Genomic DNA, 55,528 nt, shown 5'->3' with positions numbered 1-55,528 from the left:
ACCGCGCCACCGCCCGCCAGGTGCTGCGGACCCTGCTGGCGGGCACGCCCGTGCTCCCCGTCGCCCACCTGACCTGCGTGGGGGCGTCGCGCGAGGACGTGCGCCAGGTGGTGGCCGACTACCTCGACGCGGGCGTGCGGGCGTTCCTGGCGCTGCGCGGCGACCCGCCGCACGACCAGCCCGACTGGCGCCCCGCGCCCGGCGGGGTCACGAGCAGCGTCGAGCTGGTGCGGCTGCTGCGCGAGGTCGAGGCGGACCGCGCCGCCGCGGACCCCAGCGCCGCGCTGCGCGGGGCCGCGCACCCCCTGTCGATCGCCGTCGCCGCGTTCCCGAACGGCAACCCGGCCGCCGGCACGACCCGCGCCCAGGAGGTGCGCCGGCTGCTGGACAAGGAGCGGGCCGGCGCCTCGTTCGCCATCACCCAGCTGTTCTACGAGGCGTCGTCGTACGTCGAGTTCGTCGCCGACGCGCGCGCCGCGGGCGTGACGATCCCCGTGCTGGCAGGGCTGCTGCCCGCGACCGAGCCGCGCCGGCTGCACCGCGTCCACGAGCTCACCGGCGTCGCGCCGCCGGCGGACCTGCTCGATCGCCTCGAGGCGCTCGAGGACCCGGAGGCGCAGCACGTGTACGGGGTGGCGCGGTCGGCGGAGGTGGCGCAGGCGGTGCTCGACGCCGGGGCGCCCGGCCTGCACGTCTACACGTTCAACAAGCACCGCCCGGCGCTGGACCTGCTGTCCGGCGTCGGGCTGGTCGACCCCGTGCTCGCCGGGCGGGCGTCGGCCGGCGAGGCGGCCGCCGTCGAGCCGCTGGCGGCGACCGTCACGGAGCCCTGAGGACGGCGCCCGGAGGACGCCTCCGAACCACTTGGCACTCTCCGGTCGAGAGTGCTAATACAGAGACGTAGCCAACCGGTCCCTGGCGGGTTCGGCACCGGGCCGAGCCACCGCCCGGGGCCGGGTGCACCGGGGCCGCAGGGCGCGGCCCTCGACGAGGAGGTGATGCGCGATGGCTACGTACTGGGACCCGTTCGCCGAGATGGACCGCCTCTTCTCGCAGGTGGCGATGGGCAACCGCAGCGCCCCGGCCATGCCGATGGACCTCTTCCGCGAGGGGGACCACTTCGTGCTGGCCGTCGACCTGCCGGGGGTGGACCCGGGGACCATCGACGTCTCGTGCGAGGACCGCACGCTGACGATCCGCGCCGAGCGCACGGCCCGCAGCGGCGAGGGCCAGTGGCTCGTCCGGGAGCGCCCGACGGGCACGTTCGCCCGTCAGCTCACGCTGGGCCGCGGGCTGGCGCTCGACCGCATCGAGGCCGCGTACGCCGACGGCGTGCTCTCGCTCACCATCCCTGTCGCGGACGAGGCGAAGCCGCGGCGGATCGAGGTCGCCCACACGTCGCGGCAGTCGTCGATCGAGGCCGGCGAGGCGAGCGGCCAGCAGGACCGCCAGGTCACGGCCGGCTGAGCCGACCGGACGGCCCCCGGCACGGACCGGGCCCAGACCGAGGCACGGACCGAGGCACGGACCGAGGCAGGGACCGAGGCACGGCCCCCACAGCGCGACGAGGGCCCGCGGCACGATGCCGCGGGCCCTCGTCCTGCCTCGACGCCGGGACGCAGCCCGGCCCCGGTCGTCAGCGCTCGGTGGCTCCGCGCATGGGCAGCCCGAACGCCAGGGCGATCACGAGGATGCCGGCGGCGAACAGCGCCCAGGAGTAGTCACGGTTGCCGGACGCACCGGCGCCGATCAGCACGAGGCCGCCGAGGAACAGCACGAAGACGGCCACCACGCGGGCGACGAGGGCCGCGGTCGGCTCCTGCCTCTCCCGCCGGGCCACGTGGAAATCGCTCATGGGGCCAAACCTACGGCCGCCGCGGCCCACGCACCAAAGGCAGGGGCTCCGGAGACTGGGCACGTCGTGCGCACCGTGCCCGCACGCGCCCAGCACGCGCCCAGCACGAGGCCCGCACGACGCGCGCACGAGAGCCGGGGAGGCGTGTGCGACGTCACCGCCCACGGCCTTGGAATCACGTGCTCGAGGCTCGTAAGATCGGTGGGTCAAATCGTTTCGATGACCTCGCGCCGACAGGCGCTCATCGAAGCAGGGCGCCCCCGCCGCGACGGCCCCGTCCGTCCCGGCACCGCCGCGCCGCCGAGCTCGCCGAGCCGCCCCCGAACCACCGGCCTCCGTGTCCCTGGACCAGATCCCTGGATCAGCGAGGCCCCGCCGTGCCCGCGCACGGCCCTCGGGCGCGCTCCACGGCCTGGCGCAGCGTCACCCTCGAGCGCCCTGACGCCGTCCGCTCCACCTCGACCTCGCGAGTCTGCGCTCCTTCATGCCTGTCGTCACGCCCCGCCCCCACCGTCCTCGTCTGCGCCGCCCCGCCGGCCGCGCCTGGCTGCGCCTGCACCGCGGCGTCCGCCCCACCCACCGCCCCGGCCCCGCGCCGGCGGCGCACGACCCCGAGGTCCTGCGCGCCCGCTGGTCGCTCATGGGCATGTTCGCCGTCTTCGGCATCATCACCTCCAGCTGGCTGGGCCGGCTGCCGTCGGTCCGCGAGGGCCTCGGGGTCGACGCCGGCCAGCTCGGGATGCTCCTGGTCATCGGCGCCGGCGGCTCGCTCCTGGGCATCTCCCTCACCGGCACCGCGATCCTGCGCTTCGGCAGCCGCGCCACCCTCCGGATCGGCATGGTCGGCCCGCTCGTGGGCTTCCTGCTCGTGGGCCTCGGCGTGGCCGTCGGCTCCGTGCCGGTCTTCTCGCTGGGCGTGCTGCTCAACGGCCTCACCGGGCCCGCCACCAACGTGTCGGTGAACCTCGAGGCCACGCGCGTGGAGCGCCGCCTGGGCAAGGCCGTGCTGCCGCACATGCACGCCGCGCTCTCGGTCGGTGCCGCCGTCGGCAGCGCCCTGGCCGCCGTCACCTCGGTGCTCGCGGTACCCGTCGCCCTGCACATCGCCGGCGTCGCCGTGCTCGTCACCGCGGCGCGGCTGGTGCTGATCACGCCGGGCACCGCGCTGCAGGACGCGCCCACCCGCTCCGGCGGCGCGGCCACCACCGGCGGCTCCCGCCGCCGCAGCATGGGGGCCGCCCTCGCGCCGTGGACCGAGCGCCGGACCGTGCTCATCGGCCTCGTGCTGCTGGCCGCGTCGCTGTCCGAGGGTGCCGCCGCCAACTGGCTCAACCTCGCGGTCGTGGACGGGTTCGCCGTCCCCGAGGCGCTCGGCGCCGTCGCCTACGGCACGTTCGTGCTGGCCATGGTGACCGTGCGCCTCGCCGGCGCCACGCTCATCTCGCGCCTGGGCCGCGTCGCCGTGCTGCGCGCCTCCGGCGTGTCCGCCCTGGTGGGCCTGCTCGCCTTCGGCCTGAGCCCCAGCATCGTGACCGCCTGGATCGGCATCGCGCTGTGGGGCATGGGCGCGGCGCTGGCCTACCCCGTGGGCACCGCGGCCGCCGCCGACGACCCCACCAAGGCCGCCGCGCGCGTGGCGGTCGTCGGGTCGTTCGGCTCCATCGCGTCGCTGTCCGCCCCGCCGGTGCTCGGCCTGCTCGCCGACGCCTGGGGCACGCGCCACGCCCTGCTCGTGATCACCGCCGCCGTGGTGCTGAGCCTCGCCGTGGCCGGCGCCGCGCGCCCCGGGCGCCGCGAGGCCCCGGCGTCCGACGGCGCGACGTCCGACGGCGCGACGACGGTGGACGCCCCGGCGTCCGACGGCGCGACGTCCGACGGCGCGACGACGGCGCGACGTCCGACGGCGCGACGACGGTGGACGGCGCGTCGGGCACCGACGGCGCCGCCGACCTGGCCGCGGCCGCGGAGGCCACCGTCGAGGTGGGCGGCACCGAGGTGCTCTCCGAGGTGCCCGTCGACCTCGCCGAGGCCGACGCCGCCCGGCCCGAGCGCGCGGAGCTCGCCGGCGCCCGGCCCGAGCGCGCGGAGCTCGCCGGCGCCCGGCACTGACGCCGCTCCCGGGCGGCCCGCCCCCGGGCACCCAGGCGAACGCCCCGACCGCTCCGTGCGGTCGGAGCGTTCGTCGTCAGCAGACGAGGCGCGGCCGGGTCGAGGACCGGGGCCCTCAGCCCGGTCAGACGGCGCCGGCCGGCACCCCGGCGGCGGCCCCGGCGCGCGGGATCTGCTCGACCGACGTGTACACCGGCAGCCCGCGCCGTCGGGCGATCGCGACGTCGTTGTCCGCGCCGCGCGACTCGCCCGGCAGGCGCAGCACGGCGTCGCAGTGCTCCAGCAGCCGCTCGGCCGTCGGGTAGAGCACCTGCTCGGCGCGCGGGTCCGTGGGGCCGGACGCGCCCATGCTGGACAGCACCGGGAGCGCCACCCACTCGCCGATCATGGGCACGTGACCGCGCTCGAAGACCGGCCACGCGGCCTCCTCGAGGCGGCGGAGGTTGGCGGCCATCGCGGCGGGGTCGCCGTTCGTGCCGGACTGGTAGGGGCCTGCGATCAGGATCATCATGGGCTTCATGTTTTACACGCTAGTACGCATGAACGTGCAACACTAGGGATTAATGTGAATATCACCCTGGAGAGGTGGAGATCGATGCTGCCGGCACAACGACGGGACGAGCTGCTGCGGGTGCTGCGCACCGAGGGACGCGTGGTGGCCAAGGACTTCGCGGCCCGGCACGGGCTGTCCGAGGACTCCGTGCGCCGCGACCTGCGCGAGATGGCGGCCGCGGGCCTGTGCCAGCGCGTCTACGGCGGTGCGCTGCCCGTCTCCCCCGCCGTCGTCGACTACGCCGGTCGGCAGGGCGTGGCCGTGGAGAACAAGGACCGGGTCGCGCGGCGCGCGGCCGCGCTGGTGCGCCCGGGCAGCACGGCGATCCTCGACGGCGGGACGACGGCACTGGCGGTGGCCCGCGCCCTGCCCGCCGACCTCGACGCCACGATCGTCACGCACAGCCCCACCGTGGCAGCGGCCCTGGCGGAGCACCCCACGGTGGAGGTGCTCGTGCTGGGCGGCCGCCTGTTCAAGCACTCGGTGGTGACCTCGGGCTCCCTGCTCGCGGAGGCCGCCGCCGGGATCTGGGCCGACGTCTTCCTGCTCGGCGTCACCGGCGTGCACCCCGAGGCGGGCCTGACCACGGGCGACGCCGAGGAGGCGGCCACGAAGCGCACGCTCGCGGGCCGCGCGGGCGACACCTACGTGCTCGCGAGCGCCGAGAAGATCGGCGCCGCGTCGGCGTTCCGGGTGCTGCCGCTCGCCGAGGTCACCGGGATCGTCACCGACGTGCCGCTCGAGGACCCCGCCGCCCGAGCGCTGCTCGAGGCCGGCGCGCCGCTGCTCGCCGCCGACTGAGGCCGTCCCGGTCGCGCCCCGGCCTGTCGCCCCGGACCCCGTCGCCCCGAACCCCGCCGTCCCGGACAGTGTCGTCCCGGGCGACCAGCGCGCAGGCGCCGAGCGCGAGCGCCAGGCCCACCACGGTCAGCGCGGTGACGGGCTCGGCGAACATCGCGGCACCCCAGGCCGTGGTCACCGCCGGGACCAGGAACATCAGCCCGTCGACAGTGGTGACCCCGACCCGCCGCAGCAGCACCCAGCACAGGCCGTACCCACCGAAGGTGGACAGGACCACGAGCCAGGCGACGGCTACCCAGAACGACGCGGCGCGCGGGGGTGCCGCCGTGCCGGTGGCCAGCGCCAGGCCGGCGAAGACCGCTGCCGAGGTGGCGCAGTGGACCGCGAGGGCGCGCAGGGGCGGCGTGGCGCTCGGGGCCCGGCGCTCGAGGAACGTGGCCGCCACGAGGGACAGCATCCCGGCGAACGGCACGACGTACCCCCACCAGGGCGCGCCGCCGGCCGGCGCCGTGGCGTCGGCCCACGTCACCGCCGCGACGCCCACGAGGCCGACGGCGAGGCCCGCCCACTGCCGGCCGGTGACGGCGACGCCGAGCAGCGGCCCGGCGAGCGCCGCGACGGCCAGCGGCTGGATGCCGTCGACGAGCGCCGTCGTCCCGGTGCTGACCCCCAGCTCGATGGCGCCGTAGACGCTCAGCAGGTACCCGGTCTGCGACAGCACGCCGATCACGACGTCCCGCGCCAGGGCGCGGCCGCCGGCGCCCGCCCGCCCCGCGCCGCGTCCGCGCACGACCAGCGCCGGCAGGAGCAGCAGGGCAAGGGGGACGAACCGCCACATGAGCACGGTGGTCACGGGCGCGTCGCCGGCGCCGAGCTTCGCCCCCACGAACCCGGACGACCAGCAGACGACGAAGAGCGCCGCGAGCGCCGCCGTCGCCCAGCCGGCGGGACCCCGGGGTATACCGATCGGTGTACGCATGCTCGTCACGGTATACCGGTCGGTGTAGCGTTGCCGTGTGAGCGTGGACCAGGGCACGGACCAGGGCACCGGTCGAGGCACCGACCAGGGCGCAGACCGGATGGCGGCCGCGGACGCCCGCGCCGGCACGGCGGCCGTCGGGTGGACCCCCAAGGCGCGGGCGGTGCTCGCGGCGGCGTCGGAGCTCTTCTACGCCCAGGGCATCCACGCCGTGGGCGTCGAGGCGATCGCCGAGCGCGCCGGCGTCACGAAGAAGACGCTGTACGACCGCTTCGGGTCCAAGGAGCGCCTCGTCGTGGAGTACCTGCGCGAGCGCGACCGGCAGTGGCGGGGCGTCCTCGACCCGCTGCTGGCCGCTGCCGGCCCGGACCCGCGGGCCCGGCTGGCGGCGGTCTTCGCCGCCTCGGCGGACTGGGCCGCCGACCGAGGGCGCCGGGGCTGCGGCATGATCAACGCCCACGCCGAGATCAGCGACCCGGACCACCCCGCCTACGCGGTGATCGTGGGGCAGAAGCGCTGGATGCTCGACCTGTTCACCGGCATCGCCCGCGACGCGGGGGCGCCGGACGACCTGGCGCGCGACCTGCTCATGCTGCACGAGGGGGCGCTCGTCATGGCGGGCATGGGGGTGGTCCCGGACGCGTTCGAGCGCGCCCGGGACTCCGCCCTCGGCCTGCTGCCGCCGCGCTGACCGCGCTGGCGGAGCGCGAGGGGTCAGTTGCGGTAGTTCTCCACCGTGTCGGCCGGGCGCACCTGCTCGTCGTCGGGGTTGCGCCCGAACTCGCGGGCCGCGTCACGGCGCCGCAGCAGGTCCCAGCACTGGTCCAGCTCCACCTGGATCGCCTTGAGCAGGTCGCGCCCCTCCCCCTCGGGATGGCCGCTGAGCTGCTCGCGCAGCTGCTTCTCCTGCTCGACCAGCTGGTTGATGAGCTCGCGGATGTTGCCGTCGGTCGTCGCCATGCACCCACGCTAGGCCGCCCCGCGCGGAGCCGCCCGGCGACGTCGACGGCCCCGGTCGCCCACGCCACCGGGCGGGACCGCGGTCAGCCGAGCACCGCCTTGAGGAAGGCCTGCGTGCGCACGTGCGTCGGGGCGGTGAACATCGTCTCCGGGTCGGCCTCCTCGACGATGCGGCCGCGGTCGAACATCAGCACGCGGTGCGACACGTCGCGCGCGAACTGCATCTCGTGCGTGACGATGAGCATGGTCAGGTCGGTGGTCTCGGCGAGCGTGCGCAGCACCTCCAGCACGTCCACCACGAGCTCGGGATCGAGGGCCGAGGTGACCTCGTCCAGCAGCAGGATCTCCGGGTCCATCGCGAGCGCCCGGGCGATCGCCACGCGCTGCTGCTGCCCGCCGGACAGGGCGGTGGGGCGCGCGTCGCGCTTGTCCGCCATGCCGACCTGCTCGAGCAGCCGGTCGGCGCGCGCCACGGCCTCCTCGCGCGCCAGGCCGAGGGCGTGGACCGGCGCCTCGATGATGTTGCCGAGCACCGTCATGTTCGGGAACAGGTTGAACTGCTGGAACACCATGCCGACGCGGCGGCGCACCCGGCGGCGGCGCTTCTCCGGGATCGGCACCCGGCGGCCGTCGCGCACCTCGTGGGTGTACGGCTCGCCGTCGACGTACAGGAACCCGCCGTCGGCCTCCTCGAGCGTCATGAGCAGGCGCAGGATCGTCGTCTTGCCGGAGCCGGAGGGCCCGATGAGGGCCACCCGCTCCCCCTTGGCGACGGCGAAGCTCAGCCCGTCGAGCACCGTGGTGGCGCCGAAGCGCTTGACGACGTCGACGAGCTCGATGGCCGGTGCGCCGGTGGGGTCACCGGCCGGCGTGGGGGCGTGCGGCTCAGGCAAGGCGGTTCTCCATCCTGCGCACCAGCAGCGAGGTCGGGTAGCTCACGGCCAGGAAGATCAGCCCCACCATGGTCAGGGCCTCGGTGTAGTCGAAGGTCGCGGCGCCGTACTGCTGCGCAGCGGTGAACATCTCGACGACGGAGATGGAGAACAGGTACGGCGTCTCCTTGAACATCGAGATCGCGTAGTTGCCCAGGCCGGGCAGCGTGTTGCGGACCGCCTGCGGCAGCACGACGGCCCGCCACACCCGCGCGCGGGGCAGGTCGAGCGCCGTGGCGGCCTCCCACTGCCCGCGCGGCACCGCCTCGATCCCGGCGCGGTACACCTCGGACAGGTACGTGGCGTAGTGGACGCCCAGCACGGTGCAGCCGATGACGAGCGCCGGCACCGACGGCAGCATGAGATAGACGAACACGAGCTGGACCAGCAGCGGCGTGGAGCGCACCAGCTCGACGAACAGGCCGACCGGCACGGTCAGCCAGCGGCCGGCCGAGCGCCGCACCAGGGCGATGACCAGCCCGAGGACCGCGGCGATCACCATGCCGACGACCGTCGCGACCAGCGTGACGCGGAACCCCTCGAGGATCGGGGGCAGCGCCGCCGCTGCCTGCTCCCAGCTCCACAGCCCGCCGGTCATGCAGCACCCGCCCCCACCGACGTGGGCACCGGCGCCAGCCGCACGACCTCCCGCAGGGTCGGCCCCGCCCCCACGCGGCGCTTGGCGCGCACCTCGAGGGCGTTCATGCCGAGGGTGAGCACGTAGGCCAGGGCGAAGTAGACGAGCAGGCCGACGGCGTAGCTGAAGAACGTGTCGCGCGTGGCGATCCGCAGCTGCCCGATCTCGTAGTTCACGTCGTGCAGCAGGATGTACGTGGCCAGGGCGGAGCCCTTGAGCAGCTGGATGAGCAGGTTGGTCAGCAGCGGGATCATCAGGGCCCACGCCTGGGGCAGGATCACCCGGCGCACCCGGTGCACCGGGCCCAGGCTGAGCGCCTTGGTCGCCTCCCACTGCCCCACCGGGACGGCGTTGAGCGACCCGCGCACCACCTCGGAGCCGTACGCGCCGTAGTTGAGGCCGAGGGCGACGATGCCCACGGCCATCGACTCCAGCCGGAAGCCGAACACGGGCAGCACGTAGAACAGCCAGAACAGCTGCACCACCAGCGACGTGCCGCGGAAGAACTCGACCACGACGCGGGTGGGGGTGCGCAGCCACAGCGAGCGGGCGCGCGCGGCGAGGCCCAGCGCCACCGCGAGCACGAACGCGAGCGCCGCGCCGCCCAGCGTGAGCTGCAGCGTGACCACGACCCCCTCGCCGAGCCGGGGCAGCGCGTCGACGAGGGACTGCAGGTTGTCGGGCACGGCGCGTCAGGGGGACGGCGACGCGCCGGAGGGCGAGCCCGCACCGGACGGCGACCCCGCGCCGGCGGACTGCCCGACGTCGAGCTCCGGACCGAGCTCGGTCGCCAGCTGCTCCAGGTCGCCGGAGCACAGCGCCTCGGTGGTCAGCCCCTCGACCGGCCGCTCGGCCTCGGTGAACCCGTACGGGCCCATGATCTCGAGGTATCGCTGCTCGTCGCCCACGATCGCGGCGAGCTTCTCGTCGTACGCGTCGCGCAGGTCGGTGTCCTCGCTGCGGAACACCGTGCCGCCGGCGCCGATCTGAGGCACGCCGTCGATGACCGCGACGAACGAGGGGGTCACCTCGACCGACGCGTCGGTGGCCTTGGCGAGGCTGTTGAGCGAGACGCCGGTGAGCGCCAGGGCGTCGGCGCGACCGGCGACGACGGCGTCGAGGCCGTCCTGCGGGGTGGCGACCTCGAGGTTCTCGATGCCGAGCTGCTCGGCGTACGAGGTCTCGATGGCGCCGCTGACCGTCGCGAGCGTGATCCCGGCGTCCGCCGCCGACTGCATGTCGGTCAGGTGGTCCGGGTTGCCCTGCGGCACCAGGAACGCCGTGGTGTACATGAACTCGGGCTCGCTGAAGATGGCCTGCTCGCACCGCTCCGGCAGGATCGACATGCCGGCGCTCACGGCGTCGAACCGGTGGGCGTTGAGGCCGGGGATGAGGGACTGGAACTCGGTGCTGACCCCGTCGAGGTCGTCGATGCCGAGCTCGCCGAAGATCTTGCGGTGGAGGTCGACGATGGCGCCGGTGAGCTCGCCGTCCTCCTCGTAGCTGTAGGGCGCCTCGCCGGCGAAGCCGACGGTGATGGACCCGGCGTCCTGGAGGCGTTGCAGCGTCGAACCGCTCGCCTGCGCCGTTCCCTCGCCCCCGGAGGCGCCCCCGGTGCGGGTGCACCCCGCGAGGACGGCGAGGAGGAGGACGGCGAGGGCTGCGAGCGTGCGACGACGGGGGGTGGTCCTGGGCAGCACGAGGCTCTCCCTCCGTGGCCCGCGTCGGCGCGGGACCCGGGGCCGACGAGGCGTCGGCTCCTTCCGACCGTAACCCCGGCCACCGCCCGTGCGACACCCGCACCGGGTGGGCCGTCCGGCCTCGGCCCGCGCGGTGAGGCCCTGCAGCGAGGCCCTGCAGCGAGGCCCTGCAGCGAGGCCCTGTCGGCGCGGGCGCTCAGCCGGCGAGGCGGTCCGCGAGCTCCTCGACGATCCGCACGTCACCGTCGAGCCAGTCGACGGTGAAGAGCGCGTCCCGGTCCAGCCAGCGCAGCTCGTCGTGCTCGACCAGCGGGGCCGGCTCGCCGTCGGCCAGGGCCGCGAACCACAGCCGCATGACGTGCCGCTCGGTGATGATCCAGCCGCCCGCGTCAGGGCCCGGGACCTCGTGCGCGAGGTCGACGGTCACGCCGAGCTCCTCGCGCAGCTCGCGGTGCAGCGCCTCCTCGGGCGTCTCGCCGGGGTCCACCTTGCCGCCGGGGAACTCCCAGCGACCGGCGATCGCGGCGGGGCGGCTGCGCCGGGCGGCGAGCAGGCGGCGTGGCGCCGCGACGTCGTCCACGATCGCCGCCGCGACCACGAGCCGGCGGCCGGCGGACGACGTGGCGCTCAGGGCGGGGGCGGACGGCTCGGCCATGCGCCGAGTGTTTCACCCGGGCGCCGCACGCGCGGTGCGGCCGCGGCGGCGCGTCCCGCCGCAGGGCCTCGGGACCGGTGGTCGTGCGCCGTGGCGGCGGTGTCCGTCCGAGGTGTCCGGGAGAGGTGCCGGGAGGTGTCCGGGAGAGGTGCCGGGGTGTCGGGCCGCGGCGTCCGACGACGGCGTCGTGCGCCGGACGCCGCGGCGGGGTGTCCTGCCGGGCCGTCCGCTCGAGGCGGCCCGCCGGTCGGTGGGCTGCCCGTCAGCTGGTCGCGCTGAGGCCCGCGCGGCGCGCCCACGCCACCGCGTCAGCGCGGGTGGAGACGCCGAGCTTGCGGTAGACGCTCCGGACCTGCGACTTGACGGTGTTCCGCGTGACGAAGAGGCGGTTCGCGATCTGCTCGAGCGTGACGTCCTCGGCGAGGTTCGCGAGCACCACGCGCTCACGGCGGGTCAGGGGGGCAGCGGCCATCGCGGGTGCCGGGCGGTCCATCTCGACGAGGGTCATGGCTTCCTCCTGTGCAGCCGGCCGGCAACAGGGGTGCCGGCTCTACCACTAGAGAGGTGCTGGGGCCGCGATCATGACGCGGTTGCGTCGACTTTTTCACCCGACTCCACGACGTGACGTCACCCACTCAGCGAAGGTGCAGGTCAGCGCGCTCTCAGACAACGAGGCGCCGGGATCCCGGAACGGGTCCCGGCGCCTCGTGGACGTCCGCTCGCGGGCGTCAGCCGGCGAAGGCCGCGTAGCCCTCGGCGTCGAGCAGCTCGCCCGTGCCGGTCACCTCGACCTTGAACAGCCAGCCGGCGCCGAACGGGTCGGAGTTCACGAGCGCCGGGTCGTCCACGGCCGTCTGGTTGACCTCGACCACCGTGCCGGACACCGGCGAGTACAGCTCGGAGACGGACTTGGTGGACTCGATCTCGCCCACGACGGCACCCGCCTCGATCGTGGTGCCCACCTCGGGCAGCTCGAGGTAGACGACGTCGCCCAGCGCGTCGGCGGCCACGGACGTGACGCCCACGACGGCCGGGGTGGAGTCGTCGACCCACTCGTGCTCGCGGGAGTACTGCAGGTTGGCGGGGAAGTCGGCCATGGAGGCTCCTCGGTCGGTGCGGGTGCGGGTAGGTGCTGGCAGGTGGGTCAGCCGCGCCGGTAGAACGGCAGCGGCACGACGACGAACGGCTCGGCGCGGCCGCGCACGTCGACGGCGAGCTCGGTGCCCTCGGCGGAGAGCTCCGGCGTCACGTAGGCCATCGCGATCGGGTGGCCCAGCGTGGGCGACGGCGCGCCCGAGGTCACGATGCCGACCGGGGTCCCCGGGGCGCCGTCCGCGCCCGGGAGCACGACGGGGTACCCGGCGCGCGCGGGACGGCGGCCGGTGCCGCGCAGGCCCACGAGCACGCGCGCCGGCTCGCTGGCCCGGCGCGCGGCCAGGGCCGCCCTGCCGACGAAGTCGACGGGCTCCCCCGCGGCGTCGGTCTTGTCGAGCCGCACGACGCGGCCCAGGCCCGCCTCGTAGGGCGTCGTGGTCGTGTCGAGCTCGTGCCCGTACAGCGGCATGCCCGCCTCGAGGCGCAGCGAGTCGCGCGCGGAGAGACCGGCCGGGATCATGCCGTGGGCCTCGCCGGCGGCGAACGCCGCCCGCCACAGCGCGACGGCGTCCTCGGCCGCGACGAACAGCTCGAACCCGTCCTCGCCGGTGTAGCCGGTGCGGGCGGCGAGGGCCCGCACGCCGGCGACGGTGACGACCGCCGAGGTGTAGTAGCGCAGCGCGCGGACCGCCTCGACGTCGCCGGGCGCGACGAGCGAGGCGACGATCTCCTCGGCGCGCGGGCCCTGCACCGCCACCAGCGCCGCCTCGGCGCTGCGGTCGGCCACGACCGTGTCGAAGCCCGCCGCACGCTCGCGCAGCTCGCGGGCGACGAGCTCGGCGTTGCCCGCGTTCGCCACGACCAGGAACCGCTCGTCGGCGAGCCGGTAGACGATGAGGTCGTCGAGCACGGAGCCGTCCTCGGCGCAGATCATCGAGTACTTGGCACGCCCCACCGCGATCGCCGTCGCGCTGCCCACCAGCGCGTGGTCGAGCGCGGCCGCGGCGCCCGGGCCGGCGAGCTCGATCTCGCCCATGTGGGACAGGTCGAACAGCCCGGCCGCCTCCCGCACCGCGCGGTGCTCCGCGAGGTCGGAGGTGTAGCGCAGCGGCATGAGCCACCCGCCGAACCCGGTCATGGTGGCGCCGAGGGCGAGGTGCTCCTCGTGCAGCGGCGTCGTCCGGTCCGTCGTGGGGGCGGTCGCGGGGTCGGCCGTGGTGGGGTCGGCGGTCACGTCCTCGGTCATCGAGGCTCCTTCCGAGAGCGGGGCGGGGCGCGGCGTGGGGACGGCGTGGGGGGCGTCGGTCAGGCGTACGACTCGACCGGCGGGCAGGCGCACACCAGGTTGCGGTCGCCCTGCGCGCCGTCGATGCGGCGCACCGGCGACCAGTACTTCGCCGCGCGCAGGCTCGGGACCGGGAAGGCGGCCAGCTCGCGCGGGTACGGGTGGTCCCAGGCGTCGGTGGTCACGGCCGCCGCGGTGTGCGGCGCCTGCCGCAGCGGCGAGTCGGCCACCGCCCACTCCCCCGCCGCGACGCGGTCGATCTCGCCCTTGATCGCGATCATCGCGTCGACGAAGCGGTCGAGTTCGGCCAGGTCCTCGCTCTCGGTGGGCTCCACCATCAGGGTGCCGGCCACGGGGAACGAGAGCGTCGGTGCGTGGAAGCCGTAGTCGATGAGCCGCTTGGCCACGTCCTCCGCCGTGACGCCGGTGGCCGCGGTCACGGGGCGCAGGTCGAGGATGCACTCGTGCGCCACCAGGCCGTTCGGGCCGGTGTACAGCGTCGGGAAGTGCTCGCGCAGGCGCGACGCCACGTAGTTGGCCACCAGCACGGCAGTCTTGGTCGCCTCGGTGAGGCCGTCCGGGCCCATGAGGGCGACGTAGGCGTACGAGATCGGCAGGATGCCCGCCGAGCCGTGCGGCGCCGCGCTCACCGGGGCGGTGCCGACGCCGGCCGCACCGGCGCCCGCACCGGCGTCCGGGGTCGGGTCACCGGGCAGGAACGGCACCAGGTGCGCGGCCACCGCGACCGGGCCGACGCCCGGCCCGCCGCCGCCGTGCGGGATGCAGAACGTCTTGTGCAGGTTCAGGTGCGAGACGTCGCCGCCCAGCTCGCCCGGGCGGGCCAGCCCGACGAGCGCGTTGAGGTTCGCGCCGTCGATGTACACCTGACCACCGGCCTCGTGTACGAGGTCGCAGACCTCGCGGACGTGCTCCTCGTAGACGCCGTGCGTCGAGGGGTAGGTGATCATGATCGCCGCGACCTGCGGGCCGTGGTCGGCCAGCTTGGCGCGCAGGTCCGCGAGCTCGATCGAGCCGTCGTCGGCGGTCGCCACGACCACCACGCGCATGCCGGCCAACGCTGCCGACGCCGCGTTGGTGCCGTGGGCGGACGCCGGGATGAGGACGATGTCACGGTGCGCCTCGCCGCGCGCCCGGTGGTAGCCCCGGATCGCGAGCAGGCCGGCGAACTCGCCCTGCGAGCCCGCGTTCGGCTGCACGGACACCGCCGCGTAGCCCGTGATCTCCGCGAGCTGCGCCTCCAGCGTCGAGACCAGCTCGGCGTAGCCGCGGGCCTGGTCGGCCGGCACGTACGGGTGCAGGTCCGCGAACTGCGGCCAGCTGATGGCCTCCATCTCCGCGGTCGCGTTGAGCTTCATCGTGCAGGAGCCGAGCGGGATCATCGTGCGGTCCAGCGCCAGGTCCTTGTCCGCGAGGCGGCGCAGGTAGCGCAGCATCGAGGTCTCGGAGCGGTGCTGTTGGAAGATCGGGTGCTCGAGGAACGCCGTGGTGCGGCGGACGGACAGCGGGAGCGTGGCGTCGAGCGCAGCGCCGACGGGGGGCGCGGACGGGGACTGCGCACCCTCCTGCACCGGCTCGGCGCCGAAGGCGGCCAGGACCGCCGCGACGTCCTGCTCGGTGGTGGTCTCGTCGCAGGCGATCTGTACATGGTCGGCATCGGCCTTGTACAGGTTGTAGCCCGCGTCGGCGGCGGCCGCGACGACGGCTGCCGCGCGGCCCGGCACCACGGCCCGGACCGTGTCGAAGAAGACGTCGTGGGCCACCGCGACGCCCGCCGCCCGCAGGCCCGCGGCCACCGCGGCGGCGCGCGCGTGGACCCGCCGCGCGATCGCCGTCAGGCCGTCGGGCCCGTGGTAGACGGCGTACATCGACGCGACGATCGCGAGCAGCGCCTGGGCGGTGCAGATGTTCGACGTGGCCTTCTCGCGGCGGATGTGCTGCTCGCGCGTCGCCAGCGCGAGCCGGTACGCCGGGGCGCCGTCCGCGTCGACGGACACGCCCACGAGGCGGCCGGGCAGCTGACGCTCGAGGCCCTTGCGCACCGCCATGTACGCGGCGTGCGGGCCGCCGTAGAACAGCGGGACGCCGAAGCGCTGCGCCGAGCCCACGGCGACGTCGGCGCCGAGCTCGCCGGGGGAGACGAGCAGGGTCAGGGCCAGCAGGTCGGTGGCCATGGTGACCAGCGCCCCGCGCTCCTTGGCCTCGGCGACCACGCCGCGCGCGTCGAGCACGCGCCCGGACGCGCCGGTCTGCTGCAGCACGACGCCGACGAGGTCGCCCTCGGGCAGCGGGCCGTCCGCGGCGGCGGCCTCGAGCCCGGCGGCGAGGCCGCCGTCGAGCGACGTGACGACCACCGGCAGGCCGATCGCCTCGGCACGCCCGCGCGTCACGGCGAGCGTCTGCGGGAACAGCTCGGCGTCGAGCACCACGTAGCCGCTCCTGGCCCGCGACGCACGCCACATGAGCGCGACGGCCTCGGCCACGGCGGTGGCCTCGTCGAGCAGCGAGGCACCGGCGATCTCCAGGCCGGTCAGGTCCTCGACGGCCTGCTGGAAGTTGAGCAGCGCCTCGAGGCGGCCCTGGGAGATCTCCGGCTGGTACGGCGTGTACGCCGTGTACCAGGCGGGGGACTCGAGCACGTTGCGGCGGATCACCGGCGGCGTGTGCGTGCCGTAGTAGCCCAGGCCGATCATCTGGCGCTTGACCTGGTTCTTCGCGGCGATCGCGCGCAGGTGGTCGAGCACCTCGGCCTCGGTGCGGGCGGCCGGCAGGTCCAGCGGGCGGGCGGTGCGGATGGCGGCCGGGACGGCGGCGTCGACCAGCGCGTCGAGCGAGTCGTACCCGAGCTCGTCGAGCATCGTGCGCACCTCGCGCCCGCGCGGCCCCAGGTGGCGCGCGGCGAACACGTCGGGGTCGTACGGCGCCGACGTCGACGCGGGGGAGTGGACGGTCGTGCTGCTCGCTGCGCTGTTCACAGGAGGGCTCCGGTCGGTGAGGGCCGCGGACGGCGGGGACGACTGCTGTCCCTCCCCGCTCTGTCATCGGACCCCTGCCCGGCCCGTGGCCGCGGGGTCGACCTGAGAGTTTGGCCGGTCCGCCTGTGTGCCGTCCCTCAGCGTCGTGGCTGGTGGGCGGTGACGGGGCGCGCCGGCTTGCACCGTCGGTGGGCCCGGCCGTCGCCCGTGGGGACGGCGGTCGGACCGCTTTCCAGAGTTGCCTCGCCGTGACGGTACGTGGGCCTGAGAGATTCCCGGGGAGGGTTTGCTCCTTCGGCGCCTGGGGCCCGCCGAGGCGGTCCGCAGGGCTCTCCCGTCATGGTTCGAGCGGCGTGTGTTGCGTTGTGGGCGCGAGTGTACCCGTCCGGGATGTCGCGCGGATCACGCCCCGGCGGGTGGGTCCGGGACCACGCGACGGTCGGTGTGACGCGGAGCACCGGGCGCGGGCGCCGGGCCCGCGTCATAGGACGGCGGCGCGCCGGTCCTCCCTGTCGTGGGGGGCGCCCGTCCGGTGCGCCCGGACGGAGGACCGACGACCATGACCGATCGACCGCAGCGGCGCCACGCCGCACGGGTCGTGCAGGACCCGCTGACCTCGCTGGTCGCGGCAGCCGAGCTGCTGCCCGTGGGCCTGCTCCTGCTGGACCGGTCGGGCCGCGTGCTGCGCGCCAACCCCGCCGGGGCGCGCGTGCTGGCGCTGCCGCTCGAGGACGTGGCCGGCGCCGACGCCGTCGTCCTGCTGGCCGAGGAGCCCGCCGGGCCCGCCGCGGGTGACCCAGCCTGGAGCCGCCCGCGCTGGCTCGAGCGGCACGACGGCACCGCGGTGTGCGTGCGGACCGTCGTCGCCCCGTGCCCGGAGGCCGCCGGGCCCCGCTACGTCGTGTGGGCGCAGGACGTGACAGCGCAGCAGCGCCACGAGGCGCGGCTGCGCCGCGAGGCGCTGAGCGACCCCAGCACGGGCGTGGCCAACCGGCGGTCGCTGGAGCGCAGCCTGCTCCACGAGCTGGGCCGCGCCCGCGCGGGCCACGGGCCGCTGGCCGTCCTGCTCGTCGACGTCGACCGGTTCAAGCAGGTCAACGACTCCCTGGGCCACCAGGCGGGCGACAGCGTCCTGACCGCCGTCGCCGACCGCCTGCGCCGCGCGGTGCGACCGACGGACCTGGTGGCCCGGCTCGGCGGCGACGAGTTCGTGCTGCTGTGCCCGGGGGCCGACGAGGCGACCGCGCGGGAGATCGCGGACCGGGTGACCGCCTCGGTGGCCGCCGAGCTGCACGTGGCCGGCCGCCGGGTGCGCCCCTCGGTCAGCGTGGGGCTCGCCGTCACGCAGGGCGACGAGGCGGTCGAGGCGGTCCTGGACCGCGCGGACGCCTCGATGTACCGGGCGAAGCGGGCGTCCCGCCCCGCGGCGCCCGAGCCCGACCTCGCGACCGTGCTCGCGAGCGCCCTCGACACGGCGTCCGACACCGTGCCCGGCACCGTGCCCGGCACCGCGAGCGCCTCGTGACCGGCCCGCACGGCCGCCGCGCCGTCCGCGCCGCGGCGTCCCGGGTCCTGCCGCGCGCCGTCGGCGTGCTCCTGCTGCTGCTCGTGGTGCTGGTCGCGCTGCTGCTGTGGTTCGTCGTGGCCCCCGCGGCCGAGCTGCGCGAAGACCCGCTGGCGTCGCGGATCCTCCTCGGCGTCTGGCGGGTGCTGTACGACACGACGGCGCCCTCGCTCGGCGTGGCGGCGACGGCGGTCGCCGTCGCGCTGCTCGCGGCCGCCTTCGTCGCGGCCGTCGAGAACCGGGCGGCGACGCGCGCCCGCACCTCCTACCGCGTCCGCACCCGCCCGCTGGCCGCGCGGGTGGTCATGGCGGAGACCCGGGGCGTGTACGCGGGCCCGGTCACCGTCACCGTGCTCATCCCGGCGCACGACGAGGCCGCGATCCTCGGGGACACCCTGCGCAGCCTGCTGGCCCAGTCCCCGGCGCCGCGGCGGGTCGTCGTGGTGGCCGACAACTGCACCGACGACACGGCGGCCGTGGCCCGCGCGCACGGCTGCGAGGTCTTCGAGACCGTGGGCAACACGCAGAAGAAGGCCGGCGCCCTCAACCAGGCGCTGCGCGAGGTCCTGCCCGGCCTCGGCGACAACGACGCCGTGCTGGTCATGGACGCCGACACGCAGCTCGACCCGGGCTACCTCGAGGCGGCGGTGCGCCGCATGACCGACGACCGCGCGCTCATGGCCGTCGGCGGCGTCTTCGCCGGGGAGGGTGGCCACGGCCTGCTGGGCCTGCTGCAGCGCAACGAGTACACCCGCTACGGCCGCGAGATCGCCCGCCGCCGGGGACGGGTGTTCGTGCTGACCGGCACGGCCAGCCTGTTCCGCCCCCGCGCCCTGCGGACCGTGGCCGCCGCCCGCGGGCGCACCATCCCCGGCACCCCGGGCGACGTCTACGACACCGCGGCGCTCACCGAGGACAACGAGCTGACCATCGCCCTCAAGTCGCTCGGCGCGCTCATGGTGTCCCCGGCCGAGTGCGCCGTGGTCACCGAGCTCATGCCCACGCTGCCCGCCCTGTGGGCGCAGCGGCTGCGGTGGCAGCGCGGCGCGCTGGAGAACATCGGCGCCTACGGCCTGACGGCCCAGACGTTCCGCTACTGGGCGCAGCAGTTCGCCCTCGGCTACGGCGGCGTGGCGCTCTCGTCCTACTTCCTGCTCGTCGGCGTGACGCTCCTGGCCATCGACCAGTGGGTCTGGTTCCCGTTCTGGCTCGGCCTCGGCGGCGTCTTCGCCGTCGAGCGGGTGGTGACGGTGTGGAGCGGCGGGTGGCGCGCGCGCCTGCTGGCCGCCGCCCTGCTGCCCGAGCTGCTCTACGACATGTTCCTCAACCTCGTGAACGTCCGCTCGGTCGTGGACATCACCCTCGGCCGCCAGGGCAGCTGGAACCACGTCCAGCACGCCCGGCACGAGGCCGAGTCCGCGCCCGCCACCGTCCCCGCAGGAGCCTGAGATGATCCAGTCCGTGCCCACCGGGGTGCTGCTGCCCACCGGCGTGCTGCACTCCCACGCCTTCGCCGTGCTGGCCACCTTCGTCGCGATCAACACGCTGGTCTACGTGGTGCTGGCGGCCGCCAAGGTGCTGCCCAAGGTCTACGTGCGCGACTGGCTGCCGCGGCGCCACCGCCGCCGGGAGACGCGCAGCATCCACCCGGACGGCCGGGTCTAGCGGCGCGCCGGGCGGCTCAGGCCGCGTCGACCTCCCGCGCCACGACGCCGCGCACCGCCGCCAGCCGCTCGAGCGTGCGGGTGATCTCCCGCGCGCGCCGGGCGCCGGCGCGGAACGTGAGCACCACCCTCCCGGCCCGGCCGGGAACGTCGGCCGGGGGCGTCACGAGGGCGGCGGCGGACGGCCCCGGGGCCGGCACCGAGGTCGGGGCGGGGGGCGGCGCCGTCGACGTCGCCAGCGACTCCACGCTCACCCCGCGGGCGGCGAACACGCCGGTCAGCATCGCCACCGTGCCCACCTCGTCGGCGGCGTGCAGCTCCACGGCCACCTCCCAGCGCGGCTCGGTGCCCGGGCGGAGGTCCGGCGGGGTGGCGGCGGCCTCGCCGACGACGGGGTCGGCGCCCGCGGCCGGCCGCACGCCGAGCCGCTCGAGCATGGCGTCGGTGCCCTGCCCCGAGGCGGCGAGCTGCCGGCGCTCGTCCTCCTCGAGCGGGTCGAGCACCACGCGCGACCAGCCCTCGGGGCCGAGGATCACCGGGACGCCCAGCACGTGCCCGGGCACGTCCACCTCGCCGTCGAGCGCCACCTGCCCGGCCACGACGATGTCGCGCCCGTCGAGCAGGGTGCGCACCAGGTCCACCGTGGCCGCGGCGGTCGCCGCCGCCGTCTTCGCCCCCGACTGGTGGGTCATCCACGGCCGGGTGATGACCCGCAGGTCCGGCGGCATGGCGTCCACCAGCGCGAACGCCTCGCCGACGTCGCGCACCGCCACCTCGTCGAGCAGCCGCTTGGCGTCGGCCACCTCCTGCGGCAGCACGTCGAGGGAGCGGCCGCGGCGCAGGTGCGCGACGGCGGCGCGCCGCTCGGCGGCGTCCAGGCCGGCGATCCGCACGGTCGACCACAGGGGCACCGCCCGCACCCCGTGCTCCCCGGCGGCGAACCCGCCCACGCGGTGCCGGCGCACCCCGAGCGAGACGGCGATCTCGCGCCGGAAGCGCAGCGTGTCGAGCCACGCACCCATGCCGATGACCCGGTGCCGGCCGAGGGCGTCGGCCATCACCGCGACGCCGAGCTCGACCGGGTTCGTCACGACGATGACCACCTCTTTGCCCGAGCCGTGGGCGGCCAGCGCCCGCGCGTAGGAGCGGAACACCTCGAGGTTGTCGGCGGCCAGCGCGGCGCGGTCGCTGTCGGCACCGGGCCGGGCGGGCGCCGTGCGCCCGGCCGTGGCGACGACGACGTCGGCCACGACGTCGTCGGGCGACAGCGCGACGTCGATCAGCGGCGCCCGCTCGTCGAACGCGTCGACGAGGTCCGCCCGCAGCCCGTAGGCGGCGCTGGCGGAGCTGCCGCCCGGCCGCCCCACGAGCTGGAGGCGCGAGGAAGGGGTCAGCAGCCCGCCGGCGATGAGCTGCGTGCACACCTGCCGGCCGACGTCCCCGGTGGCACCGAGCACTGCGACGTCCATGCCGCGAGCCTAACGACGGCTCGGCGGACGGGTCGGGCGGTCAGGCGAGCTCGAGGCGCTGGGCGATCTCCACCATGGTGTCGACGACGGCGCGCACGGCGGGGCTCGGCTCGTGGCGGGTGGCGCGGTGGCGCAGCATGAGGCGCCGCGAGCCGAGGCCCGCGAGGCGCACCACCTGCACGCCGTCGACCGAGTCGGCCTCGAGCGCCAGGGCGGGGAGCATCGCGACCCCCTGGCCGGCGGCGACGAGCGCGATCGCGGTGTCGAAGTCGTAGAACGAGTGGCGCGTGGTGAACGTGGTGCCCAGCGTGCGCGCGAGGCGCTGCAGGGCGCGGTCGGAGGCGGTGCCCGGCTCGCCCGCGACGAACGTCGCGTCCGCGAGGTCGTCCACCCGCTCGGGCGCCGGGTACCCGGCCGGCACGATGAGCCGCCACGGCTCGTCCAGCAGGGGCACGTCGTGCGAGCCGCGCGGGGCCGGGGCGTCCACGTCGGAGTCCCGCTCGAGCACCACGAGGTCGACGTCCCCGGCGCGCAGCATCCGCAGCGCCTCCGCGGGCTCGTGCTCCATCACCGAGATCTCGACGGCGGGGTAGCGCTCGGCGAGCTCGCCCAGCGCCGGGGCGACGACGGCGCGGATCGCCGTCTGGAACGAGCCGATCTTGACGGTGCCGCTCACGCCCTCGCCCAGGGCGGCGATCGCCTGGTGCGCCTCCACCAGCTCCGCCTCGATGCGCTCGGCCGCCTCCGCGAGCACCCGGCCGGCCGGCGTGAGGGTCACGCCGCGGGGCCCGCGGTCGAGCACGGGGAACCCCTCCTCGGCCTCCAGCCGCGCGATCTGCTGCGACACCGCCGACGGCGTGACGTGCAGCAGCTCGGCGGCCGCCAGGACGCCGCCGGCCCGGTGGACGGCGAGGAGGAACGACAGTCGACGAGGGTCTGTGGGCATACAGATATCCTAACTGTCCTTTACACGATCATTCGGTTGCACTGAACGCCCTGCGTGGTGTTTCATGAGGGCGCGCCACGACCGCCCGCAAGCAGCACGAGCAGCACGGCCCAGGGGCTCCATCGGCGCGAACCCACCCCCCTGCCCCCTCGGGCGCGCCTTCGCGCGCCTCCGTCGTGCCCGGAGTCCACCGTGTCGCTCGTCACTGTCATCACCGTCCTCGGCTGGGTCGGCGCCGTCGCCGGCATCGTCGCCTACGGCATGGTCAGCAAGGGTCGCTGGGGAGCCGGCTCCCTCGCGTTCCAGATCACCAACCTCGGCGGCGCGGTGCTGATGTTCCTCGTCGCCGCCGCGAACGGCGTCTGGCCCTCGGCCGCCGCCAACGTGGCGTGGATCGTCATCGGCGGGCAGGCCCTGACCACCATCCTGCGCGAGCGCGCCGCCCAGCGGCGCGCCGCCGAGCAGCGCGCCTTCGGCCTCGCCGCCTGACCCCTCGGGCGCGTCAGCCGCGCCGGCGGACCACCGACGGCACCGCGAGCCACAGCACCGCGAGCACCACCAGCGCCGCGGCGCCGACCACCAGGCCCGCGCCGCGGCCCACGACGACGTCGAACACCAGGCTCGTCGTCCCGGTCACCACCAGCGCGAGCAGCACGAGCGCCGCCCGCGTCATCCGGTCGGCCGCCGTGACGAGCTCGCGCTTGAGGTGCTTGCGGAACAGCGCCCGGTGCATCGACACCGGGGCGACGGCGAGCCCCGTGGTCGCCGCCGCGAGGATCACCAGCACGAGGTACAGGCGCACCTGGTAGCCGTCGAGCTCGCTGAACCGCTGCTGGAAGGGGAGCGTGAGCAGGAACCCGGTGAGGATCTGCACGCCGGTCTGCATCACGCGCAGCTCCTGCAGCAGCTCGTTCCAGTTCCGGTCGGAGCGCTGCGCCGGGGTCTCCGGCCGCTTGGCGGCGTCCTCGCCCGGCCGGGCCCCGGCCACCTGCTCGTCCGTCACGAGCGCCTCCCTCCGATCGCGGTCCCCGGCCGCGGCGCGCCCGGGTCGGCGCACGATCAGCCACCCGGCGCCCGCTCGCACCCCGAGAGCACTTCTCGTGCGGAACCGGACGGCGTGCCGCATGGTGAGCCGGTTGTCGGTCGCCTCATGCACCGACCTGTGCTCCAAGGAGGTCGTCGTGCCCGTTCACCAGCGTCAACACCCCCGGTCCGTCGCGCGCCGGGTGCCGGCCGCGGCGGCGAGCGCCGCGGCCGTCGCCCTGCTGCTCGGCGCGTGCGCCACCGGCACGGGCGGCGACGCGCAGACCACCGACGTCGACTTCAGTGCTACCCCGTCGCCGGGCAGCACGCTCGACGTGATGGGCTTCGGCACCGGGGACGAGATCGGCAAGGTGCGCCACGACCGCGCCGTCGAGGCGCTGGGCATCGACGTGAAGCTCTCCGAGGGCGCCCTCGACGCGCAGGCGTTCCTGTCCGCCGCGGCGTCCGGCAACCCGCCGGACCTCGTCTACGCCGACCGCACCCAGATCGGCACGTTCGCCTCGCGCGGCGCGATCCTGCCGCTGTCCGCCTGCATCGACGCCCAGGGCATCGACACCGACGCCTACGTCGACTCCGCCCTCGAGCAGGTCACCTTCGACGGCGAGGTCTACGGGATCCCGGAGTTCAACCAGGTCCAGGTGACCATGGCCAACGCCGACCTGCTCGCCCAGGCGGGGCTCGACATCTCGGCCGTCGACGGCTCGGACCCCGACGCCGCCCTGGCCGCGGCCGAGGCGATGACGCGCACCGACGGCGGCAAGCTCTCGGTGATCGGGTTCGACTCCAAGCTGCCGGAGTTCCTGCCGCTGTGGGCCAAGGGCCGCGACGCCGACCTGCTCTCCGCCGACGGGCGCACCGCCCAGCTCGACGACCCCGAGGTGGTCACCGCGCTCGAGAAGGCCGTGGCCGTCTACGACGCCCAGGGCGGCTTCCCGGCGGTCAAGACCTACCGCGACTCGGCCGACTTCTTCGGCGCGGGCAACCAGTTCGCCACGAACGTGCTCGGCGCGATGCCCATGGAGCAGTGGTACGTCAACGTCCTCAACGAGAGCTCGCCCGAGGCGCCGATGGCGTTCGGGCCGTTCCGGGGCACGGACGGCGAGGTGCTCGCCTTCGCCACCGGCTCGGCCTGGGCCATCCCCGCCGACGCCGACGACCCGGCCGCGGCCTGCGCGTACGCGGCCCGCATGACCGAGACCGACGCGTGGATGGCCGCGGCGAAGGCGCGCGCCGACGCCCGCGCGGCCGACGGCCTGGTGTTCACCGGCGTGCTGACCGGCAACGAGGAGGCCGACGCCAAGATCCGCTCCGAGCTGGTCCCGGCCGACGCCCCGCAGCCGTGGGCCGACGCCATCGACGCCGTCTACGCGGCCAACGACCATGCGTTCGCGCTGCCCGCCAACCCCGCGGACAACGAGTTCAAGCAGGCGTGGCAGGACGCGGTCAACCGGGTGCTCAACGGCCAGCAGGAGCCGAAGGAGGCGCTGGCCCAGGCGCAGCAGGAGGCCCAGGCCGCGCTCGACGAGGCCTGGCAGAAGTGGGACGACGAGCAGGCCGACGGCGGATCGGCCGACCAGGACGCGCAGTGAGCACCGTGCCGGGCGCGGTGGTGCCGGGGCTGCCCACGCGCCCCGGCACCACCCGCGCCGGCCGCGCCCCGCGCGGCCGGCTCACCGCCCGCGCGCGGCACGAGCGCAACGCCGGCCTGGCGTTCGTCAGCCCGTGGGTCGTGGGGTTCCTGGTCTTCACCGCCTGGCCGATCCTCTACAGCCTGTACCTGTCGCTGACCGACTACGACGTGCTCAACGACCCCACGTTCGTGGGGCTCGACAACTACCGCCGGATGGCGGCGGACCCGCAGGTGCGCCTCGCGCTGTGGAACACGCTGCAGTACACGGTGCTGCAGGTGCCGCTCTACGTGGTCGTCGCGCTGGCGCTGGCGCTCCTGCTGCACCAGGCCGGGCGCGCCCGCGGGTTCTTCCGCACCGCGTTCTTCGTGCCGAAGATGACCCCGCCGGTCGCCGTCGGCGTGCTGCTGCTGATGCTGTTCAACGGCCAGTACGGCCTGGTCAACAAGGTGCTGGCGGTCTTCGGGATCGACGGGCCGAGCTGGACCACGGACCCGGTGTGGATCAAGCCGGGCCTGGCGCTGGTGAGCCTGTGGGGCGTCGGGTCGGCGGTGGTCATCCTGCTGGCCGCGCTGCAGGACGTGCCCCAGGACCTGCACGACGCCGCCCGCGTCGACGGGGCGGGCTGGTGGCGGCGCACCTGGACCATCACGCTGCCGATGATCAGCGGCGCGCTGTTCTTCGTCACGGTGGTCAACACGATCGCGGCGTTCCAGATGTTCACCGAGGCCTACTCCGCCTACTTCGGGGCGGGCAACTCGACGTACTCCAACGACGCCGCGCTGTTCTACGTCATCTACCTGTTCCGCGAGGGCTTCCAGGAGCTGCACATGGGCTACGCCTCGGCGCTGGCCTGGCTGCTGTTCGTCATCATCATGCTGGTCACGGCGGTGCAGCTGCTCGTCTCGCGCCGGCTCGTCTACTACGAGGGGGATCAGCGATGAGCGCGGAAGGGACCGAGCGATGACCGCGGAAGGGACCGAGCGATGAGCGCTCCGGCCACCGGCACGACGACGGTGCCGGCCGCCGCCGCGAGCGTCCCGATGCCCCCGCCCCGCGCCGTCCGCGGCGACGACCGGCGCCGGCGCCGCTGGCTGCGCGGCGTCGTCGTCGCGGCGCTCGTGGCCCTCACGGTGGTGTTCGTCTACCCGCTGGTGTGGCTGCTGTCGGCGTCGTTCAAGCCGCGATCGGAGGTCTTCGACAACCGGCTGGTCCCGGCGCACCCGACGCTGCAGAACTACCTGACCGTGTGGGAGTCGGCGCCCCTGGCGCTGTGGCTCGGCAACACGCTGGTCGTCACCGCGCTGGCCGCCACCGCGGTCACGGTGTCCAGCGCCCTGGTGGCCTGGGGCTTCGCCCACTACCGGTTCCGCGCTCGCGGACCGCTGTTCGGCCTCGTGCTGGCCACGATGATGCTGCCCGGCGCGGTGACGCTGATCCCGACCTTCCTCATCTGGAACCAGCTCGGGCTGGTCGGCACCCACGTGCCGCTGTGGGCCGGCAACCTCTTCGGCAGCGCCTTCTACATCTTCCTGCTGCGGCAGTTCTTCCTGGGCCTGCCCCGCGAGCCGTTCGAGGCCGCCCGCCTCGACGGCGCGAGCGAGTGGACGCTGTTCTGGCGGATCGCGGTGCCGCTGTGCAAGCCCGCGATGGTGCTGACGTTCCTGTTCGAGGCGCAGGCGTCGTGGACCGACCTCATGCGCCCCCTCGTCTACCTGCAGGACAGCGCGACGTTCACGGTCCCGCGCGGGCTCAAGGCCGTCATCGACCAGTTCGGTCCCGGCGGGGAGTCCCAGTGGGAGGTCGTGGTCACCGCCTCGGTGATCACCACGGTGCCGATGATCCTGCTGTTCTTCGCGGGCCAGCGGTACTTCGTCCAGGGCATCTCCACCACGGGGTCCAAGGGCTGAGGCCGAGGCCGAGGCCGAGGCCGAGGCCAGGGCAAGGTCCCGCCCGTCCACCCCGCAGCACCCGAAGGAGCGAACGCCGTGCGAGCTCTCACCTGGCGCAAGCGCCAGACCGTCACCGTCGAGGACGTGCCCGACCCGCAGGTCCTCGAGCCCACCGACGCGGTCGTGCGCGTCACCTCCACCGCGATCTGCGGCTCCGACCTGCACCTGTACGGCGTGCTGGGCATGTTCATGGATCCCGGCGACGTCATCGGCCACGAGGCCATGGGCGTGGTCGAGGAGGTCGGGCACGAGGCGGCCGGCCGGCTGCGCGTCGGCGACCGCGTCGTCGTGCCCTTCAACATCTCCTGCGGCCACTGCTGGATGTGCACCCGCGGGCTGCAGTCGCAGTGCGAGACCACCCAGGTCCGCGCGCACGGCAAGGGCGGCGCGCTGTTCGGCTACACCCGCCTGTACGGCTCGGTGCCCGGCGGGCAGGCCCAGTACCTGCGCGTGCCGCAGGCGCAGTACGGCCCGATCGTCGTGCCCGACGACGGCGAGCCGGACGAGCGCTACCTGTACCTGTCCGACGTGCTGCCCACCGCGTGGCAGGCGGTCGCGCACGCCGAGGTGCCGCCCGGCGGCACGCTCGCCGTGCTGGGCCTGGGGCCCGTCGGGCAGATGACCGCCCGGATCGCGCTGCAGCGCGGCGCGGGCCGGGTCATCGGCGTCGACCTGGTGCCCGAGCGCCTCGCCATGGCGGCGCGGCACGGCGTCGAGGTGCTCGACGCCTCGCACGCCGGCGACGGCGACGTGGCCGACGCGGTCCGGTCCAGCACCGGCGGGCGCGGCGCGGACGCCGTCGTCGACGCCGTCGGCATGGAGGCGCACGGCTCGCCGCTCGCCGAGATGTCGCAGAAGGCCGTCGGGTTCCTGCCCGACGCCGTGGCCGCGCCGCTCGCCGAGCGGGCCGCCACCGACCGGCTCGCCGCGCTGTACACGGCGATCGACGCGGCGCGCCGGGGCGGCACGGTGGTGCTGTCCGGCGTCTACGGCGGGGCCAAGGACCCGCTGCCGCTCCTGGAGCTGTTCGACAAGCAGCTCACGGTGCGGATGGGCCAGGCCAACGTGCGCCGCTGGACCGACGAGATCCTGCCGCTGGTGACCGACCCGGCCGACCCGCTCGGCGTGCTCGACCTGCGCACGCACCGCCTGCCGCTGGAGCAGGCGCCGGAGGCCTACCGGATGTTCCAGCACAAGGAGGACGGCTGCATCAAGGTGGTGCTCGACCCCTGGGCGTGAGCGGCGCGCCCGGGGCCCTCACGCCCCGGGCGCGCTCCCGCCGCCGGTGAGCTCGACGTCGACGACGACGGCGAGGTGGTCGCTCAGCCCGAGATCGACGGCGCGCGCCGGCCCCGGCGCCCGCACCGCGCCGTCGAGCAGCACGTGGTCGATGGTGCTGCGCGGGCGGCGCCGGGGGAAGGTCGGCGTCGCGACGGCGTCCCGCCACCCCGTGCGCCGCGCGGGCAGGTCCCCGGGGATGTTGAGGTCGCCGAGCAGCACCAGCGGCCGCGGCGCGCCCCGCAGCCGGCGGGCGAGCCAGCGCAGCTGCAGCCGGTTCCAGCGCCGCCACGACGACAGGTGGGTGTTCACCACGGTGAGCGGCCCCTGCGGCGTCTCGACGACGGCGGCCAGCGCGACCCGCGGCTCGTCCGCGCCGAGCCGCAGCCGGCCGAGCAGCCACGGCGTGCCCACCGGCAGGCGCAGCCGGCGCCACGCCCCCACCGGGAGCCGCGTCAGCAGCGCGATGCCGTAGCCGGGGACGTCGGCGGGCTCGTCGCCGCGCGCCCGGCGGGTCGCCCGGCCGGCGTCGAGCAGCCCGCGCACGACGGCGGCGCCCGGCCGCGCCCGGTGGCCCGGGCCCCGTCCGCCCGTCAGCGCCGCGACCAGCGTCGGTGCGCCCACCTGGCCCGCGAGCGCCGGGACGAAGCGGTGGTCGTGCGCGCCGAGCGCGTCGGCCACGGCGCGCACGAGGTCCGCGCCGCCGGAGCGGGCCTGGCCGCGGTCGACCTCCTGCAGCGCCACGACGTCGGCGTCGAGCGCGGCGACCGCACGCGCGAGCCGGTCGGCGTCGGTGCGCCCGTCGTCGCCCCGGCCGTGCTGGACGTTGAACGTCACGAGCCGGACCACGCCGTCGGCCCGGCGGCGCGGCTCCGCGGTCACGCGCTCGCCCCGCGCACGCCGCGCCGGGCGCTCGCGGCGGCCTCAGGACCGCAGACGACCTGGGCCACGAGCGCGCGGTGGTCCGACGTGCCGGTGTGCACGGCGCCGCCGGGGGCGACGGCGTGCACGTCCCCGCTGCCGAGGATGTGGTCGATCTGGTGCTGCGGCTCTTCGAGCGGGAACGTGGCGTCCTGCGCGAGCGGGCGCCAGCCGGTGAGCCGGGACGGCAGCGGGCCGCGCAGGTTGAGGTCGCCCATCACCACCATCGGCCGCGTCAGGGACCGGCACGACCACCACAGGCGGCGCAGCTGCGCGGCGTTCCAGCCGGGCAGGAACGTCAGATGTGTGGAGACCACCGTCAGCGGGCCACCCGGCACGTCGACCAGGGCCGCGAGCGCCGCCCGCGGCTCGTCCCGGACCAGGACCGGGGGCTTGTCCCTGAGCAGCAGCGGCCACCGGACCGGCAGCGCGGGCAGCGCCATCTTGCGCCACCGCAGCACGGGGTAGCGGCTGACGATCGCGATGCCGTACTCCGCGGCGCCGGGCTGGCGGTCGCCCGTGGCGCGCGTCCACACGCCGGGCTCGCCCCGCAGCGTGGCGGCGAACCGGTGGTCGGTGGCGCCCATGGCCTCCGCCGCGACGGCGGTGAGGTCGGCGCCCGTGGAGCGCGGCTGGTCGCGGTCCACCTCCTGCAGCGCCAGGACGTCGGCGTCGAGGCCGGCGACGGCGTCGGCGAAGCGGTCGACGTCCACCTCGCCGTCGGACAGCGACCGGCCGTGCAGGATGTTGAACGTCGCGAGCCGCAGCGCGCCTGGTCCGGGATCCGTCACCCGCACGATTGTGTGCCGGGGCGGGGAGGGTCGCACCCGCTCGGGCCGCCGGGGCACGCGGCCGGAGCGCCGCGCCGTGGCGCCGCCCGGCCCCGCGACCTGCGCACCCGCCCCGAGCGGCGCGCGAGCTCCGGGCATCCGGGGCAGCATGAGGCGATGGAGGAGGCCGCATGACCCTGCTGACCGAGGACCAGCGCGACGACCTGCGCGACGCGGTGCGCCTGAGCGCCGTGGCGCTGCGGGAGGCCGGCGTCCCGTACGCCCTGTGCGGCGGGTACGCGGCGTTCGCCCGCGGCGGTCCGGAGCCGCACCACGACGTCGACTTCGTCGTGCGCCCCGAGGACGCCGGCCGGGCCCGGGAGGCCCTCGCCCAGGCCGGCCTCGAGCTGCGCGAGCCGGCGGAGGACTGGCTGTTCAAGGCCTACCACCACGGCGCGCTGGTCGACGTCATCTACGTGCTCGGCGGCGAGCCGGTGGGCGAGCGGGTGCTCGGGGCGGTCGACACGATCGAGGTGCTCGCCGTACGCATGCCCGTGCTGAGCGCCACCGAGATCGTGGCGTCGAAGATGCGCGCGCTCGCGGAGCACGACTGCAACTTCAGCCTCCTGCTGCCGATCGTGCGCGCGCTGCGCGAGCAGGTGGACTGGGCCGAGGTGCGCCGCCGCGTGGACGGCAACCCGTACGCCGAGGCCTTCCTCTACCTCACCGACCGGCTCGGGGTGACGGCGCTGCCCGTCCCGGCCGCCCACGGCGCCGAGGCGCAGGGCTGACGCGCCGGAGGCGGGGGACGGGAGGGCCCGCCCCCCGTCCCCCGCCTCCCGGGCCGCCGGCAGGACTCGTCAGGTGCCGTCCTCGCTGACGTCGAAGACCTCCTCGTAGAGGTCCCGCGCCGCCCGCACCACGTGGTCGGGGATCGCCGCGACCGGCTGCACGTCGCCGATGAGCGGCTCGCAGTCGGGGCCGCGGCCCACGACCTCGCCGGTGAGCACCCAGGCGAACCGCTCGTCCTGGCGCAGGTGCGCGTACTGCATGACCTGCCGGGCCACCCAGTGGACGGCGGGCCGGTCGAACCACGGCTCGGGGTCCAGCGGGTTGGCCGAGAGCCCGGGCAGCATGCAGCCCGACTCGTGGTCCCGGCTGCGGCCCGCCGCGTCCACCTTCGGACCGGTGCTGAACCGCACGTACAGCGGGGTCCGGCTGCGCGCCAGCTCCGCCAGCTCCTCGAGGGACTGCACCTCCGGCAGGTCGTCCGGCCCGGTGGGGCGTCGGCTCACGGGCACCTCGTCGCCCGTCCGTCCCGATTCCTGGGTCGATTCCTGGGTCATCGTCATCGCCGCCTCCGTCGTCGCTCGCCTCCGCTCCTGCCCGCCGCCCCCGCCGACGGTCCGCTCATCGCACCACCGCGGGTCGCTGCACGCACGACGGTGCCCGCACCCCGGCGTCCGCGGCGCGCCGGCGGACGACGGCGCCGCCGGGCGCGGGTCAGAAGACGGGCTTGCCGCCCGTCACGCCGAGCACCGTGCCCGAGACGTAGGAGGCGGTGACGTTCGAGGCGAGGAACACGAACGCCGGCGCGAGCTCGGCGGGCTGCCCGGCGCGCCCGAGCGGGGTGTCGGAGCCGAACTTCTCCAGCTTCTCCGTCCCCTGGGTGGCGGGCTGCAGCGGCGTCCAGATCGGGCCGGGCGCCACCGCGTTGACGCGGATGCCGCGCGCGCCCACCTCGGCCGCGAGGTTCACCGTGAAGTTGGTGATGGCCGCCTTGGTCGAGGCGTAGTCGAGCAGCGAGGTGGAGGGCTCGTACGCCTGGATCGAGGCGTTGTTGATGATCGCCCCGCCCTCGCCGATGTGGGTCAGCGCCTGCTGGGTGATCCAGAACAGCGCGTACAGGTTGGTCTTGAAGGTGCGGTCCAGCTCGTCGGTGGTGATGTCCGCGATGGACTCGCGCCGCGCGTACTGGAAGCCGGCGTTGTTGACCAGCACGTCCAGGCCGCCGAGCTCGGCCGCGGCCCGGTCGACGATGCCGCGCGCCGTCTGCTCCTCGCGGATGTCGCCGGGCAGCAGCACCGCCTTGCGGCCGGCCTCCTCGACCCAGCGCGCGGTCTCCTCGGCGTCCTGCTGCTCCTGCGGCAGGTAGCCGATCGCGACGTCGGCGCCCTCGCGGGCGAACGCGATCGCCACGGCGCGGCCGATGCCGGAGTCGCCGCCCGTGACCAGGGCGCGCGACCCGGTCAGCTTGCCGGAGCCCTCGTAGCTGGACTCGCCGTGGTCGGGCCGGGGCGTCATGGGCTCGGTGAGGCCCGGAGGCTCCTGCTGCTGGGCGGGGAATCCTGCGGTCTCGGGCTGCTCGGACATGAACGTGACCTCCGCGCGTGTCGGTGGTGGGGACGCGGGCCGACGACGGACCCGTGCCCGTCAACGTAGGCAGCCGTCGCGGCGCTCGCACGCGGCCCGGCGTCGCTTGCGTTCGCGCGATCCGCCCGGACCTGATCTGCTGGGGCGATGTGCGTTCGACGTGCCGACCTGCTGAGGTGCACCTAGTGTGCCCTTCGCGCGCAGCCGTCCCGGACTGGCGCACCGTGCCGGGCTCCGCCCGCATCCGAGGTCGAGCAGACGGCCTCGACGCCGCCCTGACCAGGGAGACGACATGACCGAGAGTGCACCTTTCGACCATGCGCTCGAGGCCGCGCTGGGCGCGGGCGAGCGCCCGCCGGTGGGCCGGTACCGGCTGGACCTCGCGACCGGCAGGTGGGCCTGGTCGGACGAGGTCTACGTGATGCACGGCTTCAAGCCGGGCGAGATCGTGCCGACCACCGAGCTCATGCTCTCCCACAAGCACCCGGACGACCGCGAGCGCGTGGACGGGATCCTGCACGACGCCGCGCGCACCGGCGAGGCGTTCAGCTCGGTCCACCGCATCTTCGACGCCCACGGCACGGTCCGTACGCTCGCCGTCACCGGCCAGGGCCGCCGGGACCCGGAGACGGGCGAGGTCTGCGAGCTGATCGGCTACTTCATCGACGTCACCGAGGCGCAGAAGGAGGTCGCGCAGCGCGAGGCGACGCGGTCCATCCGCGCCTCGGCCGAGCGGCGGGCGGCGATCGAGCAGGCCAAGGGCGTGCTCATGGTGGCGTTCAGCACGGACGCCGAGGAGGCGTTCGAGCACCTGCGGCACGCGTCCAACCTGGCGAACGTCCCGGTGCGGGACCTCGCCTCGTGGCTCGTGCACTGGTTCAGCCGGCCCGGCCTGACGGCGTTCCCCTCCGCGGACGAGATCAAGGGCTTCCTCGCGGCGCCGCTGCCGCCGGAGGACCCCCAGCTCATGGTCGGCTGAGCGCACCGGCGAGCACGAGGAGGGCCGGCGCACCCGCGGGTACGCCGGCCCTCGTCGTCGGGCGGCCGGGCCTCAGCCCCGCGCCGGCTCCGTGACCGCGAGCACGCGCACGTCCCACGGGCCGAGCTCGAGGACCTCCCCCGCTGCCCAGACCCGGTCGCCGGCCACCTCGGCGGCCGCCTCGGGCAGGGTGAAGGTGGACGGCGTCCACGACCAGTTGTGCACGAAGCGCAGGTGCTCGCCGTGGCGGTTGCGCGCGCCGGTCACGGTCTGGGTGCCGGCCTGCGGCCGCCACCCGGCGGCGCCGTCCGGCCCCGCCGCCCAGCCCAGCACCGCCGCGGCGAGGCCCGGCGAGGGCACCGTGCCGACCACGGTGACCCGCCCGCTGCCGACGGCCCGGGTCGTCACCGCGGCGAACCGCCCGAAGTGCGGGTGGTCGTAGCCGGCGAGCACCTCGGAGCCGTCGGCCTGCAGCCCGTCGACCCACCACTGCCCCGCGGCGTCGTCGGGCAGCGACAGCGCCGCGCTGCCGTGCACGGGGACGGGCTGGTCCACGGTGGAGAACTCGTCGTACCAGGTGCCGGCGGCCTCGGCCAGGTGCGCGGGCTTGCGCTCGAGCCGCGCTCTGGCCTCCTGGTCCTCGTAGCCCGTCCGCACCCCGACCACGAGGTGGCCGCCCGCCTCGGCGTACCGCCGCAGCCAGGTCAGCGTCGCGTCGTCGAGGATGGTCAGCGCCGCGGCGACCAGGACCGGGTGCTGCGCGGCGAACACCGCCGGGTCCTGGGCGGCCAGGCCACCGGCGTGCACGACGCGGGACGAGAGCCCGGCCTCGAAGGCGCCGCGCAGGTAGGCGTCCACGGTCGTCTGGAAGGTGCGGTCGTGACGCCCGGTGCCGCCGCCGAAGGCGGGGTGCTCGGTCAGCGCCCACTTCGAGGCGTTGTCCCACACCACGGTGACGTCGTGGTCGGGCGTGAGGCCAGCCACCCGGTCGCCCGCAGCGGCCAGCTCGGCCCCGAGGGCCGCCACCTGCCGGTAGACCCGGCCCGGCTCGAGGCTGTGCGGCAGCACCCCGCCCCAGTACGTCTCGGCGCCGTAGTGCAGCGTGTGCCAGTGCCAGTACTCGATCATCGTCGCGCCGCGGGAGATCAGCGCCCACGCCGCCTGGCGCCACTGGCCGTCGTACGCCGGCTCGTTCTGCCACGGCGCGCCGATGGCCGTCGCGTCCGTCTCGGTCACCAGGAACGGCTCCTGGCGCGAGCCGTACATCCGGTCGGCCGTGGCGTACAGCGCCCAGGTGCCCTGCGTCGTCCAGTGCTGCTGCGCGCCGTCCGGCGTCGGCAGGGCCAGGTGGTCCTGCATCCGGTAGTAGGCGTTGCCGCTGGTGACGTCGAGGCGCGCCGCCACGGCCTCGTCCTGCAGGGTCGGGCGCTCGTAGGCGAAGCAGGTGGTGACGAACTGGTCGTCGCGGGCGTACTCGCGCACGATGTCGGCCTGCCAGCCGATGAAGTCGGTGGTCAGCGTGGCCTGGAACCTCCGCCACGCCAGCGCGTACTGGGGCTGGGCGTTCATGTCGGGCGTCCACAGGTCGGCCCACGTGGACAGCCGGTGCGACCAGTAGGTCAGCCCCCACTCGCGGTTGATCGTCTCGACGTCGCCGTAGGTGCGGCGCAGGTGGTCGACGAAGCGCTGGAACACCTGGGGGTTGTAGAAGATCTCGTTGCCCGGCTCGTTGTCGACCTGGTAGCCGATGACGGCGGGGTGGCCGGCGTAGCGCTCGACCACCCGGCGGACCACGCGCTCGGCGTGGAAGAGGAACGCGGGGTGGGAGTAGTCGATCTCCTGCCGGGCGCCCCAGCCCATCGGCTGGCCGGTCCGGCGGTGGACGTTGATCTCCGGGTAGCGGCGGGCCAGCCAGGGCGGCGCCGCGTAGGTGGGCGTGCCGAGCACGACGCGGATGCCGCGCTCGTGGGCGCCGTCGAGCACGGGCTGCAGCCAGTCGAGGTCGAACCGCCCGTCCTCCGGCTCCCAGGTGGACCACACCGACTCGCCGACGCGGATGACGCTGAAGCCGGCCTCGCGCATGAGGTCGAGGTCCTGCTCGAGCCGCGGGACCGGCTGGTACTCGGCGTAGTAGGCGGCCCCGAACAGCACCCGGTCGGTCAGCCCCGGGTACCGCTCGGTCACCGACGTCGGCCGGGTGCCTCCGGGGGCACCGGGGGCACCGGGCGCCTCGGGCTGGGTGGGGGTGGGCTCGCTGGGCATGGGGTCGGTCATCCTTTCACCGCTCCGGCGGACAGGCCCTCGAGCAGCTGCTTGCGCAGCAGCAGGAACACGAGGACGGTCGGGACGCTCGCGAGCACGGCGCCCGCGAGCACGAGGTCGAACGAACGGTTCTCGGCCTGGAAGAGCGTGTTGAGGCCGACCGGCAGCGTGTAGCTGCTGGAGTCGGAGACCAGCACGAGCGGCCAGAGGAACGAGTTGTAGGTCTGCAGGAAGCTCCAGACGGCGAGCGCCCCGAGCGAGGGGCGCAGCAGCGGCAGCACGAGGCGGCGGAAGATCTGGAACTCGGTGTTCCCGTCGATGCGGCCGGCCTCGAGGATCTCGTCGGGCACGGACTGCACGATGTACTGCTGCATCATGAAGATCCCGAAGGCCGGGGCCACCCAGGGCACGATCAGCGCGAACCACGGGTTCGACAGGTGGCTCTTGACCACCAGGATGAACAGCGGCACGAGGATGACCGCGAACGGCACGCTCAGCGACGAGAACATGACGCCGAACAGCAGGCGCTTGCCGGCGAACCGGAACTTCGCGAACCCGTAGCCGGCCAGGGCGCAGACGAACACGGACACGACGGTGGCGACCACCGCCACGCCGACGCTGATGCCGAACCAGCTCCAGAACGGCTGCTCGCCCAGGAGCCGCTGGTAGTTGTCGAGGGTGGCGGGCGCGGGGATCAGCGACGTGGAGGAGAAGATGTCGCCGCGCGGCTTGAACGACGCGGACACCGCCCAGGCGAGCGGGAACAGGAACACCAGCAGCAGCACGCCGAGGACGGCGTACAGCGCGACGCGGCCGGGGGCCACGCGGGGCCGGCGCCGGCGCGGCGCGCCCGCGGCGGTCCGGGCGACGGACGGGGCAGAGGTCACGGCGGTCACTGGGCCCTCCCGATGGCGAGCACGCGGTTCAGCACCTGGCTGACCACGAAGACGACGAGGAACAGCACGACGCCCGCGGCGGCGGCGTAGCCGAGCTGCTGGCGCTCGAAGGCGGCCCGGTAGATGAACATGGCCACCGAGAGCGTGGACTCCCCGGGCCCGCCGCGGGTGAGCAGGTAGGGCTCGTCGAAGAGCTGGGCCGCGCTGATGAAGCTCGTGACGACGACGAAGGCGGAGACGGGCTGGATGGCGGGCAGCGTCACGGTGGTGAACCGCCGCAGCGCCCCGGCGCCGTCGAGCGCCGCTGCCTCGTACAGCTCGCGCGGCACCGCCTGCAGCGCGGCGAGGAAGAAGATCGACAGGTAGCCGACCCACCGCCACAGCAGCACGAACGAGATGGCGACCTTGGCGAGGGTGGGGTCGCCGAGCCAGTCCACGGAGCCGATGCCGAACAGGGCCCGGAGCACGGTGTTGACCACGCCGTAGCTGCGGTCCAGCAGCAGGCCGTAGACGAGCGCGATGACGATGGGCGACAGCACCATCGGCACGAAGAACGTGACCCGGAACAGGTCGCGCGCCCGCAGGCCGCGCGCGTTGAGCGCCTGGGCCACGAGCAGGGCGCACGGCACGACGATCAGCACCGACACCAGCACGTACACGGCGGAGTTGCCGAGCGCGGTGCGGAAGCTGGTGTCGCGCAGCAGGTCGGCGTAGTTCCGGGCGCCGACGAACGTGGGCGTGCCCAGGCCGACCCACTCGGTGAGCGACAGGTACACCGCGGCCAGGACCGGCACGATCATGAACAGCACGTACAGGACGTAGAACGGCGCGATGAAGAGGTAGGGGGCGTTGCCGCCCGACGACGGCGAGCGCCGGCGCGTGCGGGCGGCGGGCGCCGCGTCGGCGGGCACGGCCGGCGGCCCGGCGGGGACGGTGGTGGTGACGGCGGTCATGGTGGTCTCCCGGGTGGCTCAGCGCTCGCTGCGGGTCTGGCCGCGGAACGCGTCGGCGGCGGTGCTGAGCGCCTCGGCGGGCGTGCGCCGCCCGCGGTAGGCGTCGAGCAGCGCACCGCTGAGCACGGTCTGCAGGATGCTCATGTCGGGGCTCTGGTAGTACGGGGGGATCTCGTCGACGATCTCGGCGTAGACCTCGAAGAGCGGCTGGCCGCCGAAGTAGTCGTTGCCGAGCGCGAGGAGCTCGGGGTCGTCGTAGACGCTGCGCAGGGTCGGCAGGTAGCCGAGCGCCTTGTACCGGGCCACCTGCTGGGCCGGCGAGAGGTACACCTTCTCGACGAGCTCGGCGGCGGCCTCGCTGTTCGGCTTGGCGCGCAGGGCCGCGAACCCGGTGCCGCCGCCCACCGACGTCCGGCTGCCGCCCTCGGTCATCCGGGGCAGCGGGCGGATCCGCCACCGGCCCGCCTGCTCCGGGACGTTCGGCTGGATGCCGTAGCTCGCGTACCAGCTCGGCATGCTCACGGCCGCGAGCTCGCCGGACTTGAGGGCCGCCTGGATGCTCCCGCCGTACATGTCGGTGACCGTGGTGAAGACGCCGCGTTGGATGCCGTCGACGAGGAACGCCAGCGCGCGCTCGGCCTCCGGCGTCTCGATGGTCAGCCGGCCCTCGGCGTCGAACAGGTTGCCGCCGGCCTGCATGAGCGGGATCTGGAAGCCCTGCAGCACCTGGCCGAGGTCGCTGCCGACGCCGACGGCGCCGTACCTGGTGCCCTTGCGGGACGAGACGGCCTCCGCGGCGTCGAGGAACTCCGCCCAGGTCTCGGGCGTCTCGAGCGACAGGCCGTCCTCGCGGAAGAGGTCCTCGCGGTAGTACTGCACGACGAGCGGGGCGTCGGAGTCGAGCGCGTAGAGCCGGCCGTCCTTGCTGAACGGGGCGACGCGCGCCTGGATGAGGTCGTCGCCGAGCCGGTCCCGGACGTCCGACAGGTCGACCAGGAGCTCCTCGGTGATGTTGCCGCGCAGCAGCCGGGCGAAGTTGCCGATCTCGAAGCCGGCGACGTCGGGCGTCCCGGTGCCCGCCACGGCCTGGGCCAGGACCTTGGTGACGAGGTCGGCCGAGCCGATCTTGGTCACGTCCAGCTCGTAGCGGAACCTGCTGCCCGACTGGACCACGGGGACGGAGTCCGTGAAGAACGTGATGTACCCGTCGTCGTGGGTCCAGAGGTCGAGGGTGACGTCGCCCGAGCGGACCGCTGCGGCGGTCTGGGTCGCGCACCCCGTCAGGGCGCCCGGCAGCGCGGCAGCGGCGGCGCCGACGAGGCCCCACCGCAGCAGCTGTCGCCGGGTGGGCGATGGTCCGATGCTCATGGTTCTCCTTCGATCCAGAGGCTCTGACTACGTAGTCAGCGGCGCGGACGCCGCACGTCGTGGTGCGGCGGGGGTCAGGCGAGCGGGGCGGTGGACTCCCGCACGACGAGCTGGGTGGGGATGCTGCGGTGTCGCTCCGTGGGCGGGTGGCCCTCGATGGTGCGCAGCAGCCGGTGCATCGCCAGGCGCGTCACCTCGGCGAAGTCCTGGCGGACGGTGGTCAGCGGCACGGCGAGGTACGCCGACTCCGGGGTGTCGTCGAAGCCGGCCACGCTGACGTCGCCGGGCACCGACAGCCCGGCGTCGGCGACCGCGCGCATCGCGCCGATCGCCATCGAGTCGTTGGCGACGAAGACCGCCGTGACGTCCCCGCGGCGCAGGACCTCGCGCATCGCCTCGTAGCCGGAGGCCGGCGACCAGTCGCCGCCGACGACGGGCGGGGCCGCGACGCCGGCGTCGTCGAGGGCCGCACGCCAGCCCTGCACGCGGCGGCCGCTGGCCGCCCAGGCCGGAGGCCCGGAGATGTGGTGCACCGTCGGGTGACCGAGGGCCAGCAGGTGCTCGGTGGCGCTGCGGGCCCCGCCGACCTCGTCCGCGCCGACCACGAGCTCGTCGGGGCGGTGCTGGGAGCTCGGGGTGTCGAAGCTCAGCAGGGGCAGGCCTGCCGGGACGGGCAGGGCCGGGTGGCCCAGGTCGATCGGCTCGGACAGGACGATGGCCTCGCAGCCCTCGTCGACGAGCCGCTCGATGGCCTCGCGGTACTCCTGCACGTCGTCGCCGGCCATCCGCGCGAGGCTGAGCGAGTACCCCGCGCGGCGCACGGCGTGCTCGACGCCCTCGAGGATCGACGCCGGGCCGTACGCGGTGGTGGTCACGGTGACCATGCCGATGCGGCGGCTGCGCCGGGTGACCAGGGCGCGGGCGGCGGCGTTGGGCCGGAAGCCGAGCTCGGCGATGGCAGCGGTGACCGCCTCGCGGACGGCCGCGGAGACGTTCGGCTCGTCGTTGACGACGCGCGAGACGGTCTTCTGGGACACGCCGGCGGCCCGGGCGATGTCCATCATCGACACCCGGTGAGCACCCTTGACCGCGTCCGCCATCTCAGCTCCTTCGCCTCGCGACCGGTGCAGTGGACCACAACGTTGACTACGTAGTCAACGGGAACGGCCGTGGCGGGCCGCCGACGTCTCAGCGCCCGCCGGCCACCCGCAGCGTCGTGCCCGCGACGTACGCCGCGGCGTCGGACAGCAGGAACGCGACGACGTCGGCCACCTCCCGCGGCGTGCCGACGCGCCCCATGGGGTGCGCGGCCGCCACGCGGGCCGCGCGCCCGGGGTCGCCCGCGCCGGCGTGGATGCCGGTGTCCACGGTGCCGGGCGCGACGCCGACCACGCGGACGCCCTGCCCGGCCACCTCCAGCGCCAGCCCGCGGGTGAGCGCGTCGACGCCCGCCTTCGCGGCGGCGTAGTGCACGTACTCGCCCGGCGCGCCGGTGGTGGCCGCCGCGGACGAGACGTTGACGAGCACGCCGCCCGCCCCGCCGCGGGCCGTGCTCAGCGCGCGCACGGCGGCCCGCGCCACGAGCACCGCGGCCGTGAGGTTGAGGTCGATCACCCGGCGCACCACGTCGGCCGGCGTCTCGGCGAGCGGCCCCACGTGCAGCGTGGCGCCCGCGTTGTTGACGACGCCGGTGAGCCGGCCGGCGGCCGCGGCGCGGGCGAACAGCTCCGCGACGCCGTCGTCGGTGGTCACGTCGGCGCGCACGAGCGTGCACCGCGCGCCGCGCGCCGCGACCGCGGCCGCGGTGGCCGCCGCGGCCTCCTCGTCGGCGGCGTACCCGAGCACCAGGTCGTGGCCGTCCTGGGCGAGCCGCTGCGCCATTGCGGCGCCGATGCCGCGGGTGCCGCCGGTGACGAGGGTGAGCGTCACAGCGTGGCCTGCCAGGCGACGATCCGGTCGACCGCACGCGCCACCGTCTCGGGTGCGGCCGCGAAGCTGAGGCGCACCCAGTCGCGCCCGCGCACGCCGTCGAAGTCGGTGCCCGGCGTCAGCGCCACGTCCGCCTCGGCCAGCAGGCGCGCGCAGTAGGTCTCGGAGTCGAGCCCCGTCGCGCTGATGTTCCCGTACAGGTAGAAGGCGCCGTCGGCCGGCGCGACGGGCCGCCAGCCGAGCTCGTCGGCCCGCTCGAGCAGGGCGGCCCGGCTCGTGGCGTACCGCGCCACGTTGGCGGCCGAGGCGGCGTAGCCCTCGGGCGTGAACGCGGCGACGCCGGCGTGCTGCGCGAGCGCGGGCGGCGAGAGCGCCACGTTGCCCGCCAGCGCGTCGACCGGGCCCACGAGCTCCTCGGGCAGCACGAGCCAGCCCAGGCGCCAGCCGGTCATCGCCCAGTACTTCGAGAACGAGTTGACGACGACCGCGCCCCGGTCGGCGTGCACCGCGGCGGTGGCCTGCTGGACGTCGTCGCTGTAGGCGATGCCGTGGTAGATCTCGTCGCTGATCAGGCGCACGTCGTGCTCCCCGCACCAGCGCGCGACGGCGTCGAGCTCGGCCGGCGCGATCATCGTGCCCGTCGGGTTGGCCGGGCTGGCCACGATCAGCCCGTCGAGGCCGCCGTCGTAGTAGGCCTCCATCAGCTGCGACACCGTGGGCTGGTAGCGCGTCTCGGGGCCGCAGTCGAGCTCGACCACCTCGCAGCCGAGCGCCGCGAGGATGTTCTTGTACGCCGGGTAGCCGGGCCGGGCGAGCGCCACGCGGTCGCCGACGTCGAACGACGCGAGGAACGCCAGCACGAACCCGCCGCTGGATCCCGTGGTGACGGCGACGCGGGCCGGGTCCACCTCGACGCCGTACCAGCGGGCGTAGTGCCCGGCGATCTCCCGGCGCAGCGCCGGGACGCCCAGCGCCTCGGTGTAGCCGAGGTCGCCCGAGCGCAGCAGCTCGATGGCGCGCTCGCGCACCTCGTCGGACGCCCCGGTGGCGGGCTCGCCCGCGCAGAGGTTGAGCACGTCGTGCCCCAGCGCCCGGCGCCGGTTGGCGGCGGCGAGCACGTCCATGACGGCGAACGGCGGCACGTGCGAGCGGTGGGAGACCTTCATGGGCCCATCTAAGCCGACCTACGCCGATCCGCCGCGGCGCCCGCCGGCCCCTGCCCCGGGCTCCGCGCTGACAGCCGCCGCGCCCTTCCCTAGCGTGGACGCATGGCCACGAGCGAGGGACCGGTCGACCCGCAGGGCGACCCGGGCAGCGACGAGCCGGTCCGGCGGCGCGACCCGCTGCTGGACGCCGCGCGCTACCGGATGGAGCGAGAGGTGGAGCGTGAGCGCGCCGAGCGGGCGGACGCCGGGGACGGCGCCGCCGGCGCGGCGGAGTCCGCGCCGCCGGTGCGCCGCGTGCGCGCCGACGAGCGTGCCCGCTGGGTGGACACGGTCGTCGACCAGGCCGTCCGCCGCGGCGAGTTCGACGACCTGCCGCTGGCGGGCAAGCCCATCCCGGGGCTCAAGGGCTCCTACGACCCGGACTGGTGGCTCAAGGGCCTGGTGGAGCGCGAGCAGATCACCGGCGTGCTGCCTGCCGCGCAGCTGCGCGAGGAGCACCGGCGCATGGAGGAGACGCTCGACCGGGAGGCCTCGGAGGAGGGCGTGCGCCGCGTCCTCGAGGACTTCAACGCCCGCGTGATCGACGCCCGGCGCCAGCTCACCGGGGGCCCGCCCGTGGTGACGCCGGTGCGCGACGTCGACGAGGAGGTGCTGGCCTGGCGCGCCCGGCGCCGCGCCATGGGCCTGCCCGTGCCGCCGTCCGCCGCCGAGCGCGCCGCGGCGGAGGAGCGCGCCCGGGCGGAGCAGGCCGGCACCCCCGCCGCGCGGGTGCGCACGCGCCACCGCTGGTGGCGCCGCGCCTGACCGGCGCGGGCGGCGCCGGCGTGCGGCGCCGGGCCCTACGGTGGCGACCATGACCGACGACGCCCGCCCCGCGACGCCGCTGTCCGCCGCTGACGTCGTCGACCTCCTGCTGGCCGCCACCGGCGTACCCGCCCGGGCCGCCACCGTGGACGGCGTCCTCGACGGGGACCCGGCCACGCCCGTCAGCCGCGCCGCGGTGACGACCATGGCGACCCTCGACGTGCTGCGCCGGGCCGCCGACGCCGGCGCGCAGCTGGTGGTCACCCACGAGCCGCTGTACTTCGACCACGCCGACGCCGCCCGGCGGGACCTCGAAGCAGAGGCAGACCCCGTCTACGCGGCCAAGCGCCGGTTCGTCGCGGAGCGCGGTCTCGTGGTCGCGCACCTGCACGACCGCTGGCACGACCGGCGGCCCGACGGCGTCGACGCGGCGACCGCCGAGGCGCTCGGCTGGCGGCTCGACCCCGCCGCGGCGGCCGACGGCCTCGCGCTGGCCACGGTGGGCCCCACGACGCTCGGGGAGCTCGCGCGGTACGTGGCCGCGCGGCTCGGGGCCACCGCGCTGCGGTACCTCGGCGACCCGGACGCGGTCGTGCGGCGCGTCGGGCTGGACCTCGGGTTCCGCGGCGCGGCGCGCAACCGCGCCCTGCTGCGCCGCCCGGACGTGGACGTCGCCGTCGTGGGCGAGTGCCACGAGTGGGAGACCGGCGAGTACGCGGCCGACGCCGTCGCGACCGGCGTGGCGGCCGGCCTGGTCGTCGTCGGGCACGTGCCCTCCGAGCAGGCCGCGAGCGCCGCGGTCGCCGCGCTGCTGCGCCGCGCCGTGCCCGGGCTCGGCGTCGACGTCGTCGCGACGCCGGACCTGTTCCGCGCCGCCTGAGCCGACCCCCGGGTCCCCCGGAGCGCCTGCCGCACGCGCCGCGCCTGCTCCCGCCAGCACGGACGACGCGCTGCGAGCGACACCGTGCCGCCCTAGCGTCGAGGCGTCGCCCCACCGAGGGGCGCGCCGGGCCCGGGGTGCGCCTCGGGCCCTGTCGACCAGGGGAGGTGCACCGGCATGAGCGTCAACGCGCCGGACGAGACCAAGTCCAAGCCCCCGTTCCACAAGGCCTACTCGTTCGGCATCGTCACGGGTGCGCTGTTCCTGTTCTCGTGGGTGGGGCAGTTCGTGTTCCAGCTCATCAGCGTCCGCAACGACGCCACCGAGCACGGCTCACCGTTCGCCTGGTCCGACTTCTTCCCGCAGTTCTTCTCGTCGACGTTCGAGAACTGGCAGTCGGAGTTCCTGCAGCTGGTCTGGCAGGCCGCCGGGCTGGCCCTCTTCTACTGGTGGGGCTCGTCGCAGTCCCGCGAGGGCGAGGAGCGCACGGAGGCCAAGCTCGACGCGCTCCTGCGGGAAAGGGGCATCGACCCCACGACCTTCGACTACCGCGAACGACAGGAGACCTCGTGACGTCCTGGTACCGCAACGCCGTCGTCTACCAGGCCGACGTCCGGATGTTCCACGACTCGGACGGCGACGGCTGGGGCGACGTGCGGGGCCTGACCCGGCGTCTCGACTACCTGCGCGGGCTCGGCGCCACCGCGGTGTGGCTGCTGCCCTTCTACACCTCCCCGTTCCGCGACGGCGGCTACGACGTCGCGGACCACCTGGCCGTCGACCCGCGCCTGGGCGACGTGGCGGACGTCGCGCGGATGCTCGAGGCCGCCGACGACCTGGGCCTGCACGTGCTGCTCGACCTGGTGTGCCAGCACACCTCGGACCAGCACCGGTGGTTCCAGGAGGCCCGCTCGAGCCGCAAGAGCCCCTACCGCGACTACTACGTGTGGTCCGACGAGCCGGTCGAGACCGGCGTCGAGCCGATGTTCCCGGACGTCGAGGACGGCGTGTGGACCTGGGACGAGGAGGCGCAGCAGTTCTACCGCCACTCGTTCTACTCGTTCGAGCCCGACCTGGCGCTGGACAACCCGCGGGTGCGGGACGAGCTGTGGCGGATCATGACGTTCTGGCTGCGCCTGGGCGTCTCGGGGTTCCGGGTGGACGCGGTGCCGCACATGGTGGAGCGGGCGCGCGCCGCCGACCCGAGCGACGGCGGGCAGTGGCTGGTGCGCGAGATGCGCGACGTGGCCGACCGCCACGGCCACGACGCCGTGCTGCTCGGCGAGGTCGACGTCGAGCCGCAGCAGTACGCCGACTACTTCGGCACCCGGGACACGGGCCACGGCGACGGCATGACGATGCTGCTCGACTTCTACCTCAACAACCACCTGTTCCTGGCGCTCGCCCGCGACGACGCCCGGCCGCTGGTGGAGGCCCTCGGCCGGCACCCGCAGCCGCCGCAGCACGGCGCGTACGCCCAGTGGCTGCGCAACCACGACGAGCTCGACCTCGAGCAGCTCACCGCCGTCGAGCGCGACGACGTGCTCAAGGCGTTCGCCCCCACGAGCCACGAGCAGGCGTACGGCCGCGGCATCCGCCGCCGGCTCGCCCCGATGCTCGACGGCGACGTGCGGCGGGTCGCGATGGCGCACGCCGTGCTGTTCTCGCTGCCGGGCCCGCCGGTGCTGCGGTACGGCGACGAGATCGGGATGGGCGACGACCTGTCGCTGCCCGAGCGCGAGGCCGTCCGCACGCCGATGCAGTGGACGGACGGCCCCAACGCGGGGTTCTCGACGGCGCCGGCCGACCGCCTCGTGGCGCCCGTGATCACCGACGGGCCGTTCGGGCACCGACGGGTCAACGTCTACGAGCAGATGGTGCAGCCGGACAGCCTGCTGACCAAGGTCGGGCAGATGATCCGCGCCCGGCTGGGGCTGCGGGAGACCGGCACCGTCACCCCCGAGCCCGTCGAGGTGCGGCTCGCGTCCGGCGGCGCGGCGCACCCGGTGCTGGCGCTGCGCTACGCGCACGAGGGCTCGTGGGTGCTCATGCTGACGAACCTCGCCGACGAGGACCTCGAGGTCGCCCTGTGCGTGGAGACTGCCGACGCCCCGTTCGTCGACGTGCTGGCGGACCAGCCCTACGGCCAGGTCGGGGGCGCGACGGTACCGGTCGACGGCGTGGAGCGACCGGTCGCGCGCCTGGCCGCCCACGGCTACCGCTGGCTGCGCCCCCGCGACCGGCACGGGGTGTGTGAGGCCCCGTGACCGCCGTCGGCATCCACGCCTCCCACGAGCAGCTGCACCCCACGGACCTGCTCGCGCTGGTCCGGCGCGCCGAGGAGGCCGGCTTCGGCGCCGCGATGTGCTCCGACCACCTCGAGCCCTGGGGCCGGGCCCAGGGCCACTCGGCGTTCGCCTGGGCGTGGCTCGGCGCCGCCCTGGCCGGCACCTCGCGCCTGACGTTCGGGTCGGTCACCGCGCCCGGCCAGCGCTACCACCCGGTGGTGGCCGCGCAGGCCGTCGCGACGCTCGAGGCCATGTACCCCGGGCGCACCTGGGTGGCGCTCGGGTCGGGGGAGAACCTCAACGAGCACGTCACCGGCGCCCCCTGGCCGCCCAAGGACGTGCGCGACGCGCGGCTGCGCGAGTGCGTCGAGGTGATCCGCGCGCTGCTGGCCGGGCAGGAGGTGACCCACCACGGCCTCGTCGAGGTGGACTCCGCGCGCCTGTGGACGCTGCCGGAGCAGCCGCCGCCGCTGTTCGGCGCCGCCATCACGCCGCAGACGGCGGCCGCGCACGCCGACTGGGCCGACGGGCTCATCACCACGAACCAGCCGCTCGACGACCTGCGCAAGGTCGTCGAGGCCTACCGGTCCGCCGGCGGGCGCGGCGACCTCGCCGTCCAGGTCCACCTCGCGTGGGCCCCGTCGCTCGCCGACGCCGAGCGCACGGCCGTCGCGCAGTGGGGCACCAACACGTTCCCGCCGCCGCGCAGCTGGGACCTGGCGAGCCCGGAGGCGTTCGAGGCCGCGTCGGCCGGCGTGGGGATCGACGAGGTGCGCGAGGTCGTGCACGTCACCGACTCCCTCACCGGGCTCGGCGACTACCTCGGCGCGCTGGTCGAGGCCGGCGCCGACCGGCTGTACCTGCACCACGTCTCGGCCGACCGGGCCGAGCTCGAGCGCTTCGTGGACGCGTTCGCCGAGCGCGTCCTGCCCCAGCTGTCCTGACACGTGAGGACCGACTGTCCTGGCCGTCCCGACGGGACGGTCCTGACCGCACTGAGGAGGTCACCATGACGGTGGAAACGATGCCGGCGTCGCCCGCGGCCCGCGCGACCCAGCAGCTCGAGAGCAGCGCCGGGCTGGATCCGCTCGTCGGCGTGCTCGGCAGGCTCGCCAAGGCGCTGGTGCCCGGCGGGCGCCTGCGGCAGGAGCTGCGCGGGCGGTCCCTCGGGCACGCCCTGCACCCGATCATGACCGACCTGCCGATCGGCGCGTGGGTCAGCGCGACGGTGCTCGACCTCACCGGCCCGCGCAAGCACGCGGACGCGGCGCGCAAGCTGGTCGGCACCGGCGTGCTGCTGGTGGCGCCCACCGCGCTGAGCGGCCTGGCCGACTGGTCGGGCCTCAAGGACGAGAAGTCCAGCCGGCTGGGTGCCGTGCACGCCACGCTGAACGGCGTCGCCGGCTCGCTGTACGCGACGTCGTGGTTCCTGCGGCGCAGGGGCCGCACGGGGCTCGGGGTGGTCACCGCCCTGGCCGGCGGCGGCGTCGTGGCGGTCAGCGGGTACCTCGGCGGGCACCTGACGCTCGCCCGGCAGGAGCCCGGGCACAGCGGTGCGAGCGAGGTCAGCGGGACCGACTGAGGCGGCGGTACGGTCGGGCCGTGGGTATCGAGACGGCCGCGGGGGCGGCCCGCGGCCCGGCCGCGCCGCCTCCGGGCGCCGGCGGGGGCACGGGGGCCGGCGGGGCGACCGGGGCCGACGGTGCGTCCGGCGGCGCTGCCGCGCCGGCCTGGGAGCCGGACGGGCTGCCCGGGTTCGAGCGGCTCACCCTGCCGCTGGCGCCCGACGACGAGGGGCCCGTGGTCGCGACGCTCGTGCGGCGCGCCCACGGCACGGCCACGGCTGCGCCCGGGGCCTCGTCCCACGCCGGTGAGCGTGGCGACGCCGTACCCGACGCCGTACCCGACGCCGGCGTCGACGTGCTGTACGTCCACGGCTGGATCGACTACTTCTTCCAGGCCCACGTCGCCGACTTCTGGGAACGGCTGGGCGTGCGCTTCCACGCCCTGGACCTGCGCAAGTACGGCCGCAGCCTGCGCCCGCACCAGACCCCCGGCTACACCACGAGCCTGCGCACCTACGACGAGGACCTCGAGGCGGCCCTCGCCGCGATGGGCCACGCGCCCGGCACGACCGACCGCCGTCGGCTCGTGCTCATGGGCCACTCGACCGGCGGCCTGACCCTGAGCCTGTGGGCCGCCCGGCACCCCGGCCGGGTCGACGGCCTGGTGCTCAACAGCCCGTGGCTCGAGTTCCAGACGCGCGAGGTGGGCCGCCGCGTGCTCGAGCCCGGCATCCGGGCGCACGCGGCGGTCGCGCCCCGCAGCCGGCTCGTCAACGTGGACCTCGGGTTCTACACCCGCTCGATCTCCGCCCGGTTCGACGGCGAGTGGGACTACGACGCCGCGTGGCGGCCCGACCTCGGGTGGCGCGCGACGCCGGCCTGGCTCGCCGCCGTCTTCCGCGGGCACGAGCAGGTCGCCCGTGGGCTGGACATCGACGTGCCGATCCTGGTGCTGCTGTCCGCGCGCTCCACCATCGGCGTGCGGTGGCACCCCGACATGCTGACCAGCGACTCCGTGCTCGACGTCGTCGGCGTGGCGCGCCGCGTGCCCAGCCTCGGGTCGTTGGTCACGCTGGTGCGCCTCGACGGCGCGCTGCACGACGTGACGCTGTCGGCCGCGCCGGTGCGCGACGTCGTCTGGCGGGAGACGGAGCGCTGGTACCGCGCGTACGTGGCGCCCGCGCCGCCGCCCGCCGAGCCGCAGGCCCCGGCGGCCGAGCACGCGTTCCGGGAGCGCGTGCTGCGGCTGGCCCGGCTGGCGCGGCTCAGTGCAGCGCGCGCACCATCTCGAGCTCTCGGCCCGTCGAGGCGATGAGCTCGCGGCCGGAGGGCGCGAAGCCGGCCTTGCGGTAGGCGCCCTGCGCGCGGCCGTTGTCGGCGTGCACGTAGAGCCGCGCCCGCTCGACGCCGCGCTCGACGCCCCAGGCGACCACGGCGTCGATCATCCGCTGCACCACGCCCTGGCCACGGTGGTCGGGGTGCAGCCACACGCCCACCACGTGCACCTGGAGCATCTCGACGGGCCGGCCCTCGAAGTCCTGGGCCCCCGGCTGCTCCAGGAGCCCGGTGACCGAGCCGACCCAGCGCCCCGGCACGGCGGACGCTCCCGTGTCCTCGCTCGGGCCGGACCGCCCGTCGAGCGGGCCGCCGGCGCCGTCGCCCGGCACTTCCGCGACGTACTGCACCACCGTCTGGGCAGCGGCCGCGGCCGTGGTCCGGCCCTGCCAGAAGGTGTCGGGCTGCGCGGCCGCGTTGGCGTACGTGTCGAGGAACGCCATCGCGGCCGCAGGGTCGCGCAGCATCTCGAGGCGTACGTCGCGCACGGCCGCCCACTCCTCGGCGCGGACCCGGCGGATCACCGGGAGCACGGGGCCACCGGTCGGCGCTGCGGCATCGGCGGCTCCTGAGGCGGGACCGGCCGCGGGACCGGCGGCGGGACCGGCGGCGGTCGAGCCACCGACGACGGACTCAGTCATGACGGCATCCTGCCTGGTGTCGCCGGTTCTCGGGTGATCTCGCCGGTCACGCCGGCCGTGCTGCCGCTCCGTCGGCCCGGGCGAGCTTCGCACGCACGAACTCCACGACCCCGTCGGCTCCCGCCTCGATCTCGGCCAGGCACTGCTCGAAGTCCTCCATGCCGCCGTACCAGGGGTCGTCGACGTCGAGCACGTGCTCGCTCTCGCCCGGGCCGACCCGCGGTGCGTCGGGGTCGAAGGAGCGGTACATCCGGATCACCGGGCCGCGGCCGTCCGCCTCGAACCGGCCGGCGTCGGAGTCGCCGCCGGACCGGTCACCGGTGAGCCGGTCGCCGGCGAACCCGGCACGGGCTGCCAGCCGGCGCAGCGCGCGGGCGTGGTGGGCGGTCATGGGCAGCAGCAGGTCGCGGCCGGCCACCTCGGCCGCGGTCACCTGGTGCGCACGGTGCCCGTCCCCGGTGTCGTAGCCGTGCTCGGCGAGCACGCGGCGCGCGCGCCGGTCCACGGGGTTGCCGTGCTCCTCGTCGCTCACGCCAGACGAGTCGACGACGACACGGTCGCCGAGTCCCGCGGCCTCGAAGCGGTCGCGCAGGACGATCTCGGCGATGGGGGAGCGGCAGATGTTGCCCGTGCAGACGGTCATCACGCGGTAGACGTCGGAGCTCACGCGCTCCATTGTCCCGCGCCGGCGACGGGCGGCCCGCGGGGCAGCCTTCGACGCCGACCACGCGCGCCCGTCGGCCTCGGTGCCGCCGCACCGGTGACCGCGCCGATCCCACCCGCCCTTCGGCCTCGGCGCCATTGCCCTGGTGACCGCGCCGATCCCGCCCTGCCGCGGACACGCTCCGCCAGTCCTTCAGCACGGCTTCGGCCTGGTCACGCGGCAGCACCGCCCGCGAGGGCGGGGCCCTCCGGCACGGGACCGTGCCCGACGTCTCGCGCGCTCCCGGCGTCTCGCCCGCTCCCAGCCGCCGGGACGGCGACGACCCGCCGCCCGTGCCGGTCGGTGAACACCCAGTGTCCGTGCTCCCAGCGCATCGTCACGCCAGTGGTGTCGACCACCGTGTGGTGGTGCCAGCAGAGCAGCGCCGCGTTGTCCACGGAGGTCGCGCCGCCGTCTGCCCAGTGCGTGACGGCGTGGTGGACCTCGCAGCGGCCGGGGGGTTCCTGGCACCCGGGCCAGGTGCAGCGGCGGTCGCGGGCGATGACCGCGCGGCGCAGCTGCCCCGTGATCGTGCGCCGGGAGCGTCCGACGTCGAGCACCTGCGAGTCCGGGCCGAACACGACGCGCGTCACCTCGGCGTCGCAGGCGATCTTGGCGAGCAGCGCCCGCGGGAGCGGGCCCATGTCGTCCGCCCAGGTGGGGTGCTCGGTCGCCGGGTCGGTGAGGGCCCGGACGTCGAGTGCGGGTTCTCGCGGTGGGACGCCGCTCCGGGCCGTCGGCGGCAAGGACCGTGGCGGGCCCGCACCGGGGGCGCTCCCGCCGGCCCCGCCGGCCCCGCCGAACCCGCCGAACCCGCCGAACCCGCCGAACCCGCCGGCCCCGCCGAACCCGCCGGCCCCGTCGAACCCGTCGGTCCCTTCGGCCCCGTCGGCCGAGGCGGTGCGGCGGTCCGCGTCCACCAGGGCGCGCTGCAGCTCGGTCCAGGACACGTGCACCGTCACGTGCGGGCGCACCGACGCTCCCGGCGCGACGAGCCCGCTGTCGAGCGCGACCCGCGCGAGGTCCGCGAGCGCCTGCGCCCGCCGCTGCTGCAGGGTCCGCCGGTCGTCGGCCGCGGGGGCCGCCGGTGCGAGGCCGCCGTGCAGGTCTCGAGCCGTATCGGGCGGCTCCGAGGTGCCCGCACCGCTCCCACCGCCAGGCGTCATGAGCGCGTCGAGCGCCGTCCTGAGCTGCTGCCCGTGCTCCGTCGTGAGGAAGCCGGCGAGGTGGTAGCCACCCCAGGTCGGCGCCAGGTCGACGAACTCGCGCTCGGTCGCCCGCCGGTAACCGCGCTCGTCGGCCTCGGGGTCCGCGACGTGCGCGAACCGCCGCAGCAACCGCTGGAACGTGCCGATCGGCTGCCGGCCGGCGAAGGTCAGCAGGTACTCCTCGCCCGTCGGCCCCGCGCCGTCGCGGTCGGCGCCGTCTGGGGCGTCTGGGGCGTCGACGCCGGCGACGGGTGCGGAGAGAGCGGCGCGCCGCGCCTCGGACGTCGGCGTGATGTCGACCATCGCCGCCAGCTCGTCGACGCCCAGGCGGCCCTCCAGCGCGGCGCGCGCGGAGGCGGGCAGGTCCGCCCGCAGGCGGGTCGCGGTGCGCACCTCGGCGTTCGCACGCCGGCGGGTGATCCCGTCCTGGCGGGCCAACCACGCGGCGAACGTCCGCGAACCGTCGAGCGCCCACCGCCCGTCGTCCTCGAGGTGCCGCAGCATGCCCAGGCGCGCGGTGTCGATGCGGGTCGTGGCGGCCCGGACCCGCGACTGCGCGGTCGCCAGCTCCGGCACGGGGACGCTCGCCAGGTCGCCGCCGGCGGCGAGCCGGGCGAGCAGGTTCGCGGCGTCGTCGAGCAGCCGCACCGCGCGCTCCAGCAGGGCGCCCGTCCCGACGCCCTCGTCCTCGAGCTGCTCCACCGCCACACGACCACCCCCTCCCGTCTCGCGCCACCGTGCGCGGCCCCGACCGCCGTCGAACCGTCGGCCGTCTGACCGCCCGCACCAGCGCCCGATCCCGGGACCCGGAAGTCCCTCCACCGGGCTCCTCCACGTCCCCGTCGACACCACCGACGCTACCCCCACCCACCGACATCCATGCAGGTCAGACGCCAAATCTGTGGATGTCCGCGCGAACTTCCACCGTCCACAGGACAGGCCGCACGCTCCCACGGCGACACCGCGGCACGGCGACCCGGACCGGCCCCGCCGCGGGCTCCGGACGCCACACGGGGAGCCGTCCGGCGGGACGATCGCCCGGCCCCGTCCTACGGTGTGGCACATGGGACAGGCGAACGGCGTCGTCGCCGTCACGGGCGCGTCCGGACGGCTGGGGGGACGGCTCGCCCTGCGGCTCGCCGCGGAGGGGGCTCGCCAGCGCCTCGTGGTGCGCGACCCGGCGCGCGCGCCGCGGCTCGCCGACGGCAGCGCGCTGCCGCAGGCCGAGGTGGTCGTCGCGGGGAGCTATGCCGACGGCGAGGCCATGCGCCGGGCGTTCGACGGCGCCCGCACGGTGCTCCTGGTCAGCGGCCGCGAGGAGCCGGGGCGCGTGGAGCAGCACCGCAGCGCCGTCGACGCGGCGGTGGCGGCCGGCGTCGAGCGGATCGTCTACACCTCGTTCGTCGGCGCCGCCGAGGACGCCGTCTTCACCTTCGCGCGCGACCACTGGCACACCGAGCAGCACGTCCGCCACTCCGGGCTGCGCTGGACGTTCCTGCGCGACAACCTCTACCACCACGCCCTGACCACGTTCGTCGGCCCCGACGACGTGATCCGCGGCCCCGCCGGCGACGGGCGGGTCGCGTCCGTCTCGCACGACGACGTCGCGGACGTCGCCACCGCCGTCCTGCTCGACGAGCGGCCGCGCGCCCACGACGGGCGCACGTACGAGCTCACCGGACCCCGGTCCCACACGCTGCACGAGGTCGCCGAGGTCCTGTCCCGTCTCACAGGCCGGACCATCCGCTACGAGCCCGAGTCGCTCGAGGAGGCCTACGCCTCCCGCGCCGGCTACGACGTCGACCCGGCGGTGGTGGAGGGGTGGGTGACCTCGTACGCCGCGATCGCGGCCGGAGATCTGGCGCGCGTGTCCGACGACGTCCCGCACCTGGTCGGACGGCCCGCCCGAGGGTTCGAGGAGTGGCTCGACGACTACCCCGACCAGTGGGCCCACCTGCTGCGCTGACGGGTGCGGCACGCAGCCTCCCCCGGGCACGACGACGGCAGGGTCGGCGCCGTCGCCCGCCCCATGCAGGCGGGCGCTTCGTCACCGGCTCCTCCCTCGGCGAAAACCCCTTGGCGAGGTCGGTGCGCGGGCGTACCGTCGTCGGCACGTAAGAAGGGAGGTGATCCGGAAGTTGAAGACTCTTCGGACCTACGAGGTGGTCGCGCGCTGACCGTCGCGCGTCTCGACTGACGTTCGTGTCCCGCCTCCGCCGGAGGCCGGGCACGCCGGACGGGAAGCGAGTTCATCGCGTCCACCGGAGCCCGCGGGTGCCGTGCCCTCGTCCAGCACGGTGGGAGGGAGACCTCCAGCCCGCGGGCTCTTCCGTGCCCGGAAGCAGCGAGCACATCAGGTTCGAGCTCCCTGAGCTGTACTGGGAGTGCGGAAGGCCCCGATCCCCGCCGGGATCGGGGCCTTCCTGCGCTCCGGAAAGTTCCCCGGACAAGTAGGGGGCGTCGCCTCCGAACGATCGAGATCGCCGCACGACACCTGGGCAGCCTGTCCGGTGGCTGCGACCTCCCGGACAAGAGAGGTGACAGACCGCGGTGCGCCAACAGCGGTCTCTGACGTCGGGCAACCGCCCGACGTCAACACCCGGACCGACCCAATGGAGGTCACCTTGTTCGCAGACCTGGCCGTCTGGCTCATCATCTGGCTCACCGTCGTCGGCCCCGTCCTCTGGATCTTGGGGCTCGTGGCCTCTCCGCCCACGGCTGGCATGGCTGCCTCCATCGCCCTCGGAGCGGCGGTGGTCGCCCTCGTCGCCACCACCTTGTTGCTGCACGGACCGCAGGCTGCGACCGGGATGTTGCATGTCATCGCTGAGATCATCGAGGCGCTGCCCGGCGTACCCAGCCACACCGGCCGGGAGTAGCGCGTCGCGCGCGCCGGTTCGAGGCTCACGTTCCGTGCCGGACGCGTGAGCGCTACGCCGACGTTTGGGCCGGAGTGACGGTTGGAAATGACGAAGGCCCCGATCCCTGCTGGGACCGGGGCCTTCGTGCTGCGTGCGCGAGGGGGGAGTTGAACCCCCACGCCCTTTCGGGCACACGGACCTGAACCGTGCGCGTCTGCCTATTCCGCCACTCGCGCGCTGCCGGAGCAATCTAGCACGAGCCGGGCGGAGGTCCCCAATCGGCCGTCCGGGCGCCTCCGAGGACGGCCGTGGCCCGCGCCGCAGCGGCCCTCGCGCCGGCCGCCCGGCCCGACCGCCGGGCCCCGTGGCCCGCGCCACGCCGGACGCCCCCGCACGCCTGCCACCACGCCGATTTCCCCGGCACGTCCGCAGGACGTCCACACGATCCGGGGCGTCGCACCCACCCGGCTGCCTACGATCTAGGTAGTCTGCCCGCGGCGTCGTCCGCGCCTGCTCGCGCGCCCGTGCTCCTCGGCACGGTCCCGTGCGGGAGGTGCGGGGCGGCGGCGACGAGCACGAGAGACGTGCGACGGGCCCGCGAGAGGAGGTGGCATGGGCGTCCTGGACCGCTTCGAGAAGAGCGTCGAGCGCGTGATGAACAACGCGTTCTCCAAGCTCGGCCACGGCGAGGTCAAGGCCGTGGAGCTGGCGAGCCGCCTGCGCCGTGAGCTGGACGACCGCGCCGCGGTGGTCGGTCGCGACCGCACCGTGGCACCGAACGAGTTCACGGTGGAGCTCTCGCCGCAGGACTTCGGCCAGATCGAGCAGTGGGGTGCCGAGACGCTCGCCGACGAGCTCGCCACGAACCTCACCGAGTACGCCGTCTCGCAGCACTACGCGTTCGTCGGCCCGGTCAGCGTGTCCTTCGAGGAGCACCCCGACCTCGTCGGCGGCCGCTTCCAGGTGCGCAGCGCCACGGTGCGCGGTGCCGTCGCCCCCGCGACGTCGCAGCCCAGCACGCGCCATCCGCTGATCGACATCGACGGCCAGCGCTACCTGCTCACGGGCCCCGTCACGGTCATCGGCCGCGACCCCGACGCCGACATCGTCGTCGACGACCCGGGCGTCTCCCGCAAGCACCTGGAGATCCGCGTCACGCCCGACGGCGTCATCGCCACGGACCTGGGCTCCACGAACGGCCTGTACGTCGAGGGCCACCAGGTCCCTGCCGCGACGCTGCTCGACGGCAACACGCTGACCATCGGCCGCACCCGGATCATGTTCTGGTCCGGCGCGGCCGCCGCCGACCACGAGGACTGGTGACCCCGCCCCGATGAGTGAGCTGACGTTCACCCTGCTGCGGCTGGGATACCTCGTCCTGCTGTGGGTGTTCGTGCTCACCGCGATCGGTGTGCTGCGTCGCGACCTGTCGACGCGCGCCGGCCGCGGCGCCTCCTCGCGCCGCAAGAGCCGCGACGCCGCGCCGGCCGACGCCGGTGCCGCCGCGGCGGTCGCGGCCCCGGCGGC

Annotated in this window: 53 protein-coding genes, 1 tRNA gene, 1 pseudogene and 1 riboswitch (1 of these 56 cut by a window edge); of the genes and pseudogenes, 25 read left to right on the top strand and 30 right to left on the bottom strand. The window is 75.3% G+C overall.

All coding sequences use genetic code 11. The annotated features are described in order from the left end of the window. Nucleotides 1-833 carry the 3' portion of a methylenetetrahydrofolate reductase gene (locus GSF02_RS04720; protein WP_159793234.1) on the top strand. It extends 247 nt beyond the left edge of the window, so the window shows 833 of its 1,080 coding nt (coding positions 248-1,080); its start codon lies beyond the left edge, outside the window; the stop codon is at nucleotides 831-833. A gap of 172 nt (nucleotides 834-1,005) precedes the next feature. Continuing rightward, nucleotides 1,006-1,467 (top strand): Hsp20/alpha crystallin family protein, encoded by a 462-nt coding sequence (locus GSF02_RS04715; RefSeq protein WP_159793232.1) that lies wholly within the window; start codon nucleotides 1,006-1,008, stop codon nucleotides 1,465-1,467. A gap of 169 nt (nucleotides 1,468-1,636) precedes the next feature. Here the strand turns inward: GSF02_RS04715 and GSF02_RS04710 are convergent, their stop codons facing one another. Continuing rightward, entirely contained in the window at nucleotides 1,637-1,855 is a 219-nt protein-coding gene (locus GSF02_RS04710; RefSeq protein WP_159793230.1) for a hypothetical protein, read from the bottom strand. Between the two features lie 484 nt (nucleotides 1,856-2,339). Between GSF02_RS04710 and GSF02_RS18535 the strand changes: the two genes are divergently transcribed. Further along, complete coding sequence (locus tag GSF02_RS18535; RefSeq protein ID WP_201308792.1) at nucleotides 2,340-5,318, top strand: MFS transporter; 2,979 nt, start codon at nucleotides 2,340-2,342, stop codon at nucleotides 5,316-5,318. Here the strand turns inward: GSF02_RS18535 and GSF02_RS04690 are convergent. Then, nucleotides 5,242-6,297: a DMT family transporter gene (locus tag GSF02_RS04690; RefSeq protein ID WP_159793228.1), complete on the bottom strand. Its 1,056-nt coding sequence runs from the start codon at nucleotides 6,295-6,297 to the stop codon at nucleotides 5,242-5,244. The two genes, GSF02_RS18535 and GSF02_RS04690, sit on opposite strands and share 77 nt — an antisense overlap. A gap of 37 nt (nucleotides 6,298-6,334) precedes the next feature. Here GSF02_RS04690 and GSF02_RS04685 point away from each other — a divergent pair, with 37 nt between their 5' ends. Continuing rightward, nucleotides 6,335-6,988, top strand: a complete 654-nt coding sequence (locus tag GSF02_RS04685) for a TetR/AcrR family transcriptional regulator (RefSeq protein ID WP_235915369.1) — start codon at nucleotides 6,335-6,337, stop codon at nucleotides 6,986-6,988. A gap of 23 nt (nucleotides 6,989-7,011) precedes the next feature. Here the strand turns inward: GSF02_RS04685 and GSF02_RS04680 are convergent, their stop codons facing one another. The 10 genes from GSF02_RS04680 to gcvP form a co-directional block, all read right to left on the bottom strand. Continuing rightward, nucleotides 7,012-7,257 carry a DUF2630 family protein gene (locus tag GSF02_RS04680; protein WP_159793226.1) on the bottom strand — a complete coding sequence of 82 codons (246 nt, stop codon included), beginning with the start codon at nucleotides 7,255-7,257 and terminating at the stop codon, nucleotides 7,012-7,014. A gap of 83 nt (nucleotides 7,258-7,340) precedes the next feature. After that, complete coding sequence (gene ehuA, locus GSF02_RS04675; RefSeq protein ID WP_328798996.1) at nucleotides 7,341-8,150, bottom strand: ectoine/hydroxyectoine ABC transporter ATP-binding protein EhuA; 810 nt, start codon at nucleotides 8,148-8,150, stop codon at nucleotides 7,341-7,343. Continuing rightward, entirely contained in the window at nucleotides 8,143-8,787 is a 645-nt protein-coding gene (ehuD, locus tag GSF02_RS04670; RefSeq protein ID WP_159793225.1) for an ectoine/hydroxyectoine ABC transporter permease subunit EhuD, read from the bottom strand. Before ehuD ends, ehuA begins: the two co-directional genes overlap by 8 nt. Further along, nucleotides 8,784-9,512 carry an ectoine/hydroxyectoine ABC transporter permease subunit EhuC gene (gene ehuC / locus GSF02_RS04665; RefSeq protein ID WP_159793223.1) on the bottom strand — a complete coding sequence of 243 codons (729 nt, stop codon included), beginning with the start codon at nucleotides 9,510-9,512 and terminating at the stop codon, nucleotides 8,784-8,786. Before ehuC ends, ehuD begins: the two co-directional genes overlap by 4 nt. A gap of 6 nt (nucleotides 9,513-9,518) precedes the next feature. Next, on the bottom strand, nucleotides 9,519-10,526 hold the full coding sequence (ehuB, locus tag GSF02_RS04660) for an ectoine/hydroxyectoine ABC transporter substrate-binding protein EhuB (protein ID WP_235915368.1): 1,008 nt from the start codon (nucleotides 10,524-10,526) through the stop codon (nucleotides 9,519-9,521). A gap of 196 nt (nucleotides 10,527-10,722) precedes the next feature. Continuing rightward, nucleotides 10,723-11,181, bottom strand: a complete 459-nt coding sequence (locus GSF02_RS04655; RefSeq protein WP_159793221.1) for a (deoxy)nucleoside triphosphate pyrophosphohydrolase — start codon at nucleotides 11,179-11,181, stop codon at nucleotides 10,723-10,725. Nucleotides 11,182-11,443: 262 nt separating this feature from the next. Beyond that, the gene (locus tag GSF02_RS04650; RefSeq protein ID WP_235915367.1) at nucleotides 11,444-11,689 is read right to left on the bottom strand and encodes a helix-turn-helix domain-containing protein; all 246 of its coding nucleotides are present in this window, start codon (nucleotides 11,687-11,689) and stop codon (nucleotides 11,444-11,446) included. A gap of 220 nt (nucleotides 11,690-11,909) precedes the next feature. Further along, nucleotides 11,910-12,278, bottom strand: a complete 369-nt coding sequence (gene gcvH, locus GSF02_RS04645; protein ID WP_159793219.1) for a glycine cleavage system protein GcvH — start codon at nucleotides 12,276-12,278, stop codon at nucleotides 11,910-11,912. Nucleotides 12,279-12,325: 47 nt separating this feature from the next. After that, complete coding sequence (gcvT, locus tag GSF02_RS04640) at nucleotides 12,326-13,522, bottom strand: glycine cleavage system aminomethyltransferase GcvT (protein WP_159793217.1); 1,197 nt, start codon at nucleotides 13,520-13,522, stop codon at nucleotides 12,326-12,328. A 59-nt stretch (nucleotides 13,523-13,581) separates the two neighbouring features. Next, nucleotides 13,582-16,554: an aminomethyl-transferring glycine dehydrogenase gene (gene gcvP / locus GSF02_RS04635; protein WP_159793215.1), complete on the bottom strand. Its 2,973-nt coding sequence runs from the start codon at nucleotides 16,552-16,554 to the stop codon at nucleotides 13,582-13,584. Nucleotides 16,555-16,796: 242 nt separating this feature from the next. Further along, nucleotides 16,797-16,901, bottom strand: a riboswitch (glycine riboswitch). Nucleotides 16,902-17,113: 212 nt separating this feature from the next. Between gcvP and GSF02_RS04630 the strand changes: the two genes are divergently transcribed. Genes GSF02_RS04630 through GSF02_RS04620 form a run of 3 tightly spaced genes read left to right on the top strand, consistent with a single transcriptional unit; the run spans nucleotide 17,114 to nucleotide 19,783 of the window. Further along, nucleotides 17,114-18,079, top strand: a complete 966-nt coding sequence (locus tag GSF02_RS04630; RefSeq protein WP_159793213.1) for a sensor domain-containing diguanylate cyclase — start codon at nucleotides 17,114-17,116, stop codon at nucleotides 18,077-18,079. Continuing rightward, the gene (locus GSF02_RS04625; RefSeq protein WP_235915366.1) at nucleotides 18,076-19,566 is read left to right on the top strand and encodes a glycosyltransferase family 2 protein; all 1,491 of its coding nucleotides are present in this window, start codon (nucleotides 18,076-18,078) and stop codon (nucleotides 19,564-19,566) included. Before GSF02_RS04630 ends, GSF02_RS04625 begins: the two co-directional genes overlap by 4 nt. A 1-nt stretch (nucleotide 19,567) precedes the next feature. Then, nucleotides 19,568-19,783: a hypothetical protein gene (locus GSF02_RS04620; protein WP_159793211.1), complete on the top strand. Its 216-nt coding sequence runs from the start codon at nucleotides 19,568-19,570 to the stop codon at nucleotides 19,781-19,783. 16 nt (nucleotides 19,784-19,799) lie between these two features. On the opposite strand, the gene GSF02_RS04615 is transcribed toward GSF02_RS04620, so the two are convergent. After that, nucleotides 19,800-21,251, bottom strand: a complete 1,452-nt coding sequence (locus tag GSF02_RS04615) for a lactate/malate family dehydrogenase (protein WP_159793209.1) — start codon at nucleotides 21,249-21,251, stop codon at nucleotides 19,800-19,802. 40 nt (nucleotides 21,252-21,291) lie between these two features. After that, entirely contained in the window at nucleotides 21,292-22,197 is a 906-nt protein-coding gene (locus GSF02_RS04610) for a LysR family transcriptional regulator (protein WP_159793207.1), read from the bottom strand. 192 nt (nucleotides 22,198-22,389) lie between these two features. Between GSF02_RS04610 and GSF02_RS04605 the strand changes: the two genes are divergently transcribed. Beyond that, nucleotides 22,390-22,686 carry a CBU_0592 family membrane protein gene (locus GSF02_RS04605; RefSeq protein ID WP_159793205.1) on the top strand — a complete coding sequence of 99 codons (297 nt, stop codon included), beginning with the start codon at nucleotides 22,390-22,392 and terminating at the stop codon, nucleotides 22,684-22,686. A gap of 13 nt (nucleotides 22,687-22,699) precedes the next feature. Here the strand turns inward: GSF02_RS04605 and GSF02_RS04600 are convergent, their stop codons facing one another. Further along, on the bottom strand, nucleotides 22,700-23,200 hold the full coding sequence (locus tag GSF02_RS04600) for a DUF6328 family protein (RefSeq protein WP_235915365.1): 501 nt from the start codon (nucleotides 23,198-23,200) through the stop codon (nucleotides 22,700-22,702). A gap of 178 nt (nucleotides 23,201-23,378) precedes the next feature. Here GSF02_RS04600 and GSF02_RS04595 point away from each other — a divergent pair, with 178 nt between their 5' ends. The 4 genes from GSF02_RS04595 to GSF02_RS04580 all read left to right on the top strand — a co-directional run bounded on the left by GSF02_RS04595 (nucleotide 23,379) and on the right by GSF02_RS04580 (nucleotide 28,060). After that, entirely contained in the window at nucleotides 23,379-24,830 is a 1,452-nt protein-coding gene (locus GSF02_RS04595; protein WP_235915364.1) for an ABC transporter substrate-binding protein, read from the top strand. Further along, the gene (locus GSF02_RS04590) at nucleotides 24,827-25,813 is read left to right on the top strand and encodes a carbohydrate ABC transporter permease (RefSeq protein ID WP_408003855.1); all 987 of its coding nucleotides are present in this window, start codon (nucleotides 24,827-24,829) and stop codon (nucleotides 25,811-25,813) included. The genes GSF02_RS04595 and GSF02_RS04590 overlap by 4 nt, the downstream gene beginning before the upstream one ends. Nucleotides 25,814-25,855: 42 nt before the next feature. After that, entirely contained in the window at nucleotides 25,856-26,779 is a 924-nt protein-coding gene (locus GSF02_RS04585) for a carbohydrate ABC transporter permease (protein ID WP_159793201.1), read from the top strand. 78 nt (nucleotides 26,780-26,857) lie between these two features. Further along, on the top strand, nucleotides 26,858-28,060 hold the full coding sequence (locus GSF02_RS04580; protein ID WP_159793199.1) for a zinc-dependent alcohol dehydrogenase: 1,203 nt from the start codon (nucleotides 26,858-26,860) through the stop codon (nucleotides 28,058-28,060). Nucleotides 28,061-28,078: 18 nt separating this feature from the next. Here the strand turns inward: GSF02_RS04580 and GSF02_RS04575 are convergent, their stop codons facing one another. Further along, on the bottom strand, nucleotides 28,079-28,981 hold the full coding sequence (locus GSF02_RS04575; RefSeq protein ID WP_235915363.1) for an endonuclease/exonuclease/phosphatase family protein: 903 nt from the start codon (nucleotides 28,979-28,981) through the stop codon (nucleotides 28,079-28,081). Continuing rightward, nucleotides 28,978-29,811, bottom strand: coding sequence for an endonuclease/exonuclease/phosphatase family protein (locus GSF02_RS04570; RefSeq protein WP_235915362.1), 834 nt, complete (start codon nucleotides 29,809-29,811; stop codon nucleotides 28,978-28,980). Before GSF02_RS04570 ends, GSF02_RS04575 begins: the two co-directional genes overlap by 4 nt. A 170-nt stretch (nucleotides 29,812-29,981) precedes the next feature. Here GSF02_RS04570 and GSF02_RS04565 point away from each other — a divergent pair, with 170 nt between their 5' ends. Further along, nucleotides 29,982-30,581, top strand: coding sequence for a nucleotidyltransferase family protein (locus GSF02_RS04565; protein ID WP_159793195.1), 600 nt, complete (start codon nucleotides 29,982-29,984; stop codon nucleotides 30,579-30,581). A gap of 69 nt (nucleotides 30,582-30,650) precedes the next feature. On the opposite strand, the gene GSF02_RS04560 is transcribed toward GSF02_RS04565, so the two are convergent. Continuing rightward, nucleotides 30,651-31,085: a DUF6098 family protein gene (locus GSF02_RS04560; RefSeq protein WP_235915361.1), complete on the bottom strand. Its 435-nt coding sequence runs from the start codon at nucleotides 31,083-31,085 to the stop codon at nucleotides 30,651-30,653. A 208-nt stretch (nucleotides 31,086-31,293) separates the two neighbouring features. Continuing rightward, nucleotides 31,294-32,163 carry an SDR family oxidoreductase gene (locus GSF02_RS04555; RefSeq protein WP_159793193.1) on the bottom strand — a complete coding sequence of 290 codons (870 nt, stop codon included), beginning with the start codon at nucleotides 32,161-32,163 and terminating at the stop codon, nucleotides 31,294-31,296. A gap of 292 nt (nucleotides 32,164-32,455) precedes the next feature. Here GSF02_RS04555 and GSF02_RS04550 point away from each other — a divergent pair, with 292 nt between their 5' ends. Further along, complete coding sequence (locus tag GSF02_RS04550; protein WP_159793191.1) at nucleotides 32,456-33,142, top strand: PAS and ANTAR domain-containing protein; 687 nt, start codon at nucleotides 32,456-32,458, stop codon at nucleotides 33,140-33,142. A gap of 72 nt (nucleotides 33,143-33,214) precedes the next feature. Here the strand turns inward: GSF02_RS04550 and GSF02_RS04545 are convergent, their stop codons facing one another. The 7 genes from GSF02_RS04545 to GSF02_RS04515 all read right to left on the bottom strand — a co-directional run bounded on the left by GSF02_RS04545 (nucleotide 33,215) and on the right by GSF02_RS04515 (nucleotide 41,716). Continuing rightward, nucleotides 33,215-35,404 carry a beta-galactosidase gene (locus GSF02_RS04545; RefSeq protein ID WP_159793189.1) on the bottom strand — a complete coding sequence of 730 codons (2,190 nt, stop codon included), beginning with the start codon at nucleotides 35,402-35,404 and terminating at the stop codon, nucleotides 33,215-33,217. Nucleotides 35,405-35,412: 8 nt separating this feature from the next. Further along, nucleotides 35,413-36,291: a carbohydrate ABC transporter permease gene (locus GSF02_RS04540; protein ID WP_159793187.1), complete on the bottom strand. Its 879-nt coding sequence runs from the start codon at nucleotides 36,289-36,291 to the stop codon at nucleotides 35,413-35,415. A 5-nt stretch (nucleotides 36,292-36,296) separates the two neighbouring features. Next, nucleotides 36,297-37,253: a carbohydrate ABC transporter permease gene (locus GSF02_RS04535; RefSeq protein ID WP_159793185.1), complete on the bottom strand. Its 957-nt coding sequence runs from the start codon at nucleotides 37,251-37,253 to the stop codon at nucleotides 36,297-36,299. Nucleotides 37,254-37,271: 18 nt separating this feature from the next. Next, complete coding sequence (locus tag GSF02_RS04530) at nucleotides 37,272-38,621, bottom strand: extracellular solute-binding protein (protein ID WP_159793183.1); 1,350 nt, start codon at nucleotides 38,619-38,621, stop codon at nucleotides 37,272-37,274. A gap of 74 nt (nucleotides 38,622-38,695) precedes the next feature. Further along, nucleotides 38,696-39,721, bottom strand: a complete 1,026-nt coding sequence (locus tag GSF02_RS04525) for a LacI family DNA-binding transcriptional regulator (RefSeq protein WP_159793181.1) — start codon at nucleotides 39,719-39,721, stop codon at nucleotides 38,696-38,698. An 88-nt stretch (nucleotides 39,722-39,809) separates the two neighbouring features. Further along, entirely contained in the window at nucleotides 39,810-40,550 is a 741-nt protein-coding gene (locus GSF02_RS04520) for an SDR family oxidoreductase (protein WP_159793179.1), read from the bottom strand. Then, nucleotides 40,547-41,716, bottom strand: a complete 1,170-nt coding sequence (locus tag GSF02_RS04515) for a pyridoxal phosphate-dependent aminotransferase (RefSeq protein ID WP_159793177.1) — start codon at nucleotides 41,714-41,716, stop codon at nucleotides 40,547-40,549. The genes GSF02_RS04520 and GSF02_RS04515 overlap by 4 nt, the downstream gene beginning before the upstream one ends. Before the next feature lie 102 nt (nucleotides 41,717-41,818). On the opposite strand from GSF02_RS04515, the gene GSF02_RS04510 reads away from it, so the two are divergent. The 7 genes from GSF02_RS04510 (at nucleotide 41,819) to GSF02_RS04480 (ending at nucleotide 48,568) form a co-directional block, all read left to right on the top strand. Continuing rightward, nucleotides 41,819-42,520, top strand: coding sequence for a DnaJ family domain-containing protein (locus GSF02_RS04510; RefSeq protein WP_159793175.1), 702 nt, complete (start codon nucleotides 41,819-41,821; stop codon nucleotides 42,518-42,520). Between the two features lie 49 nt (nucleotides 42,521-42,569). Beyond that, a complete protein-coding gene (locus tag GSF02_RS04505) occupies nucleotides 42,570-43,400 on the top strand; it encodes a Nif3-like dinuclear metal center hexameric protein (protein ID WP_159793173.1) in 831 nt (276 codons plus the stop codon). Nucleotides 43,401-43,577: 177 nt separating this feature from the next. Continuing rightward, entirely contained in the window at nucleotides 43,578-43,973 is a 396-nt protein-coding gene (locus GSF02_RS04500) for a DUF6766 family protein (RefSeq protein ID WP_159793171.1), read from the top strand. Then, nucleotides 43,970-45,667 (top strand): alpha-amylase family protein, encoded by a 1,698-nt coding sequence (locus GSF02_RS04495; protein ID WP_201308790.1) that lies wholly within the window; start codon nucleotides 43,970-43,972, stop codon nucleotides 45,665-45,667. Before GSF02_RS04500 ends, GSF02_RS04495 begins: the two co-directional genes overlap by 4 nt. Further along, nucleotides 45,664-46,632 (top strand): TIGR03885 family FMN-dependent LLM class oxidoreductase, encoded by a 969-nt coding sequence (locus GSF02_RS04490; protein ID WP_159793169.1) that lies wholly within the window; start codon nucleotides 45,664-45,666, stop codon nucleotides 46,630-46,632. The genes GSF02_RS04495 and GSF02_RS04490 overlap by 4 nt, the downstream gene beginning before the upstream one ends. A gap of 65 nt (nucleotides 46,633-46,697) precedes the next feature. Beyond that, nucleotides 46,698-47,270, top strand: coding sequence for a DUF2231 domain-containing protein (locus tag GSF02_RS04485; RefSeq protein ID WP_159793167.1), 573 nt, complete (start codon nucleotides 46,698-46,700; stop codon nucleotides 47,268-47,270). Between the two features lie 164 nt (nucleotides 47,271-47,434). Beyond that, on the top strand, nucleotides 47,435-48,568 hold the full coding sequence (locus GSF02_RS04480) for an alpha/beta hydrolase (RefSeq protein ID WP_235915376.1): 1,134 nt from the start codon (nucleotides 47,435-47,437) through the stop codon (nucleotides 48,566-48,568). On the opposite strand, the gene GSF02_RS04475 is transcribed toward GSF02_RS04480, so the two are convergent. The 3 genes from GSF02_RS04475 to GSF02_RS18530 form a co-directional block, all read right to left on the bottom strand. Then, a complete protein-coding gene (locus GSF02_RS04475) occupies nucleotides 48,519-49,229 on the bottom strand; it encodes a GNAT family N-acetyltransferase (RefSeq protein ID WP_235915360.1) in 711 nt (236 codons plus the stop codon). The genes GSF02_RS04480 and GSF02_RS04475 overlap by 50 nt on opposite strands. A gap of 46 nt (nucleotides 49,230-49,275) precedes the next feature. Then, nucleotides 49,276-49,905, bottom strand: coding sequence for a low molecular weight protein-tyrosine-phosphatase (locus tag GSF02_RS04470; RefSeq protein ID WP_408003854.1), 630 nt, complete (start codon nucleotides 49,903-49,905; stop codon nucleotides 49,276-49,278). 200 nt (nucleotides 49,906-50,105) lie between these two features. Then, on the bottom strand, nucleotides 50,106-51,848 hold the full coding sequence (locus tag GSF02_RS18530; protein ID WP_201308789.1) for an HNH endonuclease signature motif containing protein: 1,743 nt from the start codon (nucleotides 51,846-51,848) through the stop codon (nucleotides 50,106-50,108). 355 nt (nucleotides 51,849-52,203) lie between these two features. On the opposite strand from GSF02_RS18530, the gene GSF02_RS04450 reads away from it, so the two are divergent. Then, on the top strand, nucleotides 52,204-53,106 hold the full coding sequence (locus GSF02_RS04450) for an SDR family oxidoreductase (protein ID WP_159793165.1): 903 nt from the start codon (nucleotides 52,204-52,206) through the stop codon (nucleotides 53,104-53,106). Nucleotides 53,107-53,764: 658 nt separating this feature from the next. Then, the gene (locus GSF02_RS04445; protein ID WP_159793163.1) at nucleotides 53,765-54,019 is read left to right on the top strand and encodes a hypothetical protein; all 255 of its coding nucleotides are present in this window, start codon (nucleotides 53,765-53,767) and stop codon (nucleotides 54,017-54,019) included. Between the two features lie 134 nt (nucleotides 54,020-54,153). Here GSF02_RS04445 and GSF02_RS04440 read toward each other — a convergent pair. Further along, a tRNA-Leu gene (locus tag GSF02_RS04440) sits at nucleotides 54,154-54,237 on the bottom strand. Nucleotides 54,238-54,613: 376 nt separating this feature from the next. Here GSF02_RS04440 and GSF02_RS04435 point away from each other — a divergent pair. Both GSF02_RS04435 and GSF02_RS18760 read left to right on the top strand, forming a co-directional pair. After that, a complete protein-coding gene (locus GSF02_RS04435; RefSeq protein ID WP_159793161.1) occupies nucleotides 54,614-55,324 on the top strand; it encodes an FhaA domain-containing protein in 711 nt (236 codons plus the stop codon). 10 nt (nucleotides 55,325-55,334) lie between these two features. After that, nucleotides 55,335-55,528: pseudogene (locus GSF02_RS18760) on the top strand (FHA domain-containing protein FhaB/FipA); the annotation flags it as partial.

It is taken from the genome of Puerhibacterium puerhi (genome assembly GCF_009846865.1).
GTDB classification, from domain to species: domain Bacteria; phylum Actinomycetota; class Actinomycetes; order Actinomycetales; family Cellulomonadaceae; genus Puerhibacterium; species Puerhibacterium puerhi.
Note: the sequence above shows the minus strand (reverse complement) of the source record. Positions and strands in the feature narration are given on the sequence as shown.

What these genes read in the sequence shown, in the direction of transcription:
- GSF02_RS04715 (WP_159793232.1), top strand. Translation starts at nt 1,006, where the DNA reads ATGGCTACGTACTGGGACCCGTTCGCCGAGATGGACCGCCTCTTCTCG.
- GSF02_RS04710 (WP_159793230.1), bottom strand. Translation starts at nt 1,855, where the DNA reads ATGAGCGATTTCCACGTGGCCCGGCGGGAGAGGCAGGAGCCGACCGCG.
- GSF02_RS18535 (WP_201308792.1), top strand. Translation starts at nt 2,340, where the DNA reads ATGCCTGTCGTCACGCCCCGCCCCCACCGTCCTCGTCTGCGCCGCCCC.
- GSF02_RS04690 (WP_159793228.1), bottom strand. Translation starts at nt 6,297, where the DNA reads ATGCGTACACCGATCGGTATACCCCGGGGTCCCGCCGGCTGGGCGACG.
- GSF02_RS04680 (WP_159793226.1), bottom strand. Translation starts at nt 7,257, where the DNA reads ATGGCGACGACCGACGGCAACATCCGCGAGCTCATCAACCAGCTGGTC.
- ehuD (WP_159793225.1), bottom strand. Translation starts at nt 8,787, where the DNA reads ATGACCGGCGGGCTGTGGAGCTGGGAGCAGGCAGCGGCGGCGCTGCCC.
- GSF02_RS04655 (WP_159793221.1), bottom strand. Translation starts at nt 11,181, where the DNA reads ATGGCCGAGCCGTCCGCCCCCGCCCTGAGCGCCACGTCGTCCGCCGGC.
- GSF02_RS04650 (WP_235915367.1), bottom strand. Translation starts at nt 11,689, where the DNA reads ATGACCCTCGTCGAGATGGACCGCCCGGCACCCGCGATGGCCGCTGCC.
- gcvH (WP_159793219.1), bottom strand. Translation starts at nt 12,278, where the DNA reads ATGGCCGACTTCCCCGCCAACCTGCAGTACTCCCGCGAGCACGAGTGG.
- gcvT (WP_159793217.1), bottom strand. Translation starts at nt 13,522, where the DNA reads ATGACCGAGGACGTGACCGCCGACCCCACCACGGCCGACCCCGCGACC.
- GSF02_RS04630 (WP_159793213.1), top strand. Translation starts at nt 17,114, where the DNA reads ATGACCGATCGACCGCAGCGGCGCCACGCCGCACGGGTCGTGCAGGAC.
- GSF02_RS04620 (WP_159793211.1), top strand. Translation starts at nt 19,568, where the DNA reads ATGATCCAGTCCGTGCCCACCGGGGTGCTGCTGCCCACCGGCGTGCTG.
- GSF02_RS04615 (WP_159793209.1), bottom strand. Translation starts at nt 21,251, where the DNA reads ATGGACGTCGCAGTGCTCGGTGCCACCGGGGACGTCGGCCGGCAGGTG.
- GSF02_RS04610 (WP_159793207.1), bottom strand. Translation starts at nt 22,197, where the DNA reads ATGCCCACAGACCCTCGTCGACTGTCGTTCCTCCTCGCCGTCCACCGG.
- GSF02_RS04585 (WP_159793201.1), top strand. Translation starts at nt 25,856, where the DNA reads ATGAGCGCTCCGGCCACCGGCACGACGACGGTGCCGGCCGCCGCCGCG.
- GSF02_RS04565 (WP_159793195.1), top strand. Translation starts at nt 29,982, where the DNA reads ATGACCCTGCTGACCGAGGACCAGCGCGACGACCTGCGCGACGCGGTG.
- GSF02_RS04555 (WP_159793193.1), bottom strand. Translation starts at nt 32,163, where the DNA reads ATGTCCGAGCAGCCCGAGACCGCAGGATTCCCCGCCCAGCAGCAGGAG.
- GSF02_RS04550 (WP_159793191.1), top strand. Translation starts at nt 32,456, where the DNA reads ATGACCGAGAGTGCACCTTTCGACCATGCGCTCGAGGCCGCGCTGGGC.
- GSF02_RS04545 (WP_159793189.1), bottom strand. Translation starts at nt 35,404, where the DNA reads ATGCCCAGCGAGCCCACCCCCACCCAGCCCGAGGCGCCCGGTGCCCCC.
- GSF02_RS04535 (WP_159793185.1), bottom strand. Translation starts at nt 37,253, where the DNA reads ATGACCGCCGTCACCACCACCGTCCCCGCCGGGCCGCCGGCCGTGCCC.
- GSF02_RS04530 (WP_159793183.1), bottom strand. Translation starts at nt 38,621, where the DNA reads ATGAGCATCGGACCATCGCCCACCCGGCGACAGCTGCTGCGGTGGGGC.
- GSF02_RS04525 (WP_159793181.1), bottom strand. Translation starts at nt 39,721, where the DNA reads ATGGCGGACGCGGTCAAGGGTGCTCACCGGGTGTCGATGATGGACATC.
- GSF02_RS04515 (WP_159793177.1), bottom strand. Translation starts at nt 41,716, where the DNA reads ATGAAGGTCTCCCACCGCTCGCACGTGCCGCCGTTCGCCGTCATGGAC.
- GSF02_RS04510 (WP_159793175.1), top strand. Translation starts at nt 41,819, where the DNA reads ATGGCCACGAGCGAGGGACCGGTCGACCCGCAGGGCGACCCGGGCAGC.
- GSF02_RS04505 (WP_159793173.1), top strand. Translation starts at nt 42,570, where the DNA reads ATGACCGACGACGCCCGCCCCGCGACGCCGCTGTCCGCCGCTGACGTC.
- GSF02_RS04500 (WP_159793171.1), top strand. Translation starts at nt 43,578, where the DNA reads ATGAGCGTCAACGCGCCGGACGAGACCAAGTCCAAGCCCCCGTTCCAC.
- GSF02_RS04485 (WP_159793167.1), top strand. Translation starts at nt 46,698, where the DNA reads ATGACGGTGGAAACGATGCCGGCGTCGCCCGCGGCCCGCGCGACCCAG.
- GSF02_RS04475 (WP_235915360.1), bottom strand. Translation starts at nt 49,229, where the DNA reads ATGACTGAGTCCGTCGTCGGTGGCTCGACCGCCGCCGGTCCCGCCGCC.
- GSF02_RS04470 (WP_408003854.1), bottom strand. Translation starts at nt 49,905, where the DNA reads ATGGAGCGCGTGAGCTCCGACGTCTACCGCGTGATGACCGTCTGCACG.
- GSF02_RS04450 (WP_159793165.1), top strand. Translation starts at nt 52,204, where the DNA reads ATGGGACAGGCGAACGGCGTCGTCGCCGTCACGGGCGCGTCCGGACGG.
- GSF02_RS04435 (WP_159793161.1), top strand. Translation starts at nt 54,614, where the DNA reads ATGGGCGTCCTGGACCGCTTCGAGAAGAGCGTCGAGCGCGTGATGAAC.